Source organism: Pseudoalteromonas sp. SaAl2 (assembly GCF_052947895.1).
In genome coordinates this window covers 461,371-519,041 of the sequence record NZ_CM129605.1, presented here as the reverse complement: position 1 = coordinate 519,041, position 57,671 = coordinate 461,371, and the positions used below count along the sequence as shown (strand labels likewise).

Annotated in this window: 47 protein-coding genes and 7 pseudogenes (2 of these 54 only partly in view); 28 read left to right on the top strand and 26 right to left on the bottom strand. The window is 40.3% G+C overall.

The genetic code is table 11. The features are described 5' to 3' along the window. The 6 genes from proC to ACU8V8_RS02435 form a co-directional block, all read left to right on the top strand. Positions 1 to 85 carry the final stretch of a pyrroline-5-carboxylate reductase gene (gene proC, locus ACU8V8_RS02460; protein WP_446888730.1) on the top strand. The gene continues 737 nt to the left of window position 1, outside the view, so 85 of the gene's 822 nt are visible here — the last part of the coding sequence; its start codon lies beyond the left edge, outside the window; its stop codon occupies positions 83 to 85. 33 nt (positions 86 to 118) lie between these two features. Beyond that, entirely contained in the window at positions 119 to 652 is a 534-nt protein-coding gene (locus tag ACU8V8_RS02455; protein ID WP_446888729.1) for a YggT family protein, read from the top strand. A 51-nt stretch (positions 653 to 703) separates the two neighbouring features. Next, a complete protein-coding gene (locus ACU8V8_RS02450) occupies positions 704 to 1,147 on the top strand; it encodes a DUF4426 domain-containing protein (protein ID WP_087532855.1) in 444 nt (147 codons plus the stop codon). Positions 1,148 to 1,150: 3 nt separating this feature from the next. After that, entirely contained in the window at positions 1,151 to 1,750 is a 600-nt protein-coding gene (locus tag ACU8V8_RS02445) for an XTP/dITP diphosphatase (RefSeq protein WP_446888728.1), read from the top strand. Then, a complete protein-coding gene (gene hemW, locus ACU8V8_RS02440) occupies positions 1,747 to 2,883 on the top strand; it encodes a radical SAM family heme chaperone HemW (RefSeq protein WP_446888727.1) in 1,137 nt (378 codons plus the stop codon). The genes ACU8V8_RS02445 and hemW overlap by 4 nt, the downstream gene beginning before the upstream one ends. Positions 2,884 to 2,968: 85 nt before the next feature. Next, a complete protein-coding gene (locus ACU8V8_RS02435; protein ID WP_446888726.1) occupies positions 2,969 to 4,798 on the top strand; it encodes a DUF885 domain-containing protein in 1,830 nt (609 codons plus the stop codon). Between the two features lie 135 nt (positions 4,799 to 4,933). Here ACU8V8_RS02435 and pepB read toward each other — a convergent pair whose 3' ends face one another. Further along, entirely contained in the window at positions 4,934 to 6,229 is a 1,296-nt protein-coding gene (pepB, locus tag ACU8V8_RS02430) for an aminopeptidase PepB (protein ID WP_290209267.1), read from the bottom strand. Between the two features lie 80 nt (positions 6,230 to 6,309). Here pepB and sfsA point away from each other — a divergent pair, with 80 nt between their 5' ends. From sfsA to mdoH, 10 genes and pseudogenes are all read left to right on the top strand, one after another. After that, positions 6,310 to 7,029 (top strand): DNA/RNA nuclease SfsA, encoded by a 720-nt coding sequence (gene sfsA / locus ACU8V8_RS02425; RefSeq protein WP_446888725.1) that lies wholly within the window; start codon positions 6,310 to 6,312, stop codon positions 7,027 to 7,029. Between the two features lie 381 nt (positions 7,030 to 7,410). Beyond that, complete coding sequence (gene dksA / locus ACU8V8_RS02420) at positions 7,411 to 7,854, top strand: RNA polymerase-binding protein DksA (RefSeq protein WP_087532849.1); 444 nt, start codon at positions 7,411 to 7,413, stop codon at positions 7,852 to 7,854. A gap of 17 nt (positions 7,855 to 7,871) precedes the next feature. Next, positions 7,872 to 8,819 (top strand): tRNA glutamyl-Q(34) synthetase GluQRS, encoded by a 948-nt coding sequence (gene gluQRS, locus ACU8V8_RS02415; RefSeq protein ID WP_446888724.1) that lies wholly within the window; start codon positions 7,872 to 7,874, stop codon positions 8,817 to 8,819. Between the two features lie 303 nt (positions 8,820 to 9,122). Beyond that, positions 9,123 to 10,421 (top strand): polynucleotide adenylyltransferase PcnB, encoded by a 1,299-nt coding sequence (gene pcnB / locus ACU8V8_RS02410; protein ID WP_446888723.1) that lies wholly within the window; start codon positions 9,123 to 9,125, stop codon positions 10,419 to 10,421. A 4-nt stretch (positions 10,422 to 10,425) separates the two neighbouring features. After that, entirely contained in the window at positions 10,426 to 10,911 is a 486-nt protein-coding gene (folK, locus tag ACU8V8_RS02405) for a 2-amino-4-hydroxy-6-hydroxymethyldihydropteridine diphosphokinase (RefSeq protein WP_446888722.1), read from the top strand. Positions 10,912 to 10,942: 31 nt separating this feature from the next. Beyond that, positions 10,943 to 11,737, top strand: coding sequence for a 3-methyl-2-oxobutanoate hydroxymethyltransferase (panB, locus tag ACU8V8_RS02400; protein ID WP_446888721.1), 795 nt, complete (start codon positions 10,943 to 10,945; stop codon positions 11,735 to 11,737). Further along, a complete protein-coding gene (panC, locus tag ACU8V8_RS02395; protein ID WP_446888720.1) occupies positions 11,737 to 12,609 on the top strand; it encodes a pantoate--beta-alanine ligase in 873 nt (290 codons plus the stop codon). Before panB ends, panC begins: the two co-directional genes overlap by 1 nt. Continuing rightward, on the top strand, positions 12,606 to 12,845 hold the full coding sequence (locus ACU8V8_RS02390) for a hypothetical protein (protein ID WP_446888719.1): 240 nt from the start codon (positions 12,606 to 12,608) through the stop codon (positions 12,843 to 12,845). Before panC ends, ACU8V8_RS02390 begins: the two co-directional genes overlap by 4 nt. Positions 12,846 to 13,140: 295 nt before the next feature. After that, the gene (locus tag ACU8V8_RS02385) at positions 13,141 to 14,850 is read left to right on the top strand and encodes a glucan biosynthesis protein (protein WP_446888718.1); all 1,710 of its coding nucleotides are present in this window, start codon (positions 13,141 to 13,143) and stop codon (positions 14,848 to 14,850) included. Between the two features lie 22 nt (positions 14,851 to 14,872). Then, positions 14,873 to 16,799, top strand: a pseudogene (gene mdoH, locus ACU8V8_RS02380) (glucans biosynthesis glucosyltransferase MdoH). A gap of 77 nt (positions 16,800 to 16,876) precedes the next feature. Here mdoH and ACU8V8_RS02375 read toward each other — a convergent pair. From ACU8V8_RS02375 to ACU8V8_RS02350, 6 genes and pseudogenes are all read right to left on the bottom strand, one after another. After that, positions 16,877 to 17,845, bottom strand: coding sequence for a PstS family phosphate ABC transporter substrate-binding protein (locus ACU8V8_RS02375; RefSeq protein ID WP_087532841.1), 969 nt, complete (start codon positions 17,843 to 17,845; stop codon positions 16,877 to 16,879). 123 nt (positions 17,846 to 17,968) lie between these two features. After that, on the bottom strand, positions 17,969 to 19,264 hold the full coding sequence (gene phoR / locus ACU8V8_RS02370; protein ID WP_446888717.1) for a phosphate regulon sensor histidine kinase PhoR: 1,296 nt from the start codon (positions 19,262 to 19,264) through the stop codon (positions 17,969 to 17,971). A 67-nt stretch (positions 19,265 to 19,331) separates the two neighbouring features. Next, the gene (gene phoB, locus ACU8V8_RS02365) at positions 19,332 to 20,021 is read right to left on the bottom strand and encodes a phosphate regulon transcriptional regulator PhoB (RefSeq protein ID WP_087532839.1); all 690 of its coding nucleotides are present in this window, start codon (positions 20,019 to 20,021) and stop codon (positions 19,332 to 19,334) included. Positions 20,022 to 20,827: 806 nt separating this feature from the next. Continuing rightward, a pseudogene (locus tag ACU8V8_RS02360) lies at positions 20,828 to 22,056 on the bottom strand (ammonium transporter). 11 nt (positions 22,057 to 22,067) lie between these two features. Further along, on the bottom strand, positions 22,068 to 22,406 hold the full coding sequence (locus tag ACU8V8_RS02355; RefSeq protein ID WP_087532837.1) for a P-II family nitrogen regulator: 339 nt from the start codon (positions 22,404 to 22,406) through the stop codon (positions 22,068 to 22,070). Positions 22,407 to 22,580: 174 nt separating this feature from the next. Next, positions 22,581 to 23,814, bottom strand: a pseudogene (locus ACU8V8_RS02350) (GGDEF domain-containing response regulator). A 266-nt stretch (positions 23,815 to 24,080) separates the two neighbouring features. On the opposite strand from ACU8V8_RS02350, the gene ACU8V8_RS02345 reads away from it, so the two are divergent. The 5 genes from ACU8V8_RS02345 to serA all read left to right on the top strand — a co-directional run bounded on the left by ACU8V8_RS02345 (position 24,081) and on the right by serA (position 28,819). After that, positions 24,081 to 25,601: a S10 family peptidase gene (locus tag ACU8V8_RS02345; RefSeq protein ID WP_087532835.1), complete on the top strand. Its 1,521-nt coding sequence runs from the start codon at positions 24,081 to 24,083 to the stop codon at positions 25,599 to 25,601. A gap of 95 nt (positions 25,602 to 25,696) precedes the next feature. Beyond that, complete coding sequence (locus ACU8V8_RS02340) at positions 25,697 to 26,254, top strand: hypothetical protein (protein ID WP_087532834.1); 558 nt, start codon at positions 25,697 to 25,699, stop codon at positions 26,252 to 26,254. Between the two features lie 21 nt (positions 26,255 to 26,275). Continuing rightward, positions 26,276 to 26,872 (top strand): 5-formyltetrahydrofolate cyclo-ligase, encoded by a 597-nt coding sequence (locus ACU8V8_RS02335; protein ID WP_446888716.1) that lies wholly within the window; start codon positions 26,276 to 26,278, stop codon positions 26,870 to 26,872. A 52-nt stretch (positions 26,873 to 26,924) separates the two neighbouring features. Continuing rightward, positions 26,925 to 27,578: a ribose-5-phosphate isomerase RpiA gene (gene rpiA, locus ACU8V8_RS02330; RefSeq protein WP_446888715.1), complete on the top strand. Its 654-nt coding sequence runs from the start codon at positions 26,925 to 26,927 to the stop codon at positions 27,576 to 27,578. A gap of 11 nt (positions 27,579 to 27,589) precedes the next feature. After that, a complete protein-coding gene (serA, locus tag ACU8V8_RS02325) occupies positions 27,590 to 28,819 on the top strand; it encodes a phosphoglycerate dehydrogenase (RefSeq protein ID WP_290209244.1) in 1,230 nt (409 codons plus the stop codon). 405 nt (positions 28,820 to 29,224) lie between these two features. Here serA and ACU8V8_RS02320 read toward each other — a convergent pair whose 3' ends face one another. The 3 genes from ACU8V8_RS02320 to radA all read right to left on the bottom strand — a co-directional run bounded on the left by ACU8V8_RS02320 (position 29,225) and on the right by radA (position 32,304). Continuing rightward, positions 29,225 to 29,401 carry a hypothetical protein gene (locus tag ACU8V8_RS02320; protein WP_446888714.1) on the bottom strand — a complete coding sequence of 59 codons (177 nt, stop codon included), beginning with the start codon at positions 29,399 to 29,401 and terminating at the stop codon, positions 29,225 to 29,227. A gap of 491 nt (positions 29,402 to 29,892) precedes the next feature. Continuing rightward, entirely contained in the window at positions 29,893 to 30,825 is a 933-nt protein-coding gene (locus ACU8V8_RS02315; RefSeq protein WP_446888713.1) for a hypothetical protein, read from the bottom strand. A gap of 93 nt (positions 30,826 to 30,918) precedes the next feature. Continuing rightward, complete coding sequence (radA, locus tag ACU8V8_RS02310) at positions 30,919 to 32,304, bottom strand: DNA repair protein RadA (RefSeq protein ID WP_446888712.1); 1,386 nt, start codon at positions 32,302 to 32,304, stop codon at positions 30,919 to 30,921. Positions 32,305 to 32,658: 354 nt separating this feature from the next. On the opposite strand from radA, the pseudogene ACU8V8_RS02305 reads away from it, so the two are divergent. After that, a pseudogene (locus ACU8V8_RS02305) lies at positions 32,659 to 35,145 on the top strand (PilZ domain-containing protein). Positions 35,146 to 35,178: 33 nt separating this feature from the next. Here ACU8V8_RS02305 and serB read toward each other — a convergent pair. Continuing rightward, positions 35,179 to 36,187 (bottom strand): annotated as a pseudogene (serB, locus tag ACU8V8_RS02300) (phosphoserine phosphatase SerB). Positions 36,188 to 36,319: 132 nt separating this feature from the next. Between serB and ACU8V8_RS02295 the strand changes: the two are divergent. Continuing rightward, entirely contained in the window at positions 36,320 to 36,928 is a 609-nt protein-coding gene (locus ACU8V8_RS02295; protein ID WP_446888711.1) for an AhpA/YtjB family protein, read from the top strand. Here ACU8V8_RS02295 and ACU8V8_RS02290 read toward each other — a convergent pair. The 8 genes from ACU8V8_RS02290 to proB form a co-directional block, all read right to left on the bottom strand. Continuing rightward, positions 36,884 to 37,681: a TatD family hydrolase gene (locus ACU8V8_RS02290; RefSeq protein ID WP_446888710.1), complete on the bottom strand. Its 798-nt coding sequence runs from the start codon at positions 37,679 to 37,681 to the stop codon at positions 36,884 to 36,886. The genes ACU8V8_RS02295 and ACU8V8_RS02290 overlap by 45 nt on opposite strands. Before the next feature lie 6 nt (positions 37,682 to 37,687). Further along, entirely contained in the window at positions 37,688 to 38,326 is a 639-nt protein-coding gene (gene pdxH / locus ACU8V8_RS02285; protein WP_421959985.1) for a pyridoxamine 5'-phosphate oxidase, read from the bottom strand. 255 nt (positions 38,327 to 38,581) lie between these two features. Then, complete coding sequence (gene argS / locus ACU8V8_RS02280) at positions 38,582 to 40,324, bottom strand: arginine--tRNA ligase (protein WP_446888709.1); 1,743 nt, start codon at positions 40,322 to 40,324, stop codon at positions 38,582 to 38,584. Positions 40,325 to 40,377: 53 nt separating this feature from the next. Then, a complete protein-coding gene (gene prfC / locus ACU8V8_RS02275; protein WP_446888708.1) occupies positions 40,378 to 41,961 on the bottom strand; it encodes a peptide chain release factor 3 in 1,584 nt (527 codons plus the stop codon). 335 nt (positions 41,962 to 42,296) lie between these two features. After that, positions 42,297 to 43,781, bottom strand: a complete 1,485-nt coding sequence (gene gltX, locus ACU8V8_RS02270; RefSeq protein ID WP_446888707.1) for a glutamate--tRNA ligase — start codon at positions 43,779 to 43,781, stop codon at positions 42,297 to 42,299. 80 nt (positions 43,782 to 43,861) lie between these two features. Further along, positions 43,862 to 44,221 carry a glutaredoxin family protein gene (locus tag ACU8V8_RS02265; protein WP_446888706.1) on the bottom strand — a complete coding sequence of 120 codons (360 nt, stop codon included), beginning with the start codon at positions 44,219 to 44,221 and terminating at the stop codon, positions 43,862 to 43,864. A gap of 66 nt (positions 44,222 to 44,287) precedes the next feature. Then, a complete protein-coding gene (locus ACU8V8_RS02260) occupies positions 44,288 to 45,262 on the bottom strand; it encodes a GGDEF domain-containing protein (RefSeq protein WP_446888705.1) in 975 nt (324 codons plus the stop codon). Positions 45,263 to 45,339: 77 nt separating this feature from the next. Further along, positions 45,340 to 46,443: a glutamate 5-kinase gene (proB, locus tag ACU8V8_RS02255; RefSeq protein ID WP_446888704.1), complete on the bottom strand. Its 1,104-nt coding sequence runs from the start codon at positions 46,441 to 46,443 to the stop codon at positions 45,340 to 45,342. Positions 46,444 to 46,569: 126 nt separating this feature from the next. Between proB and ACU8V8_RS02250 the strand changes: the two are divergent. Next, positions 46,570 to 47,519 (top strand): annotated as a pseudogene (locus ACU8V8_RS02250) (DMT family transporter). Here the strand turns inward: ACU8V8_RS02250 and ACU8V8_RS02245 are convergent. Genes ACU8V8_RS02245 through pdsO form a run of 3 tightly spaced genes read right to left on the bottom strand, consistent with a single transcriptional unit; the run spans position 47,426 to position 50,787 of the window. Further along, the gene (locus ACU8V8_RS02245; protein ID WP_446888703.1) at positions 47,426 to 48,004 is read right to left on the bottom strand and encodes a class GN sortase; all 579 of its coding nucleotides are present in this window, start codon (positions 48,002 to 48,004) and stop codon (positions 47,426 to 47,428) included. The pseudogene ACU8V8_RS02250 and the gene ACU8V8_RS02245 sit on opposite strands and share 94 nt — an antisense overlap. Continuing rightward, a complete protein-coding gene (locus tag ACU8V8_RS02240) occupies positions 48,001 to 50,004 on the bottom strand; it encodes a marine proteobacterial sortase target protein (protein ID WP_446888702.1) in 2,004 nt (667 codons plus the stop codon). The genes ACU8V8_RS02245 and ACU8V8_RS02240 overlap by 4 nt, the downstream gene beginning before the upstream one ends. A 57-nt stretch (positions 50,005 to 50,061) precedes the next feature. After that, on the bottom strand, positions 50,062 to 50,787 hold the full coding sequence (gene pdsO / locus ACU8V8_RS02235) for a sortase-associated OmpA-like protein PdsO (protein ID WP_446888701.1): 726 nt from the start codon (positions 50,785 to 50,787) through the stop codon (positions 50,062 to 50,064). A 255-nt stretch (positions 50,788 to 51,042) separates the two neighbouring features. Between pdsO and pdsR the strand changes: the two genes are divergently transcribed. The 4 genes from pdsR to ACU8V8_RS02215 all read left to right on the top strand — a co-directional run bounded on the left by pdsR (position 51,043) and on the right by ACU8V8_RS02215 (position 54,428). Further along, positions 51,043 to 51,732 (top strand): proteobacterial dedicated sortase system response regulator, encoded by a 690-nt coding sequence (gene pdsR, locus ACU8V8_RS02230; protein WP_446888700.1) that lies wholly within the window; start codon positions 51,043 to 51,045, stop codon positions 51,730 to 51,732. Beyond that, positions 51,732 to 53,879: a proteobacterial dedicated sortase system histidine kinase gene (gene pdsS / locus ACU8V8_RS02225; protein WP_446888699.1), complete on the top strand. Its 2,148-nt coding sequence runs from the start codon at positions 51,732 to 51,734 to the stop codon at positions 53,877 to 53,879. The genes pdsR and pdsS overlap by 1 nt, the downstream gene beginning before the upstream one ends. A gap of 106 nt (positions 53,880 to 53,985) precedes the next feature. Further along, positions 53,986 to 54,144 (top strand): hypothetical protein, encoded by a 159-nt coding sequence (locus ACU8V8_RS02220; RefSeq protein WP_290209213.1) that lies wholly within the window; start codon positions 53,986 to 53,988, stop codon positions 54,142 to 54,144. A 50-nt stretch (positions 54,145 to 54,194) separates the two neighbouring features. Further along, positions 54,195 to 54,428: a hypothetical protein gene (locus ACU8V8_RS02215; protein WP_087532810.1), complete on the top strand. Its 234-nt coding sequence runs from the start codon at positions 54,195 to 54,197 to the stop codon at positions 54,426 to 54,428. A 20-nt stretch (positions 54,429 to 54,448) separates the two neighbouring features. Here the strand turns inward: ACU8V8_RS02215 and ACU8V8_RS02210 are convergent, their stop codons facing one another. The 4 genes and pseudogenes from ACU8V8_RS02210 to ACU8V8_RS02195 form a co-directional block, all read right to left on the bottom strand. Beyond that, positions 54,449 to 54,949: a DUF1543 domain-containing protein gene (locus ACU8V8_RS02210; RefSeq protein WP_446888698.1), complete on the bottom strand. Its 501-nt coding sequence runs from the start codon at positions 54,947 to 54,949 to the stop codon at positions 54,449 to 54,451. 8 nt (positions 54,950 to 54,957) lie between these two features. Beyond that, complete coding sequence (locus ACU8V8_RS02205; RefSeq protein WP_446888697.1) at positions 54,958 to 56,307, bottom strand: sigma 54-interacting transcriptional regulator; 1,350 nt, start codon at positions 56,305 to 56,307, stop codon at positions 54,958 to 54,960. Between the two features lie 4 nt (positions 56,308 to 56,311). Next, positions 56,312 to 56,854 carry a hypothetical protein gene (locus tag ACU8V8_RS02200; protein ID WP_446888696.1) on the bottom strand — a complete coding sequence of 181 codons (543 nt, stop codon included), beginning with the start codon at positions 56,852 to 56,854 and terminating at the stop codon, positions 56,312 to 56,314. A gap of 1 nt (position 56,855) precedes the next feature. Then, positions 56,856 to 57,671 (bottom strand): annotated as a pseudogene (locus ACU8V8_RS02195) (sensor histidine kinase); it runs 642 nt beyond the window's last position.

The following is a 57,671-nucleotide window of genomic DNA, read 5'->3' as shown; positions in this document are numbered from 1 at the left end:
AAAAGCACAAGGTTTAACAGCTACTGTTGCTGATGCAATGGATGCGTGTATTGCCCGTGCCGAGCAAATGGAACAAGAACTTTAACTAAGCTGATATGCTTATTTTTCGAGGTAAATTATGAATGCCATGCAATTTTTAGTCGGGATTGTATTTGATCTATTTTTAATGGTGGTTTTACTACGCTTTTGGCTGCAAGCAGCCAAAGCTGACTTTTACAATCCATTGAGCCAGTTTGTGGTTAAAGCAACTTCATTTGCTGTAAACCCACTACGTAAAATTATTCCCGGTTTTGGTGGGCTTGACCTCGCCTCTCTGTTATTGGCATTCATTGTTGCAATTGCAAAAATCTCGACCTTGATGCTTATGTTTTATGGTGGTTGGTCTGCGCAAACCGTGTTTGTTTCTGCCTTCATTACAGTAATAAAAGAAGGTTTAAACTTATTATTTTGGGTACTCATTATCCGCGCTTTATTAAGCTGGGTGAGCCAAGGTTACAACCCTATTGAAGCCGTTTTCCACCAGCTTACTGAGCCTATGCTTAAGCCCATCCGCAAAATTTTACCGCCTTTAGGTGGCTTTGATTTATCAATTTTAGTATTGATTATCGCACTGCAATTTGCACAAATCCTGTTTATGGATTTAATCGGCTAAACACTCCCTTTCTCAGAGGCCTAAATAGGCCTCTTTTATTATGAGTCTTTTATGAAAAAACTAGCAAGTATCTTATTTTTCGCACTAGCAGGAATTACCTTTAGTGCCCACAGTGAGCAAATGCAAGGTGCACAGTATAAAGAGCTTGGCCCGTGGCAAGTTCACTATATTGCCTTTCCATCAACGTTTGTTCAGCCCAAGATTGCACAAGCCTATGGCCTTGAACGCAGTAACTATAAAGGCATTGTTAATATTTCGATTTTAAAAAACGATGCCGATAATACAGCGCAAACAGCATCACTTACAGGAACTGCAAAAAACTTATTAGGTAATAAACAGGCTTTAGAATTTAAAGAAGTGATTGAAGGCGATTCTATTTACTACCTTGCTCAAGTAAAATTTACCAACGAGGAAATTTTACGATTTGATATCGAAATCAAACAAAATAATCAATTTCAAAAATTGCAGTTTCAACAAAAATTTTACGTAGATTAAATCATGAAAAAAACTTTAGTTTTAGCCACAGGTAACCAAGGAAAGGTAACTGAATTAGCAAAGATGCTAAGCTCTCTTGAAATAGAAGTGTTACCACAAAGCGATTTTAACGTCCCAGAGGTACCAGAGACGGGCACTACGTTCGTAGAAAATGCAATTATTAAAGCCCGACATGCAGCAAAAATAACAGGGCACCCTGCTATTGCGGATGACTCTGGCTTAGAGGTCGATGGCCTCAATGGCGCACCAGGAGTTTATTCAGCCCGCTTTGCTGGTGTTGATGCAAGCGATCAAGACAACATAGATAAACTATTAGTTGAACTGGGCGATAACCCGGTTCGCAGCGCCCGCTTTTGGTGTGTATTAGTATTGATGCGCCACGCCGATGACCCTACCCCACTAATTTGTAGTGCCAGTTGGGAAGGGCAAATAACCCAAAGCCAAGATGGCCAAGGTGGTTTTGGCTATGACCCTATCTTTTATGTGCCAAAACTTGATTGCACCAGTGCCCAGCTTAGTAAAGAGCAAAAAAATGCCATTAGCCATCGAGGCCAAGCATTAAAAGCCTTATTAACAGAGCTTAAACTTAAAGGCGGCCTGTGAATTTACCACCGTTAAGCTTATATGTGCACATACCTTGGTGCGTGCAAAAATGCCCTTATTGTGACTTTAATAGTCACGGCCAAAAAGGCGATATTCCTGAAAAAGAATATGTACAACATTTAATTGATGATTTAAAAACTGACTTACACCTTGTGCAAGGGCGAAAAATTCATTCGATCTTTATTGGCGGTGGCACTCCAAGTTTATTAACAGGTGACGCCTATGTCAGCTTATTAAACGCCGTTGATTCTCTCATTGGCTTATCTGATGACTGTGAAATCACGCTAGAAGCTAACCCGGGTACGGTAGAAACTGGGCGCTTTAAAGAATATGTCGCCGCGGGTATTAATCGAATATCAATTGGCGTGCAAAGCATGCAAAATGATAAGCTAAAAGCCCTCGGCCGTATTCATGGCGCTAATGAAGCCACTTATGCAGCAGAGCAAGCTCACGAAGCCGGTTTAAACAGCTTTAACCTCGATTTAATGCATGGTCTGCCAGGGCAATCTGTTGATGATGCGCTGAGCGATCTGAAAAAAATCATTGCGTTAAACCCGCCTCATATATCTTGGTATCAACTCACCATTGAAGCCAATACAAAATTTGCCTCAAAGCCCCCGACACTTCCACCTGACGACACCTTGTGGGATATTCAAGAGCAAGGCCAGGCGTTGCTTGCTCAAGCTGGTTACCAGCAATATGAAATTTCAGGTTATGCAAAACCCGGCTTTCAATGTCAACATAACTTGAATTATTGGCGGTTTGGCGACTATTTAGGCATTGGTTGTGGGGCACATGGTAAGGTAACTGATGCAAAAACAGGAGTAATTACTCGCACCGAAAAAGTTAAGCATCCTCGCGGGTATATGGATTTGGCTAAACCGTATTTATTTAAGCAATGGCCTGTAGAGCAAGACGATTTACCCTTTGAATTTTTTATGAATCGCTTTCGTCTATTTGAGGCTTGCCCAAAAAGTGATTTACATGCACTTACAAATTTATCGCTGCAGAGCCAGTCTGAGGCCTTGAATAAAGCGATAAATACAGGCTTACTAATCGATATGGATAGTCATTGGCAGGTAAGCCAAAAAGGTCATCGTTTTTTGAATGACCTGCTAGAATTGTTTGTGTAGCTGAAAAGGGGTAAACCAATTACAGCTACACACTAATAATAATTATTTATAACCTTTATTGGTTTCTAACAACAAAAGGGAAAACATGCGTAAACTTACCTTTATCGCTGCCGCAGTGAGTATTGCACTGCTAGGTGGCTGTCAGCAAACGCCTGAGCAACAAAGCACACCAAGCGTACAAGCACAACCTGCACAGAGTGAAATCGACAAAGCCAATGCTTTTTTTGAAGACACCTTTAATCGTGATGTGATGAGTAGCCCTATCTATCAAACATACATGGGTATCAAAAAAGATTACGATAAATGGGATGATGGCAGCGAAGAGCGTGCTCTTGAAGACTTACAGCAAACTAAAGACGACCTAGTAGCACTCAATGCAATTAACCGTGACTTACTTGATGAAAGTACTAAAGTGAGTTACGACCTTAAAAAGCAAGATCTTGAAAACACGATTGCAGACTTTAAATGGCGTTACCATAATTACCCTGTAAACCAAATGTTTGGTGTTCATTCAATGATCCCTGCATTTTTAATTAATCAACACCAAATCACTGATGTTGCAGATGCTAAAGCCTATATCTCGCGTTTGAATGGCGTAACTACGGTTATTGATCAACTGATCACCGATTTAGAAACGCGCGCCGATAAAGGTATTATTGCGCCTAAGTTTGTATTTCCCCATGTCATTGATTCAAGCAAAAATATCATTATTGGTGCACCGTTTGAAAAAGGTGAAGATTCAACATTACTCGCTGACTTCAAACGTAAAGTAACTGCGTTAGAAATAGATCAAGCCGATAAAGACGCTTTGATCAGTGATGCTGAAAAAGCACTCAAAGCCGCTGTAAAACCATCTTACTCTAAGCTAATCAATTACCTTGCTCAGCTTGAAAAACGCGCAGATGATCGTGACGGTGCATGGAAATTTCCTGATGGCGAAGCGTTTTATAACAATGCGTTAGCCCGTACTACAACCACAGACCTAACGGCGAAAGAAATTCACACCATAGGTTTAGCTGAAGTATCACGCATTCATGATGAAATGCGTGAAATCAAAAATAAAGTTGGCTTTGAGGGCGACTTAAAAGCCTTTATGCAGTTTATGAAAACTGACAAACAGTTTTATTATCCAAACACAGCAGAAGGTAAGCAACGCTACCTTGATGAAGCCACAGGCCTTATTGATAACATGAAGTCTCGCTTAGATGAGCTATTCATTGTTAAGCCAAAGGCCGATCTAAAAGTAAAAGCTGTTGAAGCCTTCCGTGAAAAAGCCGCTGGTAAAGCCTTTTACCAACAACCTGCACCAGATGGATCACGCCCAGGTATTTATTATGCCAACCTTTATGACATGGAAGCGATGCCAACTTACCAAATGGAAGCATTAGCTTATCATGAAGGTATTCCGGGTCACCATATGCAAATAGCGATTTCACAAGAGCTTGAAGGTGTGCCTAAGTTCCGTAAATTCGGTGGCTACACAGCCTATATCGAAGGTTGGGGTTTATACTCAGAATTACTACCAAAAGAAATGGGCCTTTATGAAGACCCTTACTCTGACTTTGGTCGCTTATCAATGGAGCTATGGCGTGCATGTCGCTTAGTAGTAGATACTGGTATCCACGAAATGAAATGGACTCGCCAACAAGGTATTGATTACTACGTTAATAATACACCAAACGCGACGTCTGACGGCGTTAAAATGGTTGAACGCCACGTTGTAATGCCTTCACAAGCAACGGCTTACAAAGTGGGTATGTTAAAGATTTTAGAACTACGAGAAGCGGCAAAAGTTAAACTTGGTGATAAGTTTGATATTCGCCAATTCCACGACGTAGTACTAAAAAATGGCGCAGTGCCACTTAACGTACTTGAAAGCTTTGTTGATCAATGGGTAGCAAGTAAATCAGTTTAAAGACTCGTTTACTTTAAAACCTAAAAAAGGCCGCATTTGCGGCCTTTTTGCTATTAAATCAAACTTAGAATATTGAATTTATTTAATAAACAATATAAAGCCTGATCAATAAAGTACTCTATAAACTAGCTTACTTTACGCTTTTTCAAGCAAAGTACGTGCAACGGTGCGCATACCAACAGTTGTTGCGCCAGCAGCCCACTGACCTGTGCTGCCCATATTAAACGCAGCAGCTAAATCGATATGCACCCAACCTTTACCGTCATTTGGTACAAAGCGTGATAAGAAACCAGCGGCATTTGATGCGCCACCATAACCGCCACCTTTTTGCGCGCGGCTATTTGCAGTATCAGCATAAGGCGATGGGCAGTTTTGTTGGTGCCACTTTTCAAGTGGTAATGGCCAGCCGGCTTCCATTTCTTGCTCTGCAAAGCCTTCTACTTCACGAACAAACTCTTTATCAAGACCAAATAAGGCATTGTACTCTTGACCAACTGCAACCAATGCTGCACCAGTTAGAGTCGCGGCATTGATGATAAGCGGTGCACCTGTTTCGCCTGCAGCCATAAGGCCATCGGCAAGTACTAAACGCCCTTCTGCATCGGTATTTACAATTTCAACCGTTGTGCCATTTTTATAAGTAAGTATGTCACCTAGTTTATATGCATGGCCCGAAATCATGTTCTCTGCACAACATAAAAATAGCTTGATACGTTTGTTGATACCGCGGCTAATTGCTAAAGCTAAACCAGCTGTAACAGTCGCAGCACCACCCATATCGCATTTCATGCCCAACATGCCTTCACTTGACTTAATTGAGTAACCACCTGAGTCAAACGTGATACCTTTACCAACTAAAGCCGCATCTACAGGTGCATTGTCATCCCCAGTTGGGTTGTAATCTAATGCTAATAATACTGGCGGGCGCTCACTGCCACGGCCAACAGCATGGATACCAATCCATTGCTGCTCAAGTAATGCATCGCCTTTAATAATTTGGTAGCTGACATGCTCTGGCGCAAGTGATTGAATAAATTCAGCCGCTTTACCTGCAAGACTTTCAGGGAAAATATCATCCGCTGTGCCGTTGATCATTTCACGCGCCCAAGTGGCAGAACGTAATAATGAGTTTAGCTCTTGGCTATCTGTTTTTGCATTTTCTGCAAACTCAACGCCAGCTAACGTTTTAGGAGAAACAAAGCCTTGATAAAATGCCCATTGTGTTTCAGTACACCAGCAGTCGCCAGCTAAAACTACATTTTTAACACCTTGATTGGCAATGGTACGCGCCGCTTTTTGCACGTTTTTTAAGGTCTCTTGCTCGGCTAGGTGCACTGTAGCACCGTGCTCATTAAATGAAAGTGTGGCGTTTTCGCCCCAATGAGATGCAGCCGCTTGTTCACTTAATTGAACAACAAATTTTTCAGACATGTTAAAATACTCTTTGCGCTAATTAGTGGCACTGAGTCTACTATAGCTGGCACAACTTCCCAACTTATTGAGACTAAATAATGAAATTTGCTAAGCCATTACAACAAGCCATATTAATTAAGCGCTACAAACGATTTTTAGCCGACTTACGCTTAGCGGATGGCACTGAATTTACTGCGCATTGTGCTAACACGGGCAAAATGACAGGCTGCGCCGAGCCTCAGTTCAACGCATTTTACTCAACCAGCGATAATACAAAACGTAAATACCCGCACTCCTTAGAGCTGACGCAAAATCAGTTTCAACACCTCATATGTGTTAATACCGCAATGGCAAACAAAGTGGTCGAAGAAGCTATTCAAACGAATTTTATTAGTGAGCTTAGTGGTTATCAGCAATTACAAAGTGAAGTGAAATATGGCCAAGAAAATAGCCGCATTGACTTTTTACTCAGCGATACCAACTGCCCTAATTGCTACGTGGAAGTAAAATCCGTCACCTTATTAAGTCAAGATTCGCCAACAACTGGACAGGGATATTTTCCTGATGCACCAACCCTTCGTGGGCAAAAACATATTCGCGAATTAATCGAAATGGTTGAGCAGGGCCATCGTGCTGTATTGCTATTTGCCGTGTTACATGAGGGCATAACCCAAGTGAGTGCAGCAAAACATATCGATGAAAAATACGCCCAGTTATTAACAGAAGCGATTGCGAAAGGCGTTGAAGTGTTGGCTTACAAAGCGAAAATTTCGATCAAAGAAATAACTTTGGACGACAAAATAACTTTTATTCCTTAATCAATGAAACGTTCATTTCATCAATCAAGTTAAGGTTAATATCTTCATCTTTGAATAATAACGGTCTAGGTATAGCGTTTTCAAAACAAAGTGCATTAAAACGCGCATTTAAGCTGCCTAATGGCTATTCACCGAGAAAGTTTTCAACACAAATAAAAAATAAAGTTGTAAAAATTATTTTTGCCCATATAACTAGGCCAGTTAAAAAATCACACTGTGCTTAAAAAGCAATCATAATTACCGCCTGATACCTTTTAAAGCAGTAAAAACAATTTAACCACAGCTAATTAATTAAAAATAAATTTGCCTAGGCCATAGGATTCTGTTATTTATAGCCGCCGGCTAAAGCTGGGCATTATATTAAGGATTTAGGAGAAAGTTATGCCAGACCAAAAAAAATTAGGGTTATTGGCTCAGGCCGGATTAGAACCGTATCAGGAAAAACCGGGCGAAGAGTATATGAATGAAGCACAACGTGCTCATTTTAAAACTATTTTGGAAGCATGGCGCAATGATTTACGTAACGAAGTAGACCGCACTAAATCACACATGCAAGATGAAGCTGCTAACTTTCCAGATCCAGTTGACCGTGCTGCACAAGAAGAAGAGTTCTCTTTAGAACTTAGAACCCGTGACCGTGAGCGTAAACTGATCAAAAAAATTGAAAAAACAATTATCCTTATCAAAGAAGACGATTTTGGGTTTTGTGAATCATGCGGAATTGAAATTGGTATCCGTCGTTTAGAAGCACGTCCTACTGCTGATTTATGTGTAGACTGCAAAACGCTAGCTGAGATCAAAGAAAAACAATCTGGACGCGGTTAATAACTTTTAGTTAAGCCATGTCTATTACCACAGCCGTTACTGCGCCAGTGCGCAACTATCGCGGTCGCTTTGCGCCGTCTCCTTCTGGACCTCTTCATTTTGGTTCATTGGTAGCGGCTGTGGGTAGTTACCTTGATGCAAGACATAATCAAGGTAGTTGGTTAGTGCGTATCGAAGATATAGACACAACCCGCGTTATAAAAGGCGCAGCTGCTGATATTCTCAAAACCTTAGAAGCCTATGGCTTGTACTGGGACGAGCACATTGTCTATCAAACTAAGCGCCATGAGCTTTATCAGCACACCATACACCAACTACAAAAACAGCAACTTGTTTATGCCTGTAACTGCTCGCGAAAGCAAATAAAAGCACTGGGAGGCATATACCAAGGCCACTGTAAGAGTCGTGCTTTAGATAACGCAAGCGGCGCCCTGCGCTTAATTCAGCAACATGCGACAACACATTATCACGATCTCATTCAAGGCGATGTTGCCGTTGATCCTGCCCTCGCCCATGAAGATTATATAATCAAACGCAGTGATGGTTTATTTGCTTATCAGCTGGTTGTAGTAGCTGACGATATCGAACAAGGAATTACTAATATCGTACGCGGAGCTGATTTATTAGCGCCCACAGCCAGACAGCTCAGTTTATTCAAACAACTCGATGCCAGCCTACCGAATTACGCCCACCTCCCTTTAGCTGTTGCCAAACCTGGTTTTAAATTATCTAAGCAAAATTATGCCCCAGCTATTTCTAAGCAACAGCCAAAACCTGCACTTTTTAGTGCTTTTGAGTTTTTAGGTTTAGCGCCAGAGCAAGAATTATTAACGCTGAGTATTGAGCAAATGATGGACTGGGCCATAAATCGCTATAAGTTATCTGTGGTGCCAAAAGTAGCACAAATTCAAATTTCTCAGTCAGCAGATAACCAAGCAACGCATTTTACTCACATAATTAAGTAAAAATTCGCTAAATAGCGTTTATTTTAAAGTCTTCAACTTAATTTTTGAGCTGCACTGGTATATTATACCCAACCTTAGCAAACCTTAAACGCAATACGTTTATCGCCAAGTATGCACATTCCTCGTGCAGTTAATAACAAAATACAGCTATACTTGGTTAGATTTTTGATAGCTATATGCTATCAATTAACCAAATTCTGTAGGAGACAGATTATTATTTCCAAGCTTTTTCAATTTTGTCGGCAAATTATAGGCCCTAACGGCACGCAGACAAACCAGCAGCTAGACTCGACACAGCCTTTGGTGATAGGACGTAATGAGCATGGTATTTCTCGTAAACAATTTAGCCCAAATGCAATCAAGGTATTATATCGCCTAAAAGACGGGGGCTTTGATGCCTACCTTGTCGGTGGTTGTATTCGTGATATTTTGTTAGGTCAACAACCAAAAGATTTTGATGTTGTAACCAATGCCACGCCAGAACAAGTAAAGAAGCTATTTCGTAACTGTCGTTTAATTGGTCGCCGCTTTCGTTTAGCGCACATTGTATTTGGCCGCGAAATTATTGAAGTAGCCACAATGCGTGGCCATCATGAAGCCGCTGAAGACAAAAACCAAATTAGCCAATCAAGCGAGCAAGGCCAATTACTACGAGATAACGTCTTTGGTAGTATTGAAGAAGATGCCGAGCGCCGTGACTTTACAATAAACGCGCTGTATTACTCAATTAATGATTTTTCTATCCATGATTTTGCCAACGGTATCGCGGCTATCAATGCCAGACAAATAGAGTTAATTGGCGATCCTAAAACACGCTATAGAGAAGACCCTGTACGTATGTTACGTGCCGTTCGTTTTGCCACCAAGCTTGATATGACGATTGCGCCAGCAACTGAAAAGCCAATTAAAGAGCTGGCAAGCTTACTTGATAACATTCCGCCTGCGCGTTTATTTGAAGAAACACTGAAATTATTTTTAAACGGTAAAGCAGAAGAAAATTTCCTTATGCTGCGACGTTATAACCTGTTTAAATCGCTGTTCCCTGCGCTGGATAGTATTTTAGATAAAAACCCAGGTGGCTTAGAGTTCTCACTTATTCAGCAAATGTTTCGTAATACAGACGAGCGTATTAACGCAGATAAAAAAGTCACACCAGCGTTTATTTTTGCGGCGTTGCTTTGGTTCCCACTATTAAAAATTGCTAAGCAGCTACAACTGAGTGAACAACTATCTGAATATGATGCATACGTACAAGCAATGAATAAAGTCCTCAGCGAAAATGCTCAACATATTGCCGTGCCAAAGCGTTTTACCTTAGGCGCTCGTGATATTTGGCATATTCAGCAACGCTTAGACAAACGTGCAGGTCAACGTGCTTATAGATTAACGCAACAGCCTCGCTTTAAAGCAGCCTATGACTTCTTATTATTACGTGTGCAAGCAGGTGAACAAGAACATCAAGAATTGGCAAGTTGGTGGACCGCATATTTGAGTAAAGACATCAATGGTCAAAAAGACATGGTCAAATCATTAGGTAGTCAAGGGGCGCCAAAAGGCCGCAGACGTACCCGCCGCCGAAGCCCAAAGCCGACGGCTGAGTAAATAAATGGAAATCGTCTATCTTGGTCTAGGGGCTAATTTGAATGCCCCTCGTGAACAGCTTAAAAATGCGGTAGTTGCCTTACGAGGACTACCCCGCAGTGAGTTTATTGCGCTATCCCACCATTACGCGAGTAAGCCAATGGGGCCGCAAGACCAACCTGATTATGTCAATGCTGTGGCTGCTATAAAAACAGCGCTAAGCCCAGAGCAGCTACTCGATTTAACGCAAAAAATAGAGCTTGAACACGGTCGCGTTCGCAAAAAAGAGCGTTGGGGACCACGTACACTCGATATTGATATTTTATTATTTGGCGAACAAATAATAAATACAGAACGTTTGACGGTACCTCATTACGGTTTAACCGAACGCGAGTTTGTGGTGTACCCCTTACTTGAAATTGCGCCAAACCTTTTATTGCCATCCGGTAAAAAATTAAACACTATTACCGCGACTTTAGCATTAAACGAACTGCAACAATTACCTCTGTAACTAATTTCAGGGCGTTGCCTACGAGGATATTATGTCTAAAATAACAGTTTCTACTCTCATTAAAATGAAAGCAGAACAACAAAAAATAACCGCTTTAACGGCTTATGACGCCAGCTTTGCCAAGCTATTTTATGATAACGGTGTAGACGTTATTTTGGTCGGAGATTCACTTGGAATGGTGCTACAAGGTGGCGATGACACTTTAGCTGTAACCAATCAAGATATTGCCTACCATACCCGCAGTGTACGTGCTGGTAGTCGCGACTTATTTGTTATTGCTGACATGCCATTTATGACCTACTCAAACCCAGAACAAAGCTGTCAAAATGCCGCACAATTGATGCGTGCAGGGGCAAACATGGTTAAGCTTGAAGGCGGTGAATGGCTTCATGACTCTATCAAAGCTTTGACTCAACAGGGCATTCCTGTATGCGGTCACTTAGGTTTAACACCTCAGTCAGTTCATGTATTTGGTGGTTTTAAAATTCAAGGGCGTGGTGACGAACAAGCACAAAAAATGATAAGTGATGCCCAAGCACTCGCTAAAGCAGGCGCACAATTGATAGTGCTCGAATGTATCCCCTCTGCGCTTGCAAAGCGTATAACCGATGCTGTAGATATTCCAACTATCGGTATCGGTGCAGGTAATCAAACCGACGGTCAAATTTTAGTTATGCATGATTTGGTAGGTATTTCAGCAGGCTATATTCCTAAATTTTCGAAAAACTTTTTACTTGAAACAGGTAACATGCCTGATGCCGTTAAAAAATACTGCGCAGATGTTAAAAGCGGCGCCTTTCCGAGCAGCGAGCATGAGTTTAACTAATGCAGTCAATTACTGAGATCAAGTCACTACGAAGCCAAATTAAAGCATGGCGACAAGCAGGGTTAAGTATTGCCCTAGTACCAACAATGGGCAATTTACACCAAGGTCATTTTTCATTAGTTGAAAAAGCAAAGACCATGGCTGATAAAGTGGTTGTTAGTATTTTTGTTAACCCTATGCAGTTTGGAGTTAACGAAGATTTAGATAATTACCCACGTACGCTCAATGCAGATAAACAAGGCTTAGCCGAGCTAGGTACTGATATCGTATTTACACCGAGCGTTAGTGCCATCTACCCTAACGGGTTAGGTGCACAAAGTTTTGTTGATGTACCCGATATCTCAATGGGGTATTGCGGTGGCTCACGACCTGGTCACTTCAAAGGTGTTGCAACTGTGGTGACTAAATTATTTAATTTAGTACAGCCTGACTTTGCTTGCTTTGGCGAAAAAGACTTCCAACAACTGCAAGTAATAAAAACTATGGTACGTGACCTATCAATTCCTGTTGAAGTCATTGGTGTCCCCACCACCCGTGAAGTGTCAGGCCTTGCAATGAGCTCACGCAATGGTTACTTATCTGAATCACAAAAAAATACAGCCACAACACTGTTTAAAACGTTGAATAATTGCGCTGAGCAACTATTAGCTGGTCAACGTGATTTTAGCGCTATTTGTCAGAAAGCTAAAGAATCGCTTACTACAGCAGGGTTAAAACCAGACTATTTTGAAATAGCTCAGCGAGATACCCTAAAAAACGCTACACTTGATGATGACAAACTAGTGATTTTAGCTGCCGTATTTTTAGGCGAAGTAAGGCTAATCGATAATTTACAAGTTGATATTAATAACAATAATCAGGAACAAGTATGAATTTATTATTTAAGTTAGCAAGTGCAGCTGTCATTTTTAGCGTGTTATCAGGCTGTCAAAATCATATTGAAAACCCAGAGATGCAGCAATGTGCTCAGCAAAACTATCAATGTGAAGCCAATTGTGAACAGCAAAGTACTGGCGAAGGCATGGTTCACAAAGTATGCAGCATTAAATGCATCGAAGAGTACAATCAATGTAAAGCGAATGCAGAGGCCCTAGGCGCCGTTCAGTAATATCTTCACTGAGCTTGCTGGTAAGTAGACACCGTAAGCTCATTATCAATTCTATAATCCATCCTTTTAATGCCATAAATTAACCATTATTCATATTAGCGCAAGGTTCACTTTAGTAATATTGACCTATTACAGTAAGTAAACATCATATTATCTGATGTAATTTCTTCCCACTTCTGTACATAAAATACACTTTTTTAATTATGTAATTATCAAACCTATTGAATTAAAAGCTTTTTAATTCAGGTTTGCTTTTTGCACTACTGATTTAGTTAATGGCTAAAGGAAATACCTAATGAAAACGCTAACGCAGCGCGCTTTACATTTACCTATGAAGAGAAATACCTTGGTAGGCATATTACTTAGTGTATGTGCATGCAACGTCATTGCAGCACAAGAACCAGATGTGGCTACGGATGTAGCAACTAAACAAGTAGCAGATATAAAGACAGAAAAAAAACAAACTGATGTTACTGAAACAAACAATAAAACTCAGCCGACACTATTCACTGTCTCGTCTGAAAAACTTTTTGATGTAATTTCTGCACGAGCAAAGCAACTTGCCGCTAATGAGTATATTCCACCGCAAGACATAGCCATAGAAGCCCTGCAAAGCATTAACTACCAAGATTATCGTGCAATTCGTTTTCGCCAAGAACAAGCTATCTGGAAAGACGAAAGCTTATATGAAGTACAATTATTCCACCCAGGTTTTTTATATAAAAACCCCGTTACTATTAATACGGTTAATAGTGATGCTCATGTAAAAAGCGTGCCATTTAAAACTGATTTCTACCGTTATGACGCCACAGCTGCACCTTTAGAGCAAGAAATTACAACTGCGCTTGGTAATACACAACTAGGTCATGCAGGCTTTCGTGTTCACTTTCCTTTAAATAACACACAATATAAAGATGAAGTTGCAGTATTCCAAGGTGCGTCTTATTTTCGCTTAGTGGGCCCCGACCAAGTTTATGGTATTTCTGCACGAGGCTTAGCAATTGATACTGCGCTTAGTTCAGGTGAAGAGTTTCCTGTTTTTAAAGAGTTTTGGTTAGTAAAGCCCAAGCCCGAAGATACCAATATTGTAATTTATGCATTACTAGATAGCCCATCTGTGGCGGGTGCTTATCGCTTTGAGATCAGCCCATCAACTCAAACTGAAATAAATACCCAAATGAAAATCTTTGCGCGCAAAGATATTAAAAAACTAGGAATAGCGCCCCTAACAAGCATGTTTTATCACGGTGAAAACAGCACTAAATTTTTTGATGATTACCGCCCTGAGGTCCATGATTCTGATGGCTTATTAATTCAATCAAATGACAATGAATGGGTCTGGCGAGCACTTAATAACCCAAAACAACTTAGTGTTACAGCGTTCAGCTATACCAACCCTAAAGGATTTGGCTTAGCTCAAAGAGACCGAGAGTTTAACAACTATTTAGATACAGAAGCACATTATCATGCGCGTCCAAGTTTTTGGGTTAAACCTATCGGTCAGTGGGGTAAAGGTCATGTTGAGTTAGTTGAAATTCCAACCGATACAGAAACAAACGATAATATTGTTAGCTATTGGGTGCCAGAAAAACTGCTTAAAGCGGGTGAGTCAATGAGTTTTAATTACTCACTTGAAACCTTTAACTCTACTATCGCAGAGCAGAGCAAAGCCAGCGTATTACGAACTCGCATTGGCAGTGCTGCGTTACCTGGGGAGCAAAACCCTCCACCTAAAAGCCATAGGCAATTTACCGTTGATTTCACAGGCGAAAATATTAACCAGTTGTCAGCTGATCTAATATTACAGGCTAACTTAGAACTATCGAGCGGTACAGTTAGCGACAAAACGGTACAGCAATTACCCAATAATCAAGGATGGCGTGTTGCTTTTAAAATCGCGCCAGAAGGAGATAAGCCAGTTGACATGCGCTTATCATTAAAACTACGCGACAAAGAAATAAGCGAGGTATGGAGCTATGTCTGGTATCCAAATGACATCCAATAAGGCAAGAGCAGCCAGTGCTGCGATGCCATTGAAAAAAACACGAATAGCATTATTTAGCTTTTTATCGCTGTTTATATCTGCATACGGTATGTGGATCATGTTTGATATTTTAAATTCGAACGGCATGACCCCGCTTGAGTATGCATTACTTGGCTTGTTTTCAATTACCTTTGCTTGGATTGTTACCGCATTCTGTAGCGGTTGTATGGGCTTTATTTTACAGCTTTTCAGAATTGATCCTTTAACACTAAAACGCCAAAAGCCAATTAAAATAGATACTCACGCGCTAAGTAAAACCAAAACAGCGGTGGTAATGCCGATCTATAACGAGGATACAGAACGTGTTATAGCTGGTTTTGAAGTGAGTTTACGGTCACTGTTAAAAACAGGTCAGTTTGAGCACTTTGATTTTTATCTGTTAAGTGACACTCAAGATAAAGAAATTGCCCGAAATGAATTAAAAGCATGGCATGACTTAAGCGCTCGTTTAGGGGATACGGCTAAGCAAATATTCTACCGCAACCGTACTGATAACAAACACCGTAAAGTTGGTAACCTTGCCGACTTTTGTGAGCGCTGGGGCAACCAGTATGAGCATATGATTGTACTTGATGCTGATAGCATCATGACGGGTCAATGTATGTTAGAACCTGACAACAAGCATGATTAACAACCCAAATTCAGGGCTGATACAAACAATCCCTATCCCTGTCAGGCAAGAAACTTTTTTGGTCGTTTTTTACAGTTTGCGTCAGTTTTATACAGCCCAATGCTTGCGACTGGTTCTGCATTTTGGCAAACAAATCAAGCTAACTACTGGGGCCACAATGCAATCATTCGAGTTGATGCTTTTATTAACTGCTGTGGCCTACCTGTGCTTGAAGGCAAAGCCCCTTTTGGTGGTGAAATTCTTAGCCATGACTTTGTTGAAGCAGCACTATTAAATCGCGCTGGCTGGGATGTTATTTTATTAAGTGATGTTCAAGGAAGCTATGAAGAAGTACCGAGTAATATTTTAGACTATGCGATTCGCGATAGACGCTGGGTGCAAGGCAATATTCAACATTTAGGCCTACTTCCTTCATCAGGTATTAAGTTAATGAATAAGCTGCACTTTTTACTCGGTGCAACAGCGTATATTTCATCATTAATTTGGTTATCTATGCTAGCACTCAGCACCATTGATGCTGTTACCCGTGCAGTGAATAGTAATGTTTACTTTAATCAGCCATATCAATTATTTCCAACTTGGCAGATAGCTAAAACAGAGTTGATAGATTCATTATTGTTTATCACCATTGTATTATTGCTACTACCAAAGTTAATGGGATTAGTCGTCACGTTAATCCATCGCAATAAAGAGTTTGGTGGTTCTATAAAACTAATATTAGGCTCGCTGATCGAAACTGTGTTCGCGATCATCGTTGCGCCTTTAATGATGGTATTTCATAGTTATTTTGTGATCTGTGTTTTTCTGGGTAAGAAAGTATCTTGGGATGCGCAACCACGCTCTGGCCGCATGGTTCCTTGGAAAGAAGCCATTGGTTATACGTTATTCGCCACCTTAGTTGCTATTGCATGGGGTAGTATTGCTTATTACTACACACCTACTTTTTTTCTGGTGGCTATCGCCAATACTAATTGGTTTAATACTCGCGGCACCTATCGTACGCTATTCTAGTAGCATTGGTTTAGGCGTAAAGCTACGCCGCATGGGAATTTTTATCTGCCCTAGTGAAGCTATTGAAGATGATACTCTAAAAGCTTTACGTGAACACGAGCAGACTATCAGCTTACCGGCGGATAAAGATGCTAAATTTACTAAGCCATTTTTACCGCAGGAATACCCATGTTCAATGCCAATTCAAAGCTTTAATAAACAAGCTAAAACAGGCAGAGTTAAACGTGTGCAACGCCGTATTAAGAAGAAAATACTGGCTAAAAGTTAATTATTTTCATTAATAAAAAAACCGCTCTAAATTGAGCGGTTTTTTATATATAAACTATTTTTTAATTCGTTTAGCTATTAAAGAAGACCTAGCTTTTTAAGTTCTTTCGCTGCTAATTGAGCTGAAAGTGGAACATAACCATCTTTCTCAACAATAGTTTGCCCATCAAGAGACAACACCATTTTTAAGAACTCTGCATCAATTGGCGAAAGCGGTTTGTTAGGGTGTTTATTGATATAAACATATAAAAAGCGAGATAGCGGATATTTACCTTTTGCTACATTATCAATTGTGGCATCAACAAAGTTATCACCTTTCTTTGCCAGCGGCACAGTGCGAACACCAGAAGTGATATAACCAATACCTGAGTAACCAATTGCATTTACAGATGATGAAATTGATTGAACAACAGAAGCTGAACCAGGCTGCTCATTTACGTTGTTACGAAAATCGCCTTTACACAGAGCCATTTTCTTGAAGTAACCATACGTACCTGATACCGAGTTACGTCCATAAAGCTGAATATCTTTAGCAGCCCAATCACCTGTTAAGCCAACATCACTCCAGCGAGTTACTTCAGCAGACGCGCCACATTTACGAGTAGAAGAAAAAATTGCATCTACTTCGTCAATACGTAGGCCTTTAATAGGGTTATCTTTGTGTACAAATACAGCTAATGCATCGATTGCAACACGTACTTCAGTTGGTTTATAACCATAACGTTTTTCAAACGCTTCGATTTCTTTTGATTTCATTTTACGGCTCATAGGGCCGAAATTTGCAGTGCCTTCAGTTAGCGCTGGTGGCGCAGTTGAAGAGCCAGCGGCTTGAATTTGAATATTTACATTTGGGTAAATACGTTTGTACTCTTCAGCCCAAAACGTCATCATATTGGCCAGAGTATCAGAGCCCACTGATGAGAAGTTACCTGAAATCCCGCTGGTCTTTTGATATTCTGGAAGTGCTGAATCTACAGCTAAAGCCTGTGCAGATACCAATGTTGTAACAGCCACACCCATTGCGGCAACTAAACTTTTAAATTTCATAGGGGTTACTCCGATTTGTTCGTCCCATTTCCTAACTGTGCACCACTGTAAAGACACTAAATGACAATTAGATTACTCAAACATTACACTTTTATGACTTTGCACTAAATCTGAACTTTGTGTTCATACTATTTTGTCTTTACCAAAAGAAAATGAAAAACACGAGCCTTCACCTAACTTACTTTTTATTTTTAATTGGCTGTCATGTCGAGTCAGCACATGTTTGGTTATTGCTAACCCCAGCCCTGAGCCACCCGTTGTTCTGCTACGAGCTTTATCAACTCGATAAAAACGCTCTGTTAGACGGTTAATATGCTCAGGGGCTATGCCATCACCATTATCGACGACTGAAAAATGTGCTTGCTTATCTTTAACTTGCCAACTAACAATGATCTTACCGCCAGGTTTAGTGTAATGAATAGCATTAAACACCAAGTTAGAAAAAGCACTTCGCAGTTCTTCTTCCGCGCCTTTGATATCTAAACTGGAGTCAATATCAAATATTAATTCATGTTCTTTATCTTGGTTTAAAGATTGTGCTTCTGTACCGATATAAGTGAGTAGCTGAGGTACATTTACCGCTTTATCCCCCTCTTGGCGTCTAGAGCCTTCAATACGAGAAAGTGACAATAATTGATTAACTAAGCTATCCATACGTTTACATTGCTCAAGCATAGTAGTTTGCGCTTTGTTCCACATTGCAGGTGGCGGCATCATATCGCCATCAAACATTTCTAAATAACCTGTTACGACGGTTAAAGGCGTGCGAAGCTCATGAGATACATTCGCGACAAAGTCTTTACGCATTTGTTCAAGTTGCTTTAATCGAGTCACATCGCGAACAACCACCATCAATTGAGAAGTTGCATAAGGCATAACCCTATACTCCAAGACTTGTCCAATTGTATAACTATTATCTAGCTCTAGTGCCTCATCAAATTTTTCTGCATGCATATATTTAGCAAACTTAGGATCTCGAATTAAGTTATCTAAGCGCTGACCATGATCTGTTGGCCACTGCAAGCCTAGTACTTTTAGTGCTAATTGGTTACACCAAACAATACTTAGATCCCGTTGCAGGACAATCACAGCATCAGGAACAGCTTCGGCACCATCGCGAAAGCGACGGATCAAATCAGCTAATTCATTACGCTTTTTACGATTTCGGTGTTGTAAATGATAGATCCCTTCAAACACTTGCTCCCACGCGCCCTCGCCCTCTGGCGGGTTAAAGCTACGTTGATTAAGCAGCCAATCACTGAGTCTATAAAGTTGATGATAATGCCAAACAAGAAGCGAAAAGGAGCCTAAAAACAAAAGCAAAAATGGCGCGCCAACAAGCACGCCAATCAATAACAAAGGAAGAAAATAGATAAGCAAACGCTTCGCTAACGCCTGCTTATTAACAACTCGGTACATACACTCACTTTACCTTAGAGAAAGTAAATTTAAGCCAATGTAATAATTAGCCTGTCGTTTAAAAAAACTACAATTTACTAGAAAAACGATACCCTGCACCACGCACTGTTTGTACTAAACGGTCATGACCTAGAGGCGCAATAGCTTTGCGTAATCGACGAATATGTACATCGACGGTTCTATCTTCAACATAGACATTCGTTCCCCACACGTTATCAAGCAACTGTTCACGGCTATAAACTCGTTCAGGATGAGTCATAAAGAAATGCAGCAATCTAAACTCAGTAGGCCCCATATCTAATTCGCTCCCCTCAGAGGTTACACGATGAGAAATGGGGTCTAGACGTAAACCATGTACTTCAATAGCTTCTTCTAATGAAGTCGGGGAAACACGACGGATAACGGCTTTAATTCGGGCCATTAATTCTTTTGGTGAAAATGGTTTCGTTACATAATCATCCGCACCTACTTCTAAGCCACGCACTTTATCTTCTTCTTCGCCACGGGCTGTCAGCATAATAATCGGGATCTGGCGTGTGTGCTCGCTCTGCTTGAACTTTTTAGCGATTTGAATACCGCTACCGCCCGGTAACATCCAATCCAATAACACCATATCAGGATACGGCTCAACCATTGCCGCAATAGCAGAATCATAGTCTTCTGCTTCAATTGCTTGAAAACCATTTTGTTCTAATACAAAAACCAACATCTCTCTAATGGGTGCTTCGTCATCGACGACAAGTACTTTACGTGACATTCCAATTTATCTCTTTCGTTATCGAACTAGTTTTCATTATTATGACTAAGTATGACAGTTTTATGAAAGTGTAACGTGTAAAGTAAAAAAGAGGGTGAAAAAAACACAAATTTACCTAATATAGGGTTTTAAAAGTGCATTTCCCCGAGAATTTTTAATAAAAATGCAATATTAAAGACTCGTTAGTTATTTACCAACCTCATTCTAAAAGCTCAGTTATAGTGAATTGCTCATAAAAGTTTAGCTAATATGTTTGGATCAAAATCATACTAAGCTCTTGGCTGAGAGATCACGATCATACTAACCAAACCAGATCCGAGATCATCGTTGTACTAAGTCCCAATTACAACATGTTGATTATTTAATCAAAAACCAATTTAACTGACTATTTTTCATACTAAAGTAAGCTCTACAGCTAAGATCCTTAGTAAAAATCTGATCTGTTACGATCTATAGCTAGTAAAAATCTGATCCTAAGTTTTGTTGTTAATAAAATAATGATCCCGCGAGCACTGAGCTGTTTTAATCACACTTACTGAGAGCAATGCAGAGTAAATCTAATTGCACTAAGTAAAAAACACTATAACTATAAGTGTACAGCTAAAGCGCAGACAAGAAACCCGAAGCAACAAATTAACTGCAGTACTTGGCTATAAAACAATTATTTAACTACCTATGGGTGATTATGACTTCATTAAATGAGTGCTCTATAAATACTAACAACGTTAAAAATTAACCACAAAAAAGCCCTAACCTAGGTTAGGGCTTTACTTTGAACACACAATGAAATTTACAATTTTTAGTTATTAGTTACTGCGTACAGAAACAAACTCAGGGTAAGCATCGATGCCACAATCGTGTTGATCCATACCGTTTAGTTCTTCTTCTTCTGTTACACGGATACCCATCGTTTTTTGTAGAATTACCCATACAATCAATGAAGCGATAAATACAAAGGCTAAGATACATACTAAGCCGATAACCTGATTCACAAAGCTCGCATCAGCATTTGATACTGGTACTAAGATAATACCTAATGCACCACATACGCCGTGTACAGAAATAGCACCTACAGGGTCATCTATTTTAACTTTATCGAGTGCTACGATGCTAAACACAACCAGTGAACCGCCAAGAATACCTAATAAACATGCCATAAGAGGTGATGGAGATAGCGGATCAGCAGTGATAACAACTAAGCCAGCAAGCGCACCGTTTAGTACCATGGTTAAATCTGCTTTACCCCACAATACTTTACATACGAATAATGCTGCAATTGCGCCCGTTGCGGCAGCAGCGTTTGTATTTAATAAAATTTGACCTACTGCTGTAGCATTTTCAGCATCAGAAATTAACAGTTGAGAACCACCGTTAAAACCAAACCAACCCATCCATAGAATAAATGTACCGAGTGTAGCAAGAGGTAGGTTAGAACCAGGAATTGGGTAAATTTCACCATTTTTACCGTATTTACCTTTACGAGCACCTAACATTAATACACCAGCAAGTGCAGCAGCAGCACCAGTACCATGAACGATGGCAGAGCCTGCAAAATCAACAAAGCCCATTTCAGATAAGAAACCACCACCCCAAGTCCAATAGCCTTCAATTGGGTAGATAAAACCTGTTAATACGATAGCAAAAGCAAGGAATGCCCATAACTTCATACGTTCAGCAACAGCACCTGAAACAATCGACATAGCTGTTGCAACAAAAACAACTTGGAAGAAAAATCTGACTCTAATGAGTGGTCAGCATCCGCCGCTTGGCTACCTATTAAAGCACCTAACGATGGCACTAAGCCGCCCTCAGTGTTGTCTACATACATAATGTTGTAGCCAACCAGTAAAAACATCGTACACGCTATTGCATATAGTGCGACGTTTTTAGTTAGAATTTCAGTGGTATTTTTTGAACGAACTAAGCCCGCTTCGAGCATGGCAAAACCTGCTGCCATCCACATAACTAAAATACCTGAGATTAAAAAATAAAATGTATCTAATGAAAACTTCAGTTCTACAATTGTGTTTTCCATAATGTGCCCCCTTAAATTGCTTCATCATCTAATTCGCCCGTACGAATACGAACAATTTGATCTAAGTCGTAAACGAAAATCTTACCGTCACCAATTTTGCCTGTTGATGCAATTTTAGTAATGGTTTCGACAACCCGTTCACAGTTCTCAGTACGAGTAGCAATTTCGAGTTTTATTTTAGGAATAAAATCGACTTGGTATTCTGCACCACGATACAGCTCAGTATGTCCACGCTGACGACCAAACCCTTTGACGTCAACAACTGTCATTCCCTCAATGCCTAAATCAGCCAGTGCTTCACGCACATCATCTAGTTTGAATGGCTTTATTATTGCACTAATCATTTTCATAGTGGCCCCTTCGGACGCTTATTGTTATCCTGTTTCCTTAGATAATCCAACCTTTGTGCCACTATTTAAAATAATTTAAAAACAATAAGTTAAAACCTAAAGTTAAAATAAAGAAACAAAAAACGCACCATTTAGGTGCGTTTTTTCTACAAACTAACTGAGCTGGTGCAAATTTTAGCTCTGTTTTACCACACAGTCTCGTTCTTGTGCTTTTGCTTTGTATAATGCCTTATCTGCAATACGCATGGCATTAGTAAGCGTCACGTTTTGGAAAGTGGTGAGTCCGACACTCACTGTTATAGTGAAAGGCTGACCATTAATTACAAAATCATAAGCTGAGATACGGGCTCTAAATGCATCCATTAACAAGTAAGCTTGATCTAAACTTAGATCTGTTAAAACAATTGCAAACTCCTCACCGCCAACACGCGACACCGTATAGTCTTTAAATGAACTGCGCAGTAAAGATGCAACTTGCTTAAGAGCTTGATCACCTGCTTCATGACCAAATTTATCATTAATCACTTTAAAAAAAATCGATGTCTAAAAGTGCTAAGCTATTTTGTCGCGAAGTTTCTTTTAATAACTTTTCAGCAAACTGATAAAAATAGCGACGATTATATAAACCCGTTAAATCATCTCTATACGCACTCTCTTTAATATCAGCAATAAGCGATAGCTGCTCCATTGTTTGTAGAATACGACAATGAAACTCTTCATTCATAAAAGGTTTCGTTAAAAAGTCATTAGCACCGTATTTTATAAACCGTGCAGACAACCCATGTTTGCCAGCACCAGATAAGCCAATGATAACCAAGTCATCCCTGCCCCTAAAATTACGGACAGCTTTTACTAACTCAAAGCCATCCATCGTTGGCATAGCGTAATCGGTCATTAATAGCTTAATCTCGGGATCAGCTTTAAGCATTTTTAATGCTTGCTCACCATCGGTGGCATCTTGCACATCAAATAGTTGTTTTTCGAGCATTTGTTTCATTAATGAACGGCTAAGCAATGAGTCATCAGCAATTAGTGCCTTACAGCCCTGATTGCGAAGTAGTTGTGCGACCAATTTAACGGCATAATGGTATGAATCACGATTATCTTTAATAACATAATCAACCACACCTAACTCAAGCATTTGTTGGCGCTGATATTCATCAATTTTCGAGGTAAGTACTACAGTTGGTACATTTTGCTCTAAAGTGTATTTTACGACCTCACCATTAGGCGCATCTGGTAGCGTTAAATCAACGAGTGCAAGCGTATACTCATACTTGGCTACAAATTCTTTAGCCTCAGCTAATGACCATGCAAAATCAACTGCGACATTTAAATAATGAGCAGATAAATGGCGCAAAACTTGTTGTACTACTTTACTATCTTCAACGACTAAAACTCTTTGCATAAATCTTCTCAAACTCAAATAACACAACTAAACTTTACTACATAACAGCCAAAGGCTGATAATTAGCTTAATCATCCAAATATACTTTATTGCGCACATAATCAAAATCAAATAATAGTAATTCCACCAAAAAAACATAGCTTATTTATTTATAACTAGGATTAACTTCTACCTCTTACCGAGTAATACCTGCACCTAGTCTCATTAACTTTGTTATTTTGAGTGAAATTATCTTTAATGGATAAAATATTAAAAAAGGATCCCGCATGAAACTTATTAGTATCATTAGCCTCTCATTAGCTTCACTTACTTTAACTGCTTCACAAGTTAGCTTTGCCAATGAAAACCAACGTCGTATTGACGTAGATAGCACCGTAGTTACTGAGCACAAAGCTCGGATTAACGGTGAACGCTTTTCTTATACCGCAACCACGGGTACTCAGCCGGTGTGGGATGATAAAGGTGATGCTGTCGCAACGCTGCAATATACGTATTATGAACGTGACAAAGTTGACGACAGAACGAAACGTCCATTACTCATTTCATTCAATGGTGGGCCAGGTTCAGCATCTGTATGGATGCATTTAGCCTATACTGGACCACGGGTGTTAAAAATTGATGACGAAGGCTACCCGATTCAGCCATATGGCGTAAAAGACAACCCATATTCAGTACTTGATGTCGCTGATATCGTGTATGTAAACCCAGTGAATACCGGTTATTCACGCGTTTTAGAAAACGAAAAAGGTGAGTTACCAAGTAAAGACGCACAACAAAAAATGTTTTTTGGTGTTAATGCCGACATTAAGTATTTAGCTGAATGGTTAAATACGTTTGTAAATCGCACAGAGCGCTGGCGCTCACCTAAGTTTTTAATTGGTGAAAGTTATGGTACTACCCGTGTTTCAGGCCTTGCCCATGAACTACAAAACCGTCAGTGGATGTACATTAACGGTGTTGTGCTTGTATCGCCTACCGATATCGGCATTAAACGTGACGGTCCTGTAAAAGCAGCAAACCGCCTGCCTTATTTTGCAGCTACGGCTTGGTATCACAAAGCACTAAGCCCTGCCCTACAAGCTAAAGATTTAGATGAATTACTTCCAGAAGTCGAAGATTTCACAATAAATAAGTTGATCCCCGCCATTGCAAAAGGCGGTTTTATTGGCGATGAAGAAAAACGCGCTATCATAAAGCAAATGGCACTTTACGCTGGTGTGTCTGAAAAGTTTGTTGCACAAAATAACTTAGACATTCCAACTAACTTTTTCTGGAAAGAGTTATTACGTGAGCGCGGCCAAACTTTAGGGCGCTTAGATTCTCGCTATTTAGGCATGGATAAACGCGATGCAGGTGAATCTCCTGATTACTGGGCAGAGCTAACCTCATGGTTACATTCATTTACGCCAGCTATTAATCATTACTTACGTAATGAACTCAATTATAAAACCGATGTTAAATACAACTTATTTGGCAACGTGCACCCTTGGGATCGTAGTAAAAACAATACCGGCGAAAATTTACGTTTAGCTATGGCACAAAACCCGTACCTAAACGTACTCGTACAAGCAGGTTATTATGACGGCGCAACTAATTACTTTGATGCTAAATATACCATGTGGCAACTAGACCCAAGCAGTAAAATGCGCGACCGTTTAAGCTTTAAAGGCTACCGTAGTGGTCATATGATGTATCTTCGTCACGCTGACTTGGAAAGTTCGAACAATGACTTACGCGAGTTCATGTTAAATGCACTGCCTAAAGAAGGTGAATCAGCTAAGTATTAATTGCTGATATTTAGACTATATTTACTCAGCCCGTTTACACGGGCTGTTCTTTGTTTATACTCAAACCATTGATTTAACATTTTTGGAAAACAAAGATGTCAGAAAACTATCGCGTAATATTTGCAGGACTCGCACAAGGCATTCAACCTGATGATGCACAAGCAAAGCTTGCAGCAAAGTTAAAAGCGCCTCACAGCAAAATAGCTGCATTTTTTGAAAACAAACCGCTGTTTGCCCCCTGCGCAAAAGAAAAAGCTTTAAAACAAGCTAAATTACTTGCAACTGTTGGCATCAAAAGTAAATTACAACCTCTTACACAGCCACAATCAAACACTCAAAGTGATGAAGCATCTCAGCAACGTGATGAGCGTATTTTTAATGCTCTCGACTACATTACTAGTAGTTTAATACGCATTGAAGAAAAACTGGATGATTTAGAACAACGAATATCCGCAACCACAGAGCAACCAGTAGAGCCTGAAAGTGATGAATGGCAAACGGATGATCTACTCCTTGATGAAGATCTCAACACGCCGATTAAAAAACGCAGCAATACGTTACTTTATTCTCTCATTGCAATGGTCTTAATATTACTTGTCGTGCTGGGGTTATCATTCGCTTTTCCTGATTTATTCACTTTTTTAGACACATAACAACTAAACAAAATAATAAACATGAACAATAAACGAGCGCAAATACGCCAAGAAATTCGAAAAAAACGTAATTCTTTATCAAAAATCGAACAAAAAATTGCTGCCAAACAGCTAAAAGTGAATTTTATTCAATACCTAAGAACAACAAAAAGCGCTAAAAACTCACATATTGGCATTTATTTTAGCAATGACGCAGAACTCGACACATCATTGTTAATTAAAGAACTTTGGTCTAAAGACCACACATTATACCTACCTGTAATTCACCCATTTAATGGCACTACATTATACTTTCAACGCTATGAAGAAAATTCACCCATGAGGCCAAATCGCTATGGTATCTTGGAGCCTAAGTTAAATTGTAGTCAGATATGCCCTTTACAGGACTTAGATTACTTATTAATGCCTTTAGTTGCATTTGATAGTAACGGTAATCGATTAGGTATGGGTGGTGGTTTTTATGATAAAACCTTGGCGCGTTACCACAACGAAAACTGGCAAAAACCTCAACTCATTGGTTTGGCACATCAATGCCAACACGTTGAAAGTTTACCTGTTGAATCGTGGGATGTTCCATTAAATTTAATCATTACCCCACAGAAAACCTACCATTGGTAAGCAATAAATTTGTATACTAAAGGTAAGTAACTCCACCTATTGAGCAAATACCATGACACAAGATGAACTAAAAAAAGCGGCAGCGTGGGCAGCCCTAGAATTTGTAGAAGAAAATACCATTGTAGGCGTTGGCACGGGCTCTACCGTTAACCACTTTATTGATGCTTTAGGTTCAATAAAAGACACCATAACAGGTGCGGTTTCAAGCTCTGATGCATCAACCGAAAAACTCAAAGCACTGGGTATTGAAGTATTTGAGTTAAATGATGTAGCAAGTTTAGATGTTTACGTAGATGGCGCAGATGAAATTAACGCCAAAAACGAAATGATTAAAGGCGGTGGCGCAGCACTGACTCGTGAGAAAATTGTTGCCGCCGTTGCCAAGCAGTTTGTGTGTATTGTAGATGACACAAAACTGGTTGATACATTGGGCCAATTTCCACTTCCCGTTGAAGTTATCCCAATGGCACGTAGCTATGTAGCGCGTGAATTATTAAAGCTTGGCGGCGACCCTGTGTACCGTCAAGGGGTTATTACTGATAATGGCAACGTCATTTTAGACGTTCATAATTTAGCTATTAATAACGCCAAACAATTAGAGCTGACAATTAATCAAATTGTCGGTGTAGTCACCAACGGCTTATTTGCCGAACGTGGCGCTGATAAAGTAATCATAGGCACCAAAAATGGGCCGCAAATAAAATAGGAATGAGGATTATGAGTAAGGTATCGTTAGCAAAAGACAAAATTAAAATTCTCTTGCTTGAAGGTGTACACCAAAGTGCAGTTGAAACACTAAAGCGTAATGGATACAGCAACATTGATTACGTAAAAACATCGTTACCTGAGGACGAACTGCTCGAGCGCATTAAAGACGTGCACTTTGTAGGTCTTCGTTCTCGTACTCATATTACTGAAGCTGTACTTGAAGCTGCTGAAAAGCTAGTGGCAATTGGTTGCTTTTGTATCGGTACCAACCAAGTTCATTTAGATGCAGCACGCCAACGCGGTATTGCAGTATTTAACGCGCCGTTTTCTAATACTCGTTCAGTTGCAGAGCTTGTACTTGGCGAGATTTTACTCTTGTTCCGCGGTATTCCAGAGCGTAATGCTATCGCTCATCGCGGCGGCTGGTTAAAAACAGCCAATGGTTCATTTGAAGCTCGTGGTAAAACACTCGGTATTATTGGTTACGGCCACATTGGTACACAACTTAGCATCATGGCAGAAAACATCGGCATGAACGTTGAGTTTTACGATATTGAAGACAAGCTAACCCTGGGTAATGCAACACAAGTCCATAATTTAACTCAGTTGTTGCAACGCGCCGATGTGATTAGTTTACACGTACCAGAAACACCGCAAACTAAAAACTTAATCGGTAGTGCTGAAATCTCAGTAATGAAACAAGGTGCAATCTTGATCAATGCATCTCGCGGCACTGTGGTTGATATAGATGCGCTTGCAGAAGCACTTCGTGATAAAAAGTTAAGTGGCGCTGCCATTGATGTATTCCCTGTCGAGCCAAAATCAAACGATGACGAATTTGTATCACCACTGCGTGAATTCGACAACGTAATTTTAACACCGCACATTGGTGGCTCAACACAAGAAGCACAAGAAAACATTGGTATTGAAGTCGCGGGGAAATTGGCTAAATACTCAGATAATGGCTCAACGATTACCGCTGTTAACTTCCCTGAAGTATCATTGCCAGAACTTGCTAATCGCAGCCGTTTATTACACGTACACCACAACCGCCCTGGTGTACTAACGCAAATTAACCAAGCATTTGCACAGCACGGTATTAATATCGCCGCACAGTACTTACAAACCGACGAAGCCATTGGTTATGTAGTAATCGACGTAGACACTGATCAGTCAGAAGTTGCATTGAAAGAGCTCAGTGCGGTTGAAGGTACTATCAGAGCACGTATTTTGCACTAGGTTGCTAGGTGCTAGGTGCTAGGTGCTAGGTGCTAGGTGCTAGCACAAAATAAAAGCCGTGCTTGTTAAGTCAAGCACGGCCTTTATTTTGAAGTGAGATAAATGTTACTTTGCAAAGAACAGTGTGGCTCTCTGCTCAATTAAAGCCTTTAATCGCTGTGCCTCTGCGCCCCCTGTAAAGTTTGAAAAACCTGGCTGCGATGAGAGCGCAATAAGAAGTTACTGCGTAACGCACCCTATTTAAATTTGCGGTCAGCTGCATTGACAGGCGAAGTCAACGTATTTGCTGATTGGATTAGAGTTGATTTTGAATTGACCGTCACTTTATTAAAACGGTCAAAAAATACTTGTGCCTATTGGCAGAGTTAAGGCTCATATGTGTTAGCAGCGTAATACTACTGGTAATTATTTGTTTGATTTTTTGGCAGAAGCCCAGAAAGCAACTGACATAGCAACACCAATACTAATACCCAAAGTGACACTGTTTAATGCAACGCCGAGACTTGCTCCCATAGCAACGCCCATTGCAATACCAAAAAGCATAGGTCTCTTTGCTTTGCTAGATTTATTCCATTTACTCATAGTTATTCCTGAACCTGCTAATGAGTCTGTAGATTAACTCATTTTTAATTTATTTTTATTGATGCATAAACCATAGCCGAGTTGCTATTTTGATTCAATCGATAACTGACTTTCACGTAAAATATAAAAAGCGTATTTTCTGTTGTTTTAGTTAATGTTTTGGCGGGTGTTTGATTGGCTTATTTTAGGAGATAAGCGCAGCCTAATTCTTAATGTATCGTGTTTTATGTAGCTAATTAGCCCTCAAGTTAATCCTCATTTACTTCTCATTCCCTTCTCTTTGAGCAAAAAATTTAGTGAATTATTCACAAAGAGGCGCTGCGCTTTAGAGTAATACAGGTTTTAGACCCAAAAGTATTCGCGTTCCTGTGTTTTTCCTAGTACCTAGCGCCTAAAACCTAGCTCCTCAAACAAGCAAAAAAAGCGCGAGCTATACTCGCGCTTTAAAATAATCAAAACCTGAATTTTGTCTCAAACTACAACTATTTGAGCTATTCCCCTTTCGCTTCGAGGTTTATAAACTCAGCTAGATCGTTTGGTTGACCCATTAAAGTAAATATCTGCTGGTTAATTTCGTCCATGGTTTGCCCCTCAGGTAGGCTCGCCGAGACAGTTAATGAATCTAAACCTTGAGTGAAGTTTTTAATAGCTGCAGCAAGCTCGTCGCTCACTGGGGCTTGCTGTATTTGTACATCAACCATTTGCTGCATTTGTTCAAGGGTCATACCTTGCTTTTCAAGCACTTGTTCAACAAGCGCTTTAAATTCACCTTGGTTGTTTAAGTTTATTTTAATTGTTCGAGGTTCAAGTTCAGCAAGTGCTTGCATCATCAAAGTTTGTTGCTGTAACTGTTGCTCTAATGTTAACTGTTGAGAACCGCTTGCTTGCTGTAATTTACTTACCGCTAATGACGCTTCCATTAGCGCTGTTGATTTGGCTAGGCCTAAGTCTAAATTAAAGGCAATAATGTCATTGGCATTAATGTTTAAAGCAATATCACTGTCGCCCGAATCAGCATCGTAATTCATTAAGGTGTGTAAGTCATAACTCGCACTTGCTAACTGATTATTAGCGTCAGCAGGTAATTGAGCAATAAAATCATCACTGAATTTAAAACCATTAACAGCCACCTCTGTGCGCGGGGCTATTTTTTCTGCATCATAACCGGCTACCAAGATACTATTAATCTTTGCAATTACTTTTTCATCAAAGCCTGTGATACTAATATTTGAAAGTTCTACACTTTTTGAGAACACGCTAGCTGATAAATCTTCATAAGTAACTGCTGAACCTGTTTGTTGGCTCAACATGTCTAGTTGGCGATCAACTTCCACTTTGACTTCTTGAGTAAGCGCGTGATTAGCATAACTAACACCGCCGATAGCAATAATCACAACACCTGCAATAATGGCCAATTTTTTCATTCTATTTCCTTATTCAAATCTTTGTATTTTTTGTCTTGGCTCAAGGGTAACATTGTTGAACATTGCCAGTTAAGCGCTTTTACTGATCATTATTTAATTAATCAGACTAAGTAGTTCATGCACGGTTTTAACCGGAGTAATTTTAGCACCTAGTCCTTCCATTGATTTATGGTAATTACGAAACGGAATAAATATCTCAGTAAAACCATGCTGTGCGGCTTCTTTCACTCGCGGTACTCCACTGTCAATAGGACGTACATCGCCGTTTAAACTCAATTCTCCCATAATACAAGTAGTACGTGGCACGACAAATTCATTAAGACTACTAAGCAAAGCGGCTACTAATGCTAAATCAATACAGGTTTCAGTTTCATCGATCCTGAGGCCTCCGACAATATTAAAAAATGTATCGTGGAAAATTTTAGTTTTAGTGTGCTTTCGTAAAATACCAGTCAACATTTTAATACGATTCATATTTAAGCCAACGCAGACACGTTGTGGAAATTCAGCTTCTGTTTCGGTGGTTAGACATTGAATTTCGAGCAATAAGTTACGGTTACCTTTGCGAATACATGTAATGGCTGAACCCGGTGAGTCAGTGCTAGAGCCGGATAAAAATATTTCACTGGGGTTATCAACACTGAGCATTCCGCGTTCACACATTCTAAAAATGCCCACAGTGTCAATATCACCAAAGCGATTTTTATTAGCGCGCAAGGTGCGTATTTGCCCGTCATTGGTATCTATGTGCAGTAGCGCATCAACAATGTGTACTAAGGTTTGCGGCCCTGCTATTTCATTATTTTTGTTTACATGGGCAATAATGAACATAGTGACGTCATTTTGCTTACAGTATTGTGTAAGCGCTTGCGCGGCACTTTTAACTTGTGATGGGGAACCAGGGCTACCATTGGCTGTATCAGTTACAACGGCTTGAATTGAATCAATAACAGCAAACTTTATTTTATTGCTTTCAAGCTCTTCAATAATGGTTTCAACACTGGTTTCTGATAATAAGTACAGCTCGTCGGGGTTGTAATCTAGCTTTAAGCGGTTTACTCGATTTTTAAACTGCGATAATGACTCTTCTGCCGTACAGTATAGTGATGGCATACGCTGAGACATTCTCGCGACTAAATCAGATAGTAATGTTGTTTTACCAGCTCCAGGGTCACCAGAAATTATATTAACCGACCCAGTTGTTACACCACCGCTTAAAACACGATCAAGCTCACCAATACCTGTAAGTTGTTTTTCAGCTTCCGTGGTAGCAACGTCGTTTATTTTTTTAGAGCCACCACCGATACCGCCGGCATAACCACCGACACTAGCACGTGAAGAAGCTTTTTTGTTTTGCCCTGCAGATGGCTTAAACTCAACCAATGTATTCCATGCACCGCAGCGGCATTGTCCTTGCCAACGCTGATAGTTCATGCCACATTCGCTACATACAAATTCTACTTTTGCCGCTTTCGCCATTTAAACCTTACCTATTTTCTCTAAATTAGTTTTGCTGTTATTTAAACTATTATTTTGCATTCAGCGCTTTTACATAGCAACATAACTTGCCAATCAGTTAAAGCAGCGCCACAATCTAAGTATCACGCTCCTATTTCCTACAAGGCACACTTTTTGCTTTATTTTTACTTTAGATATGGTTTAAAGTGATGAGCCATTTATTTGGCAAATTATAATAATAAAAACTAAAAAGTAGCTACCAAGTAACATTTTATATAATTATTTATGCACATATGCGCTAATTATAAAATAGCCTGTTACCTTTAACTGGTGTCAGTATACCTACTTTTAAAATAGACGGTGATGGTTTTATAGATGAGTGAAGACATACTTCTTAAATACGATGATTTAGTTGAAGAATTAAAATCGTATTTAGGTAACGCCAAATTTGACGGGATCTTTAAGGCAAAAACCGCAGGCTTAACTAAGCCTGAGCAGTTTTTACTTAAGATGGAGATGTCGCGCCTGTCACAGCCTATTGCTCGATTTATTGATTTGCGGGGCCAAGTGACTGGCCAAGTAAAACCTTATGAGTATGACGGTAAACAACACTTTATGGATGAAACCGCTATTTCTGTGTTTGAAAAAGGCAATTCAACGGCACGGAGGTTATACTCTTGCGGTTTATGAAGCGGTTATGAGTACCGATAACAACCATAAGATCATGCAAAAAAAGCCGCCCAACTTGCTACCCAACCAGAATCAGTAGAACAGCAGTTGCTAGATTGCCAAGTAATAAAGTTTGCCTCTTATGAAAGTCGTCGCGAAGAGCGAATGAACTACTCTATTAAAATTACGGTAGAACTAAAAGCAGGCAATAAAGTTGCTGCCACAACCTCTGACATTTCTCTTAGTGGTGCAAAAATAAAGCTTGCTCCGCGCTATAATGTCTCCCGAGGTCAGCTACTCAGCTTGAGGCTCGTAGGCCTTGAACAAGACTTTGAACTTGGTCTTAAAAATGGCATTCAATATGAGGTTGTTGCCGTTGAACGGATATCTGCTGAATTTAACCATGTTCGTTTAAAGCGCACATTCGTGGAAAACAACATTAAATTTGATGAGTTTTTAGAAAGCTTTATTCATGGCAATAAGCGCCGCTACAAAGTTAACCTTGATAATACTTTAGATGCTGTTGTATCAAAAGGCTATGAACAGTATTACATTCCTCGCGTAACCTCACTCTATACATTTTTTAGCTTACAAGGCGAAAAGCTTTATCCAAGCTTAGTACTTACCACCGAAAATAATATTTTTATCCAACGTTATTTTTGTGATGAACGAAAGCTATCTTGTTTGTATACCATTTTGAATCAGCAACGCTTAACAGCATTATTAAACGATCCAGCACAAGTTAAGGAAGACTACCTTTATACTTTTACTCATGTTGTTGCTGGCAAGGTTTATTATTATTCTGCAACCCGTAGCGAACTTGCAAGAGAGCCTGAATTAAGAAATTTATTTTTTGGCTTTGGCAGTCAAAAAGACAGCTGGCACTGCTTTAAAGTACAGTTAATGCCTAGTCACCCAGACGATTCATTTATTCCATTAAGCTTACCGAATACTGCCGGGAAAGATATTGAAAAACTCAATAAACCACCCTCGCCTCGTGTACAAGGTATGATTAAAAACGTTAAATATTTAGTGGTATTAACGTCAGTAGGAACTAAAGCAGAGCAAAGCCATTATCAAAGCTTTAAATACGATAAAAGCGTGGTAAATCAGCTTAAGCAATTTGGTCACGGCAAACATAAAACGCCACCAAAGCTTGAAATGGTTGATTTAGAGTACGTGAATTTACGTGCTCATAAACGTTATTTATATAAAACAGAGGTCATGATAAATGCGAGCGCAGAATACATTATAAAAGCTCACAGTCGTGATTTTTCTGTCATGGGCTTGCAAATAGAGTGCGAGAAAGCCACCGACCTGAATAAAGGCGATATAGTAGAGTTAAGCTTGCCTGAGCTACAAAAAATCACCAAAAAACATCAGCTATCCCAGTTAAAATATGAAGTAATGGCAGTGAGCAAATCACTCACTACAATTAATTTAAAAGCGGTACGTATTGCGGATACTCCACATATGGGTGTGACGTTTTTCACTCAGCTAATTGAAAATAATAAAGATAAATTAAAGGTTTCTGAAGAAGCACCAAAAGTACCTGGGCTCTCCACAGCATTGCGTAACATGGTTACAAAAACCGTATGCCAACTCCCTTTTTATCTACATAAAGAGGCTTCACACTTTGAAACAGGCGCAATAGGCCAAGGCTTATACCCAAATGCTATACACCGTATATTACAAAGTTTTGGCCTATTAAACGATAAAACCAGTTTAACCGCATTCTTATCTACCGATCAAATAACTGAAACTATCACTCCGTTAATAAAAGACCGTAGCCGTCAAGATCCCCCTCTGCCATTTACTTTATTTATTCGCTTTGATCCAAAGAAATCAACCATCGATGAAGCAGTAAAAACCCAATGCACTGCAATTGATGACTTCACTGCTCATCACTTATTTTTGAAAAAAGGCCTCAAAAGCGAATTAGTGTTTGTAATGCGTTTATACATCTCACGCACTGGACGCCCCGATACTGATTATTTATCGAATGAACTAAAATACGTTAGTCAATATGCGATGCATAAAGCAAAAGATTTAGAAGAAGCCTTATGGTCAGTTGCAGGGGTTGGCGATATGGTTGATGTAACAGAAGAAACACTTAGTCACTTAGATTTTAAAGCTGAACTTATTAATGAAATGACCTCACGTAAGCAAACATGGTTAAATCGCATAAGCTAACAATATTGTTAGCTTATGCTAATCCAAAGTTTGCTACTTAGGGATTGTCATTAAATACAGTAATTGCAATAATGAACCGTGGCATATAGCCGCTTGTGCTTGCTCAACGACTTTAGGTTTACCGTGAACAGCCACTCCTAAACCCGCCCTCGCCATCATGGTTAAATCGTTTGCGCCGTCACCTATCGCAACTGTTTGCTGTTGCGTTAAGTTTAACTGCTCAGTTAAATTACCTAATACCATTGCTTTTTGATTGGCATCTACAATTGTTCCAAGCACTCTTCCTGTGAGTTTATTATCTTTAAATTCGAGTATATTTGCGTGTACTTCATCTAAGTTGAGTAGCTTTTTGAACTTGCTCAGCAAACGGTACAAAACCACCTGAAGCAATGGCTAAATACCAGTTATGTTGTTTCAGCACTTGGCATAATGCTGCAATGCCCGGCATTAACGGTAACGCATTTTTTAACTCGTCAATTAAGCTCTGCTCTATGCCTTCTAATTTTGCTACTCGCTGATGTAAGCTCTCGCTAAAATCCAGTTTACCCGCCATCGCTTGGGCTGTAACCGCAGCAACTTCGTCATACACATTTGCTAAACGTGCAATTTCGTCAATACATTCTATGGTAATGGCTGTTGAGTCCATATCCATAACTAATAAGCCTGGTTTTTCTAAATCAGGTGGTGTTTGCAATTGTACTAACTGGAAGCCTTTAGCATGGGCAAACTCATTTAAGCTCAATGGATTTAGTGCTTGATGTGTCTCATTACTGTAAAAGCAAATTGCAGGTGTTAAATCTGAAGAAGGTTGATAACGGCATATCGCATCAACAATGATGTTGTTACTACGTAAAAACTCAATAACTGCCACTATTTTTTCGCCGTCAAAATCAGCATCAAAAGCAACACTAAAAGTCCCTTGAGGGTTTGTAGGTAACTGTGTTTTTACCAGTCCAGCCTCGCAGTATTTAACCCATGAGCCTAATACTAACTGCGACGATATGTGCGTTGCTGAAGTTGTCGCAAGGCGTTCAAATGTCATGATGACTCCAAAATGAGACTAATGTCTCCCTGCTAATTTTTCAGTAAATTCGCCATTGGCAGGGATTTAAGGTTATAGTTACCTTAGTTGTAACATCAAAAACAAAAGCTGTCAGCAGTGTAAGCAATGACTATGAAAAATAACCATATTAAAAACCCAATTTCAGCATCAGTTAGACAACGACTTGTTCGTCTTAGCCTAGCTGCAGCATGCTTTTTATTGTTAACTTGGGTTGCTGTAAACAGTAGTTTTCAAAGCCACCAGCTACTTTACGATAATGCCGATAGCACAGCAAAAAGTTTAACCCGCTTTATGGCGCTTAATGCCCAGCTCCCTTTACTTGAAAAAAATAAGCCTGCATTAAATGCATTGTGTAACAATATTAGTAGAGATGAGTTTGTTTTAGCTGCTACGATATATGATCAACAAGGAGTATTAATAGCCAGTAGTGATAACTGGCAACCACATCATTTGCTAGGTAAACTTCCCCACTCAACACCGGGTATCAGTAAATTAAAAACTCCTTTTATAGAGCCTGTAATTAGTGCTGACGATCGCCCAATTGGCTTCGTATCAATTACTTACTTAACCCGTTCAGCGGTTTCACAAAGCCACAACCATTTCCATGACTTAGGTCGTCAGGTATTACTCATGTTGGTGATCACATGTATTTTCACTTGGCAATTAGGCCGTGGATTAAAGCGCTGGCAAGTAAACCGCTATATTCGAAAAAAGCGCTGAGCATGAATCGTAAAGCTGCTGCTCTAACTCGGCTTTTTCAGGTTCACTAAGCAGCTTTAACAGACAAAGTTTCTGAAACACCAACGGTAATTGTAATGGTGTATTAATTTGACCTTGATAACCCAAAAGCGGCATTGAAGGAGAGTCGGTTTCAAGCAATAAATGTTCTGGATCTACTTGCGCTATAACATGACGCGTTTTTTGTGCTCGTTGGTACGTGATGACCCCACCAACACCTAGCTTAAACCCCTGCTTTATATAATAGTTCGCTTGTTGTAATGAGCCTGAGAAAGCATGAATAACACCGCCGTACTTAGGCTTACAGCGCTTAAACGACTGCGCGATTAAGTCATGACTTTGCCGGTGATGCACAATCAAAGGTAGCTCAAGTTGATTAGCTAGCTCTACATGATATTCAAATATTTTGATTTGTAATGGCAGGTTAGCAATGCTGCGGTCTATACCGCACTCGCCAATAGCGACAAGTAGCGAACGATGCTGCTGGGCAAGTTCAGTTAATTGAGCTAAATGCTCATCAGCAAACTCACTAATAAAGTAAGGGTGTAAACCCACTGCAATGTGAACTGTGGGATTCTGTTGCTTGAACAAAGGTAGTGCCCGAGATTGTGCCAAGGTGATCCCCGGCACAATAAATTGATTAACTCCTTGCTCCTGACATTGCTTAATTAGTTGCTCACGCGAAACATCAAATTCAGCAAAATCTAAGTGGCAGTGAGAATCAATAAACGCCATAGTCGCTTATGGGTTCAGTCGAGTAACTTGCCAGCTATTATCTGCTTGGCGTTGGTACATAAAGCGGTCATGTAGACGATGCGCACCACCTTGCCAAAACTCAATTTTAGTGGGAACGACACAATATCCGCCCCAAAAGTCTGGAAGTGGAATTTCACCGTTAGAAAATTTATTCTTCATATTAGCAAAGGTTTCCATTAACACTTTACGTGACGAAACCGGGCGGCTTTGAGCTGAAGCCCATGCTGCTAATTGACTTTCTTTCGGGCGTGATAAAAAGTATTTTGCTACAGCAGATGTTGGTAGTGGCTTGGCTTCACCATATACAATTACTTGGCGCTCCATATGGTGCCATGGAAAGTGCAGTGATATCTTGTTGTTCCCTTTAAGCTCTTGCGCTTTGCGCGAGCCTGTATTGGTGAAAAACACAAAGCCATTATCATCAAGATGTTTGAGTAACACAATGCGCTGTGAAGGCTGTCCTTCTTTATCAACCGTCGCCACCACCATTGCCGTTGGATCGGGCATTTGTGTTGCAACAGCATGCTCAAGCCAGCTTTCAAATTGTTTAAATGGGCAATCTAATAAATTATCTTCACTCAACGCGTCTTGTAAATATTCACGACGGATATCTTCAAGTTTCATAAAATTCCCTCTAGGTTCTGGGTTCTAGGTTCTAGGTTCTAGGTTCTAGGTTAATCAAAGTAGACAACCGACGAGGTAGTCAAATACATCTAAAGTGCATTATTATATTTATTTTGTTGGGTTTCGTTGCACTCAACCCAACCTACAACAAGGCGGAGTGCTTTTTTATGCCAAGGAGCATACGTGTTTGTATGTGACTTAGGCTAAAAAAGCACGACAACGCAGTAAAAGCGAACTACACGCAGTAGACGGTGGTTACATTTGCTCCATGACTTCGATGCCTAAAAGATCCAACCCTGTCTTCAACGTATCGGCCACTAAATTACACAACACTAAACGGCTGTCACGTACACTTGGCTCTACCCCTTCTTTAAGTACTGGGCAAGCTTCATAAAATGTCATGTATAAACTTGCTAACTCATATAAGTAACTACACAATACGTGTGGTGTTGCTTCACTGATCATCTGATCAAGTACTTCTTCTAACTGAAGTAGTTTAAGGGCTAATGCTTTTTCTTGTGGCTCTACGATTGCAACACTGGCATTTAAGCTTGTTGCATCAACACCTGACTTACGGAATATGCTGCGTACACGAGTATAGGCATATTGTAGGTACGGTGCAGTTGCGCCTTCAAAGCTGAGCATGGTATCCCAGTTGAAGATATAATCGCTGGTGCGGTTTTTAGATAAATCAGCGTATTTAACTGCGCCAATACCTACTTTACGAGCTATTTCGCTACGTTCATGTTCGCTTAAATCCGATGTGCGCTCTGCTAGTTTTGCACTGGCACGAGCTATTGACTCTTCAAGTAAATCTGCAAGTTTAACAGTGCCACCGGTGCGTGTTTTAAATGGCTTACCATCTTCACCCATCATGGTGCCGAACGGGCAAAACTCATAGCTGGTTTCATCACGCAATAAACCAGCTTTACGAGCAGTTAGCTCTACTTGACTGAAGTGTAGACTTTGGCGCGCATCAACAAAAATTAAGATACGCTGCGCGCCTAATTTGTTTGAGCGATAGTCACACGCAGCTAAATCGGTTGTTGCATATAAGAAGCCGCCACCAGATTTTTGCACGATAAACGCTGATGGTTCGCCATCTTTATTAGCTAGCTCATCTAAAAATACAACTTGTGCGCCTTGCGACTCAACAGCAATTTCTTTATTTTTCAACAACGCAATAATATCGTTTAGCTCTGCGTTATAGGCACTTTCAGCCATGATGTCATCGGCTGTAAGCGTTACATTTAAGCGTTTGTATACTTCTTCAGAGTGCTTAACTGACGTTGCAATAAACAGCTTCCACAGTTTTTCACAATGTGCATCGCCACCTTGTAGTTTAACTACATAATCACGGGCTTTATCGGCAAATCCTTCTTCATCGTCAAAACGCTTTTTCGCGTCACGGTAAAAGGTCTCTAAATCAGCAAGTGCTACGCTATCTAAGTCAACACCTTGGTTTATTTGATCTTCAAGGTGCGCAATCAACATACCAAATTGCGTGCCCCAATCACCCATGTGATTTTGACGAATGACCTTATCACCACGAAATTCAAGCGCACGCACTACAGAGTCACCAATAATCGTTGAACGTAAATGGCCCACATGCATTTCTTTAGCCAAGTTTGGTGATGAGTAATCAACCACAACTGTTTGCGGCTTTGCATGCTCTGCAATAGCCAATTTTGCATCTTGATTGGCCGCTTCAACACTGTGTGCTAAAAACTCAGACTTTAAATGGATATTAATAAAACCAGGACCTGCAATTTCTGTTTTATCGGCGATATCACTAACATCTAAATTATCAATAATTTTTTGTGCAAGTTCACGAGGGTTGCTTTTCATTTTTTTCGCGGCGCCCATCGCGCCATTAATTTGGTAATCACCAAATTGTGGACGTGTGCTTTGTGTTACTGCAGGGTTAGTATCAGCCGGTAAGCCTGCGGCTGTCATCGCTGCGATTGCTTTATCAATTAGAAACGTACGAATATTCATGTAATTTGTTACCTTTATCAGCCCGCTATGCAGGCTTTAAATTAAATTTTTGTCTAGTTTTCACGTGTGTGATTAAACGTCACTTCTGGGTAACGCTCAATTGATAAATTAAGATTCACACGGCTAGGTGCAATGTAGGTTAAGTTATCACCGCCATCTAAGGCTAAATTGCTTTCACACTTACGTTTAAAATCTTCAAACTTTTTAACATCAGTCGAACTTACCCAGCGAGCGGTATTTACATTCACGCTTTCATAAATCGCATCTACGTTATATTCAGCTTTTAAGCGTGCTACAACTACATCAAACTGCAACACACCCACAGCACCTACTATAAGGTCGTTATTAATAAGGGGCCTAAACACTTGTACTGCACCTTCTTCAGATAGCTGTACCAAGCCTTTTAATAACTGTTTTTGTTTGAGTGGATCGCGTAAACGAATACGACGGAACAGCTCAGGTGCAAAGTTTGGAATACCGCTAAATTTAAGTTTCTCACCTTGCGTAAAAGTATCCCCAATTTGAATAGTCCCATGGTTATGCAAGCCGATAATATCACCAGCAAAGGCATCTGCTGCACGCTCACGGTCACCCGCCATAAAGGTCACCGCATCAGAGATGCTAACTTGTTTACCAATACGTACATGGTTCATCTTCATACCTTGGCTATATTTGCCCGATACAATTCGCATAAAGGCAATACGGTCACGGTGCTTAGGGTCCATATTAGCTTGAATTTTAAATACAAAGCCTGAGAAGTTTTCTTCATCAGCAACCACTTGGCGGTCTTCTGTTTCACGCGGTAATGGCGTTGGAGCCCACTCAGTGAGGCCGTCTAATACATGATCAACACCAAAGTTACCAAGTGCTGTACCAAAATACACAGGCGATAACTCGCCCGCTAAGAACAGATCTAGGTCAAATTCATGTGATGCACCAATTACCAGCTCAAGCTCTTCACGCAATTGCTCAGCAAGCTCGCCACCAATCGCTTCATCTAACTCAGGGTTATCTAACCCTTTAATGCTACGAACTTCTTGAATTGTATGACCTTGGCCTGTTTTGTATAAAATCGTTTCTTCGCGGTGAATATGGTAAATACCTTTAAACTCTTTACCACAACCAATAGGCCACGTAATGGGTGCACAGGCAATGTTTAACTCTGTTTCGACTTCGTCTAACAGCTCCATCGGGTCGCGTATATCACGGTCACATTTATTCATAAAAGTAACAATTGGCGTAGTACGTAAACGCGTTACTTCCATCAATTTACGGGTACGATCTTCGACACCTTTTGCAGCATCAATAACCATTAAACATGAATCTACCGCGGTTAGTGTACGATAAGTATCTTCAGAGAAATCTTCGTGCCCAGGAGTATCCAGCAAGTTAACTAAACGCTCATTATACGGAAACTGCATCACTGAGGTCGTTACTGAGATACCACGCTCTTTCTCCATGTCCATCCAGTCAGATTTAGCATGTTGATTTGAGCCACGACCTTTTACGGTACCGGCTTTTTGAATTGCCTGTCCGAACAAAAGTACTTTTTCAGTAATGGTGGTTTTACCCGCATCCGGGTGAGAAATGATCGCAAAGGTGCGTCGTTTATTAATTTCACTAGATAAATTAGACATGTAAGCCGCTTTAAGTCATAACAAGGCACAGCTAAAACAACCCGAGTAAAGGCTATTTTGAGGCATTGTAAATATAAAATAGAATTGCCGACATTATACCTTGTTTGTTCTAGCCAAAAAAGCAGCGATTGTAAGTAATTAACCGCTTGCTAAGTTTCATACAATTCAAACTCTCTGCGGCTAATTCTTCACAGCAGAAAATAAATACCAGCCAAATAAGAACCTGTTAATTAGGCTACGAAAAATATGAAATATCTCAACTGAAAGGGTTGGTAATTAATACCCTGATAAAAAGCCGAGCATATTAGCTCGGCTATATTTAACACATTAATAATTTAAGCGCTTGGGTATTCGCGATAAGCGCGCTCAATATTTTTTGCCTGCTTTTTAGAAATACCTAAATGTGCCAGTGCTACTCGTAAACGAGCACGTGATAAATCAGAACCTAAAATCTCCATTGCATCAAGTACTGATGTTGAAGATGTTTTACCAGTGATAGCCACAAAGATTGGCTCCAAAAAGTCTTTGATCTTTAACTCATGGAAGCTCGAAACTTCTTTAGCAATAGCAAATATTTCAGGTTTTTCCCAGCTACGTAGCCCTTCAAGTTGCCAAATAAAGAACTGTAACGCTTGGCGAATAACATTTTCATCCGCTTTACCAGCCGTTAATAATGCAGGGTCGTACTGTGGGATACCACCCACAAAGTGACCTGCAAGATCAACCATATCTGAGAGTGTGTTGATACGTGTTTTCGCTTCAGGTAACACCTTAGCAAGCATGTCGCCGTTAAATTTCCAATCAACAAAACGTTGCATCAACTCTGCATCGGTTAGGTTTTCACGGATCCACATGCCGTTTAACCAGCTTAGTTTATCAACATCAAATACCGGGCCACCCAGTGATACGCGTTTCATATCAAAGTGTTCAATCATCTCAGCAAGGGTGAACTTTTCACGCTCATCAGGCATTGACCAACCCATGCGGCCTAAGTAGTTTAGTACCGCTTCTGGTAAGTAACCCATTTCTTTATAGTAATTAATTGAGGTTGGATTTTTACGCTTTGATAGCTTTGATTTATCTGGGTTACGCAACAATGGTAGGTGACCAAGTACAGGCGCTTGCCAACCAAAGTCTTCGTATAGTTTTAATAACTTAGGCGCTGAGTTTATCCACTCTTCACCACGGAAAATATGACTAATTTCCATGTGATGATCATCAACCACGTTAGCAAGAAAGTAAGTAGGGAAGCCATCTGCTTTTAACAGCACTTGCATGTCTACATTTTCCCATGGGATCTCAATCTCGCCGCGTAAGTAATCGTTAAACTTAAAGGTACCCTCAGACGGAATATTCATACGAATAACATACGGCTTACCCGCTTCAAGATTCGCTTTAATTTCTTCTTCCGTTAGCTTTAAACCACGACCATCATATTTAGGGCGCAAACCTTCAGCCATTTGCTCTTCACGCATTTGATCCAGTTCTTCACTGGTTGCAAAGCAGTAAAATGCTTTACCCTCGTCAACTAACTGATGTGCGAACTTTTTATATAAATCGCTGCGCTCTGATTGACGATAAGGACCAAATTCACCGCCTACGTCAGGACCGTGATCCCACTCAAGACCTAACCAACGCAAGCTATCCATAATCGCTTGTTCTGATTCTGGCGTGCTACGAACTTGGTCAGTATCTTCAATGCGAAGTACAAATTCACCACCTTGTTGTTTAGCAAAGCAGTAATTAAACAAGGCGATATAAGCAGTGCCAAGATGCGGGTCACCAGTAGGTGACGGAGCAACACGAGTACGGATTGTCATGGTATATTCTCTTTAAAAGGACTATAAAAGTTGCCCAAATGCTAGCATAGCAAGGGCAATTTTCGAAGTGGTAGCGCGCGTTATGCCGCGACTTTATCTAAATAGGCGATAATATCGTTTGATTCATATAACCAATTAACTTGCCCATTTTCTTCAATACGCAAGCAAGGCACTTTAATTTTACCACCTTGCTCTAATAATTCTTGGCGATAACCGTGATTATTCTTCGCATCACGCGTATCGACTTTTAAACCTTGTCGCTTTATTGCTCGGCGTACTTTGACACAAAAAGGGCAGGCTTTAAATTGATAAAGCTTAAAGTGACTGGTTGTTTGATCGAGCATAGCTTGCTCGTCTTCTGGGCGTTTTTTACTACGCGGGGTAAAAATAAAATCAAAGAATAAGATTAAACTACCTAAAAGCCAACGAACTAATTTCATTTTATCACCCTAGTTAACAACAAATTTGAGGGCACGGATTTTAGCATAACAGCTAATAAAATAGCATCAAAAAAGCTCAATACCGTCGTCGTCAACGTCGGACTCTTGCTCTATCTCCAGTTCATTATAAGCGGTTACTTGGTTGCGGCCATTATTTTTCGAGTGATACAACGCAAGATCAGCTTTATGAACTAATACCGACACCATATCTACTTCACTCAGCGCTAAAAATCCAGCGCTAATAGTTAAGTTATTTATTTGTGGGAATGGGTATTCAGCGACATTACAACGTACCCGATCAAGTATATTTAGTGCCTCATGCTCATCACTCGCTTGAAACAACACCGCAAACTCTTCACCGCCATACCTAAATATAATATCATCAATTCTAAAACTATCTTTTAACAACCGAGCAACGAGCAAAATAACTTCATCACCAATAACATGGCCAAAGTTGTCATTTACATGCTTAAAGTGATCAATATCCAATAAGGCTAAAAACCAATAAGACAGCTTCTCAGACGCCCCAGAAGAAGTGATAAATGTGTCACCAGAGATAATCTCTATGACTTTTTTATCAAATGTTTGGCGATTTAAAAGCTCTGTAAGAGGGTCTAACCGGGAGCGATGAATTAATGCCAATTGGTTGGCATAAACGTTAAGCACATGTACGGCAAGCATAAAGCTTCTTTCGGGTAGTTCATGCTCCGATTCAACATGTAAAACGCCAATGACTTCACCTAAGTAATACGCTGGAATATAACTAGTGTAATGACCGGAGCCACTGCTGATACACTCTTTATTTTTTGCCACTTTATTCAAAATGGTCGTAAGTTCTTGGCTATCTAATCGCTCCAACAGTGAATCTTGATTGACTAACACCAGTGAGCCATCACTGCCAGAGTATTTATTAATATACAATGCAAATTTTTTAATTGCAGGAAGTTCTATAATTGCAGTCAAAAGAGCCCTATCTAAATCAGACTCTTCCTCTTGCTGTGTAATTGAGACTACCCACTCATGCCCGCACGAGTTAGTCATCTAAAATAAACCTAAACAATATATTTAGCTAAGTTTAGGTCAGCATTTAAATTTTACTAAATAGCTAAGCTAATATGCTAAAAAAGTACCAAATCATCACGATGGATCACTTCTGCACCGCAATCAAAATCTAGTAACTGAACGATTTTAGTAGAGTGGCAGCCTTTGATTTTATCGACTTCTTGACTATCAAAACGTGCGATCCCACGCGCGACCAGTTGATAGTTTAAGTCAACTAAGTCAACTAAATCTCCTCGACTAAACTGACCTTTTGCGATGCGGATACCTTTTGCTAATAAGCTAGCCCCTTGGTGCTTAATTGCAGTCGTTGCACCATCATCAATAACAATTTGACCATTACTTTTTGGCCCGGCTAATAACCACTTTTTACGACCATCGCGAGGGGCTGTTAATTTTAAAAATCGAGTGCCAGGTAATTGCTCACTCATGCAGTTTAAAATAACATTTTTACCAGCGCCTTTGGCAATAACGACTTCGACTCCTGCTCGGCGTGCTATATCAGCAGCTTGCAACTTTGTTGCCATTCCGCCTGTGCCTAAACTTGTGCCACTGCCACCAGCCAGTTGACGTAATTCATCGTCAATATGACTTACTTGTTCAATCAGTTGTGCGCTTGCATCTGTGCGAGGATCGCTGGTGAATAGCCCTTCTTGATCGGTTAATAACAGTAATTTGTCTGCATTGGCTAAAATAGCGACGAATGCCGATAAGTTGTCATTATCACCCACTTTTATTTCACTGGTTGCAACGGCATCATTTTCGTTAATAATTGGCACAACGTCATGACAGAGTAAAGCCATTAATGTGTCTCTGGCGTTTAGGTAACGATCGCGGTCCTCTAAATCAGCACGAGTTAACAACATTTGTCCGACATTAATGCCATATAATGCAAATAAGCTTTGCCAAATATGGATCAGCTGCCCCTGACCGATAGCCGCTAACATTTGCTTATCAATAACAGAGCGACCACAAGGTTTAATGAGTTGTTCACGACCTGCCGCTACAGCCCCACTTGAAACCATAACAACTTGATGGCCTTGCTTTTTTAATTCACTACATTGGCGAACAAGTTCAACCATGTGTGCTTTGTCGAGTTTATCAGTGCCGCCGGTAAGCACACTCGTTCCCAGCTTAATTACTATTACCTGTGCCCTATGCATTGCTACTTACTACACAAAAGATGAAGAATTTATTTATACCAGTTATCGCTTTTTGAACAAGTTAAAAATTTTCATGCTAGGATCGCCTCTTTCTTTATTTAGCTAAATTTTAAGTAAGAGCTCATCATGCCTGCCAGTTTATGTTTAATTATTGCCACCTTTTTATGGGGTAGCTCGTTTATTGCACTCAAGTATGCAATTGCTATTTATGACCCCGCGCTGGTGATTTTTTTACGTATGCTAACAACGCTAATGCTGGCACTGTGTTTATGGCGTTATGTTATTCGTTTTGAATACCGCTCCGGTGATTGGAAGTACCTGCTAGGAATGTCACTGGCTGAGCCTTGTTTGTACTTTTTTATTTGAAGGCCACGCAATGGAATATACATCTGCGTCGCAAGCCGGTGTTATTGTGTCATGCTTACCGATCATAGTGGCTTTTTTAGCGTTTTTTATGCTTAAAGAATACATAAGCAAAGCCATTGTTATTGGTTTTACATTTTGTATTGGTGGTAGTATTTTACTGACCCTACTCTCGCCAACTTCTGAGCAAGCACCTAACCCGCTGTTAGGTAACTTTTTAGAGCTTATGGCGATGGTCTGTGCAGCGTTTTATACCGTGGCGGTAAAGCACTTAGCGGCGCGCTACTCACCTTTAACACTCATTGCTTTACAAGGTTTTAGCGGCAGTTTGTTTTTTTGCTCCTTTTTTATTATTTATTGATTTACCAAGTGAAAACCAGCACGACTTAACCGCTCTATTAAGTATTTTATATCTTGGTTCGTGTGTTACTTTAGGTGGCTATGGCATGTATAACTACGCTATAAGTAAAGTCTCAGTGCTAACGGCGGCGGCCTATTCTAATTTAATTCCTATTTTCACATTAATTTTATCCGCCATCATTCTAGGTGAAGTACTTACATTGGGACAGTGGCTAAGTATCGCAGTGGTCTTTATTGGGGTCATGGTAAGCCAACGCCATCAAGAGCTGGTGGTCGATGTTGATGACGATACTTTATCGGCTGAAACCAATAACCTTAAATCAGTGCCAGAGGCTAATGAATCAAAAGGGTAGCAGGTTAATAAATACAAGCCGCTGCGCTGTAAAAATGCATGTTGGGACTGATGAATTACTTCAATCCCCCGCACTTGATACTGTACAACATTCCCGCTTTGAGTTTGTAAGCTAAATTGTTCGCCCACTTTAACTTTTTGTAAAAAGGCAAAGTGGGTATCGTTATGCCCTGCAATTAAGGCACCGTGTTCAGAGCCAAGTTCTCCACTTGGTAAATAATGGCTTGGCGCAAAGGCTAAATTACGGCCACTTGCGCCAGCCAATATCGATAACGTTTTCCCTTGGCTTGGCCAATTAAGCTGTGCTGTGACATAGCTATCAGCGTAGAACCAAGGTTTTACCTGCTCATTGGGTGTAACTAACGCTTGTTGCCATGCTTGCTCAATCAAGTGCTGAGCAAGCCATGCCTTTGCTTGTATATAACTGCCATGAGAGAACAAAGCAACACCTAACACAAGGATGAAAACACTAAACCAGAATTTCATTTTTTGACTCTTAAAAAAGCAAACCCAGTGAGTAAAATGCAACCCAACAACATGTGTAATCTACTTTGCCCATCAGTTTGCGGCAATCGCATGGTGAGTCCTTGCACTGGTTTATTTGCCACTTGTACATCGTGTTCAGCGGGTGTGTTTATTGCTGTTTGCTCAATCGCGACAAATGCAGTAAACGGGCTTAGTAATTGATGCTCTAAAGCTAGGTTTTGAACTTGCTCTTTTACTATTTGCTTATCGTTATAAAGTAATAACGATTTAATTTTTTGCCGTGCCCATAATCGGCTTATCCCCACTGCATTTTGACCTTGCTGTGCATTAAGTTTTAAATTAAGTGGCCCTTGTGCTGTTTGACCCAGTAGACTCACTTTGTCATTGCTTGTTAGCTTAATGGCCACCATAACAGGTTCTGAAAAATATAAATCAGGTAACGGTGATGGCCAATATTCAAGCTGCTTATCATTACTTTGCAAAGTTAACTGAGTGATTGCAGGGTGAGCCAGTTTATTAAATAGCTGCTGCATTTTTGGTTGTACGTCATGTGTACTGCCAATAAAAGTAAATGTTCCTCGACCCACATCAGCAGCACGTCGCATAAAGTAACTATTTGGTGCACTGCCTATCCCTACTGTAAATAAACGCGTATCACCTAATTGCATACGAATATGTGTAAATAGTTCAGCTTCGTTACTGACACTGCCATCAGTTAAAAATACCACTTGGCGCACAAAACCATCTTGCTCACTGTTATCAAGCACCGCATCTAACGCCCCCGCAATATTAGTACCGCCATCAGCTTGTAGGTTGTAAACAAAGCGCTTGGCTCGGCGCAGATTAAAATCATTGGCTGCAACCGAATGCTCACTCATAGGTGCTACTTGGTCATCAAACCCTATGATATTAAAGCTATCGTTTGCATCAAGTAAGGATAATGCATAGTACAACGCACTTTTTGCCTGCTCCATAGATTGACCGTGCATTGAACCCGAAGTATCAACTACAAAAACCATTTCACGCGGCAGTCTTTGTGTTTGGGTAAAGTGATCATCCGGCGGCATCAGCATTAATAAACCGTAGCGTTCACCATTTTCCAACTGCTCAGTAAAGTACGCAGCTTGCGCTTGCTCTTTTTGCAGTGGTTTAAATTCCAGTAAAAAGTCGCGGTTAACGGCATTTTTTTCATCCAATGCAATTTGATAATGCCCAAATTGTGGATTAGTTACTGCAATTTGGTGGTATTTAGATTCAATATCAACCAGTTCTAATCCAACATCGATATTAATAGTTAAACTAAATTTTCCACGCTCAGAAGCTGACTCAATTGGTTTTTGATAAATAGGACTGAGCCAACCATTAGCAACTAACGGCGTGTTAATCGCTTTATTATCTTGAGCATTTGCAGCTGACAACTCGCCATTAAGTGGATGATAGCGCGGTGTGATCGTCGTCGGAAACCTAAGCGCAAAAGTGCCACTGCGATAATCAATCACTTCTTGATACTCAAGTTCGATAATAACAGTTTCACCTGGGTTTATATTGGCTACATTTGTAGTGAACATATTTGCCCGTTGCTGCCTGACGATAGCCGCTTGCTTACCTGCTTTTTTCGCTTGTTGAAAACGCTGCTCTGCTTGCTCTTTTTTGTCTATTTGGCCTTTAATGATACGCTCGCCAATGCGCATAGTCATTGCATGTACCGCACTTTCATCAGACAGTGGAAATACATAGCGAGCATTCACTGCAAACGGGTTTTCGTTACGGTAATGCTGAGTCACAATAACGTGGTTTATCAGACCCGTTACCGTCATTTTTGCATCACTTTGTAGTATTACTCCAGGAGATACTGCACCGCCTTGGCTGTCATACATTTTAAGCTCAGGTGAAGCTGCCGCCACAGTGAAGCTACAGGCACCGAACATAATGAGAATAAAAAGGCTTACCCACGCCTTAAAATGAACACGGGTAAGCACTTTGCTTGGTTTACTCAACATAAAATCACTCCCTTGATGGGTGAGCAGATGCACTGAAGTGCATCCATTAGCTATTATTTAATTACTCGCAGTTTGAGAGTGATTACTTGGGCGAGTCGTTAAGGTTACGCGGCGATCAAATACGTTATCTTCATAACTATCGCTATCTGCAACTGTTTGTTGTTCACCAAAGGCGTTCGCCGTTAAGCGGGTATGACTAATGCCTTGTTTAATTAAATAGCTTTGCACAGCAGATACTCGCTGTTTTGACAAGGTTAAGTTAGCTAATTCATCACCCCGTTGATCAGCAAAACCATTTAAGTCTAATTGCAATTCAGGTTGGCTTTGTAACAGGCTTACTAGTTGGTCTAATTGGCTGGCAAAATGCGGGGCAATTTCACTTGATCCGGTTTTAAATTGAATGGTCATCGCCATTAGATTATTCATTTTCGCCAGCGCCAAACGTTCATTATTTTGCTCAAGATGATCAAGTTGTTCGCTTAACTGCGCATTCTGAGAAAGTACATGATTGTAATCATCCGTTTTATCTTGCATAACAACAAGCGCACGTTGTTGCTCTGCAATTTTATCTTCGGCAACTTCTTTGTCGCCAATTAAGCCACCAGCAAAAGCACCAACAAATGCACCAACTGGGCCGCCGACGATACCGCCTAAAATAGCCCCTGTGCTAAGGCCTATAAGTGTTTCTTGGTGAGTTTCTTTTTTCTCTTCATTGTTTGCATGAGCAAAGTTAGGCGCTGCGAATAAAGTTGCGATGGTGCATGCGATAATAAGTTTTTTCATGATTTATTCCTTTGTACTTAATTGTTTATTCATTTGTTCAGCAAACGTTGGTTGGCATCTGCTGTAATTGGGATGGTGTTATTAAAACAACTGCAAGTGGCAACAAAGGGGAGCAAAAAAGGCAAACTGCTGAGCAATTGTGGCAAAAAAATGGCAATTGCCTTTTTGTCAGTACCCAAGGAAAAAAAATTAGGTATAGTGCGTATAGAGAATTACAGGCCCGGTTGCTTTAAATGGGCTTTGAAGGTGGAAAGAATGAAAAAAATAGCCATTATTGAAGATGAAACAGCCATTCGCGAAAACTACATGGAGATGCTCAGTGCACAGGGCTATCAAGTCAGTGGCTTTTGCGATAGAGCAACAGCAGAGCATGCTTTTCAAGACGCTCTACCTGATTTAGCCATTGTTGATATTGGCCTAGGCCATGAAATTGATGGTGGTTTTTTGCTTTGCCAAACCCTGCGTTCACTTTCTAAAACCTTACCGATTATTTTTTTAACCGCTCGTGATAGTGAAATCGATACCGTATGTGGCCTGCGTATGGGAGCAGATGACTACTTAACCAAAGATATCAGCATGGCACATTTAGCAGCCCGCATCGGCGCATTATTCAGACGTATGGAAGCGCTTGAACAACCCGCCGATGAAACCGCTTTAATAAACCGGGGTCCACTGAAATTAGACACCAAGCGTATGCAAGTATTTTGGCAGCAACGACTGGTTGATTTAACGGTGACAGAATTTTGGATGTTGCATTCTCTAGCACAGCGACCTGGGCATGTGAAAAGTCGTAATGAATTAATGAGCGACGCCAAAATTTATGTTGATGACTCAACCATTACTTCCCATGTAAAACGTATCCGCAAAAAGTTTATAGCCCTTGATGCTGGGTTTGACTGCATTGATACCGTATATGGTATGGGCTACCGCTGGGAGCAAGTGTAATGCTGCGTTTTGGCCTACGCAGTAAGTTTATATTGCTGTCGTGTTTTTTATTTTTACTGCCCTGGCTCGGTTATGAATATGTATGGGAAATGGAAAAGTTTTTACGCCAAGGCCAAGAAAAAACACTCGTAGGCACCACACGCGCACTTGCAACTGCATTACATGAACGTCCCGCGCTGTTTGATTCACAAAGTAACTTTTTAGATCAAGTAGTTAAAGGCCGCGATCTGTATGCCTATAACCTCAGTAATCCGATCCAACTGGATGGTAAGCTATCCGATTGGCAGCCTTATCAAAATTTAATATGGCATTATGATGAGCGATATTTACAAGGTGATAAAACCGATCATCAAAGCACTGATCTATCTTTTGATCATATGGTAGGTAAATACGGCGAGTTTTTATATGCGGTTTTTAAAGTAACAGATGAGTCACTCATTTATCGCGCTAAAAATAGCTTAAGTTTAACCCGAAACGATCACTTACAAATCATGTTAAAAACCCCCGAGGGTGAATTTAAACACTATATTGTCGCAGCTCGCCAAGATGGCTGGGTCAATGCATTTGATGCACAAACCAATAAACCATTTACTAAAATTCAGGGTTATTTTACCAGTACAGCCACAGGCTACAATATCGAACTTCGTTTTCCGTTAAGCATGTTAGGTAATAAGCTGGGGTTTGCAATTGAGGATTGGGATACTAATAAGGTTGAACCGCAATTAATGTCAACCTCAAACATTCTCAACCCAAGCGATATAGGATCAGTGCTGGTACCTTCACCTGAGATAAACCGTATTTTAAAAGGCATGGGCCATAGCGGTAGCCGTATTTGGGTGGTTGATAATCATCACCGTGTACTGGCGCAATCAGGCTCTATCCATCATGCGGATGGCGTCTGGGCTGACGGTATTACCGATAAACCGGCAGCAACTTGGTGGCAACGGTTTGAAAAAACCTATTTACACCCACTGTACTATAAAGTACTGACCCGTCCTGAAAACGAATTTTTGGATACTCTGCACGATGTTGCTGCTATGCAAGGCACTCATATAGCTAAAGCGCTCAGTGGTTCACCTGCATCATCATGGCGACTCACTCCTGATAACAAAGCCGTTATTTTATCTGCTGCCTACCCTATTTGGATCAAAGACAAAGTAATTGGCGCCGTGATTGCTGAAGAAACCACTAATGGCGTTCGGACTCTGCGCAATAAGTCTCTAGAGAAGCTGTTTAATGTCATTTTGGCGGTAATGTTAATCGGCACTGTAACTTTATTCTTTTTTGCATCTCGCATATCAAGCCGTATCAGGCGCCTACGTGATACCGCAGAGCAAGCAATTGATGCACAAGGGCGAGTTACAGGCACTATTAACTATTCAGATTCAAATGATGAAATTGGCGACCTGTCGCGCAGTTTTGCCAATATTGTCAGTCGTCTTGGTGGCTACACTAATTACTTAGAGACCATGTCGTCACGACTATCCCATGAATTAAGAACCCCAGTAGCTGTAGTGCGTAGCTCTTTGGAAAATCTACAAATGCAGCCACAATCTGAACTCAGTCAAAAATACCTTGATCGGGCCAGTGAAGGGGTTGAGCGTTTAGGTAAAATTATTACCACCATGAGTGAAGCCACACGCCTTGAGCAAAGTATACAAAGCAATGAACCTGAGTTATTTGATTTGCAAAAAGTCATTACCGGTTGCATGCAAGGCTACCAACTCACTTATCCGCATCATGCTTTTAAACTCGATATTTATGATAACCCAATGCCTATGTTAGGTGCGCCGGAGTTTATCGCGCAACTACTCGATAAACTTATCAATAATGCGCTGGAGTTTAACTTAGATGAAAATGCCATTAGCATCAGCTTACAAAAAAATGATGATAATGCTGTGCTGTCTGTTAAAAATAAGGGCCCTTTACTGCCACAAGGGCTCACGGAGCATATTTTTGACTCAATGGTATCAGTACGTAGCCAGCAACTTCAGCAGCAACCCCATTTAGGTTTGGGTTTATATATTGTTCGTTTAGTGTGTGAGTATCATAAAGGCAATGTAACGGCACTCAATAATCAACAAAGTGATGGCGTAGAATTTATTGTTAGATTGCCATTATCTATAGATGTAACCCCAAAAAATTAAAGGTTACATTTCTACACAATTTGCTCAATAAGTATTCACTTATAATTCAGCCTCAACAGCATAAGCTGGCTAACATTAAACATAAGCGCTGAATTAGGAGGTTAGAATGCAAACGGTATTAAAACGCGAAGAAATTGATTTTATATTCGAACTCTACCGCCATGAGCAACAAGAAGATGGTAGTTACACTGATAATGAAACCGATACTAAAAAGCTTGATTCAGCACAAGGAAGTGACATTTTCCAACCAAGTTATTTGACCTAAAAGCTGTTTGCTCATTACAATGGCGCACCTTGAAAAAGCTATGCCAAACAATGAAAAGCCATTCAGCCAAAAAAGAACTTATTTTACTCCCTATTCTACTTATTGTGATTGTACTTTGCGTTGCAGGGCACTTTTTATTACAAGCTAGTTTTGCTGACAGCAATCTCACTGAATACTTACTCGCAGCTTTGCCTTTCGCCATGTTTGGTTTTGTTATTATTGCTTTTAAGATTGCAAGTAAGAGCGAAGATAAAGAACGCCAAGAGCAAAGCGACAACGATTAGTCGCTTAATTAAACCTCGACTTATAAAATATGATAGCCAAACCAATCTGGTTTCATTTTCTGAGACTGACCACTTGGCGTCAGCTTAATACGTAATTGGCTGTCTAGTAAATCAATGGCAAAGCAGTCATCCACATCACATAAATCATCTTTATGCAAATGACTTAAACCCGCTAACAAATGCTCTTTAGCTCGTTGTTTAGCTTGCTCAGCGTCATCTGCTACATACAAAGCAAAGTCATGTTGTTCAGCAAGACTATCAGCTCGATATGCACCTAAATTCACAAAAAACAACTTTTCAGCTTGGCTAACAGGTTCTTCAATAACCTCAACTTGATAGCCATCAATATGTTTAATCGCCATAAAGCTATCCATATGCACACTATTTTTGTCGCCTACCCATTGGCTTTTAAGTTTTGTGTAGCACTGCTCTATTGATTCACCTACCACAAAACGTATGTCGTGCATTTCTATATGGCAACCCTGAATTCTGCCACCCAAATACACCATAAATAACTGCATTTTTACCCCTACAAAATATTATCAACGTCAATGTTGTGTTTCTTTATTAGCTTATAAAAATCAGAGCGATTTCGTTTTGCAAGCTTGGCTCCTTCTGCCACATTTCCGCCCGCCATTTTTAACGTATTTATAACGTAGTCACGCTCAAACTCTTTTTTAGCGTCGTTTAAAGATAGCGGCTCAACATTACTCTCATTACTATTTAGCGCACTTAGAACTAACTGTACCGATATTACTTCGCTTGGGGTCAATGCAACAACCTGCTCTACCACATTTTGTAATTGGCGAATATTGCCCGGCCAATCGTAGCGGACTAATGCATGCATGGCGTCAGTAGCAAACCGCTTTTGTGTTTGCCCCATACGCTTTGCAATCATGGCACTAAAGTGTTGAACAAGTAAGCTAATGTCTTCACGGCGTTCTTTTAGCTCTGGTAGTTTAAGGTTCACAACGTTTAAACGATAGTATAAATCTTCACGAAATTGCTGGTTTGTAATCGCATCAGGTAAATTTTTATGTGTTGCAGAAACAATTCGCACATCAATCGGTATTTCTTCTTGAAAGCCCACTGGCCGGATGGTTTTTTCTTGTAATACACGTAATAACTTAACTTGTAAGTTTAATGGCATATCACCAATTTCATCTAAGAATAAGGTGCCACCTTGTGCTTGCTGAAAAAGCCCTTGGTGATCTTTTACTGCCCCCGTGAACGCGCCTTTTTTATGGCCAAACAACTCTGACTCAAGTAACTCCCCTGGCACTGCACCACAATTTATGGCTACAAATGGCCCGTCACTAACATGGCTATGTTGATGAATTGCATTAGCCAGTAGCTCTTTACCTGTCCCGCTAGCACCTGAAATAAGCACATTAACCTGCGTTGGACCTAATAGTTTTACTTGCTCAAGTAAGTGCAGCATCGCGCCGCTACGAGTTACAATAGCACTGTTTGAAGCTTGTTCCTCACCATTTAACCCATGTATTTCAATCGCTTTAGCTAGGCTGTCAAATAACTCGTCTTTATCAACGGGCTTGGTAATAAATGCAAAAATACCTTGTTTGGTGGCCTCTACCGCATCTGGAATTGAGCCATGGGCTGTCATCATAATAACGGGTAAGGCAGGATAGCGGCTTTGCAGCTGTCTATGTAAAGCCATACCATCCATTTCGTCCATGCGTAAATCGGTAATTACGGCATCAAACACGTGGCTTTTTAGTAATTGCAGCGCCGCCATACCACTTTCACAGGTTGTGACTTGGTAACCTTTAGATTCAATACGAATAGACAGCAGCTTAAGTAAACTTGCATCATCATCAACTAATAGAACACGGGCATTTTGAGGTAATTGAGTCGACATAATGTTACTGCTCCTTGGTTTCTTCGCGTAACAGCAGTTGCTGTTCAATTGTTGCTAATGACGATAAAGTTTCTTGCATTTTATCACTTAACGCCTGTTGTCGTTTTTTTGCATTAATTTGCTGTTTAATTTGCTGCTTCTGCAGCCACCAGTATTGCTTGATATCATCGGGCCAATAATATGCTTGATCAAGCTTTAACAACTTAGTTAACACTTCCTCAGGAACCAAGGTGTTATTTTTACAGCTAAAGTTAAAAAATTGCTGGATATCCTTTGCACCTACAAAGTCCCTATTATCTGATGCAACCTTAAAACCTCCACACGCTTTTGCATGCCAACCTATCAGTACTTCAGCAGGTGGATACATTGGATCCGTTTTTGGTCTTGGCTTCGGATTTGGCAATGCATCGCTTGGTTGCGTATGCGTCGTAGCCTCAGGTTTAGTTTCAGTTACTTCTTGCTGTACAGTTTCATCTGTTAACTCACAGCCTGTCAGGCCAATACTGGTGATGCAAACCAATAAAATGGTCTTAAAGTGCACGCCCATGTTAGCTAACTCCTTTGGTTTTATTTATTGGTATTTGAATAATGAAACGACACCCGCTTGGCTCGTTATGCTCTACTTTTAAGGTGCCCATTAATTGCTCTACTGATTCTTTGACAATGGTCAAGCCTAAACCACTCCCTTGGACCGTGGTATCTTTGGCATTTTTTCCTTGGTAGAAAGCATTAAAAATTTGTACTTTGTCTTGCTCTTGAATACCACAACCTTGGTCGCACACCACCATCACTAATTTACCTTCTGTTTGAGATAACTCAACATTGACGCAGTCGCCATTATCAGAGAACTTTAAGCCATTTGAAATTAATTGGATCAATATCATTTCTATTAATTCAGCAGCAACCACAATGGGTTGGCCGGGTAAACTTGATTGCCAACTCAGCGTTTGTTCGCGTGCTAGTAAACGATGCTCAAAATGGCTATTAACCTTATTAATTAGATGAGAAAACTCGATCTCATTAATACTGTTTTTACTGGTGCGAATTGCGTTGTAACTTAGTAAGCTATCAATCATAGTACGTAAACGCACCATGCTTTGTGTTATTAGTTCGAGTACTGCTTGCTGTTCCTTGTTAATTGGCCCAACAATCTCGTCGCTTAGTAAATCAGTGCCTTCTACCATGGAAGCGAGTGGTGTTTTAAGTTCATGGGTTACATGGCGTAAAAAAGTGTCTTTTTGCTGTTCAAGCATATGCAGTTGCGCTTGTACCCATTGCAATTTATTTCCTAATTCAACAAGCTCTGCAGAGCCTTGCACCGAGATTTCTTGCTGCCAATGTCCTTGTCCTAGTTTATCAATAAC

What these genes read in the sequence shown, in the direction of transcription:
- ACU8V8_RS02215 (WP_087532810.1), top strand. Translation starts at nt 54,195, where the DNA reads ATGAAAAGCCATTCAGCCAAAAAAGAACTTATTTTACTCCCTATTCTA.
- argS (WP_446888709.1), bottom strand. Translation starts at nt 40,324, where the DNA reads ATGAATATTCGTACGTTTCTAATTGATAAAGCAATCGCAGCGATGACA.
- pdsO (WP_446888701.1), bottom strand. Translation starts at nt 50,787, where the DNA reads ATGAAAAAACTTATTATCGCATGCACCATCGCAACTTTATTCGCAGCG.
- ACU8V8_RS02200 (WP_446888696.1), bottom strand. Translation starts at nt 56,854, where the DNA reads ATGGGCGTGCACTTTAAGACCATTTTATTGGTTTGCATCACCAGTATT.
- ACU8V8_RS02290 (WP_446888710.1), bottom strand. Translation starts at nt 37,681, where the DNA reads ATGGCGTTTATTGATTCTCACTGCCACTTAGATTTTGCTGAATTTGAT.
- rpiA (WP_446888715.1), top strand. Translation starts at nt 26,925, where the DNA reads ATGACACAAGATGAACTAAAAAAAGCGGCAGCGTGGGCAGCCCTAGAA.
- ACU8V8_RS02295 (WP_446888711.1), top strand. Translation starts at nt 36,320, where the DNA reads ATGAAAAATAACCATATTAAAAACCCAATTTCAGCATCAGTTAGACAA.
- ACU8V8_RS02205 (WP_446888697.1), bottom strand. Translation starts at nt 56,307, where the DNA reads ATGTCGACTCAATTACCTCAAAATGCCCGTGTTCTATTAGTTGATGAT.
- ACU8V8_RS02210 (WP_446888698.1), bottom strand. Translation starts at nt 54,949, where the DNA reads ATGCAGTTATTTATGGTGTATTTGGGTGGCAGAATTCAGGGTTGCCAT.
- radA (WP_446888712.1), bottom strand. Translation starts at nt 32,304, where the DNA reads ATGGCGAAAGCGGCAAAAGTAGAATTTGTATGTAGCGAATGTGGCATG.
- gltX (WP_446888707.1), bottom strand. Translation starts at nt 43,781, where the DNA reads ATGACAATCCGTACTCGTGTTGCTCCGTCACCTACTGGTGACCCGCAT.
- serA (WP_290209244.1), top strand. Translation starts at nt 27,590, where the DNA reads ATGAGTAAGGTATCGTTAGCAAAAGACAAAATTAAAATTCTCTTGCTT.
- ACU8V8_RS02245 (WP_446888703.1), bottom strand. Translation starts at nt 48,004, where the DNA reads ATGAAATTCTGGTTTAGTGTTTTCATCCTTGTGTTAGGTGTTGCTTTG.
- ACU8V8_RS02320 (WP_446888714.1), bottom strand. Translation starts at nt 29,401, where the DNA reads ATGAGTAAATGGAATAAATCTAGCAAAGCAAAGAGACCTATGCTTTTT.
- pdsS (WP_446888699.1), top strand. Translation starts at nt 51,732, where the DNA reads ATGCTGCGTTTTGGCCTACGCAGTAAGTTTATATTGCTGTCGTGTTTT.
- gluQRS (WP_446888724.1), top strand. Translation starts at nt 7,872, where the DNA reads ATGTCTATTACCACAGCCGTTACTGCGCCAGTGCGCAACTATCGCGGT.
- ACU8V8_RS02220 (WP_290209213.1), top strand. Translation starts at nt 53,986, where the DNA reads ATGCAAACGGTATTAAAACGCGAAGAAATTGATTTTATATTCGAACTC.
- ACU8V8_RS02455 (WP_446888729.1), top strand. Translation starts at nt 119, where the DNA reads ATGAATGCCATGCAATTTTTAGTCGGGATTGTATTTGATCTATTTTTA.
- ACU8V8_RS02385 (WP_446888718.1), top strand. Translation starts at nt 13,141, where the DNA reads ATGAAAACGCTAACGCAGCGCGCTTTACATTTACCTATGAAGAGAAAT.
- ACU8V8_RS02345 (WP_087532835.1), top strand. Translation starts at nt 24,081, where the DNA reads ATGAAACTTATTAGTATCATTAGCCTCTCATTAGCTTCACTTACTTTA.
- ACU8V8_RS02435 (WP_446888726.1), top strand. Translation starts at nt 2,969, where the DNA reads ATGCGTAAACTTACCTTTATCGCTGCCGCAGTGAGTATTGCACTGCTA.
- ACU8V8_RS02240 (WP_446888702.1), bottom strand. Translation starts at nt 50,004, where the DNA reads ATGTTGAGTAAACCAAGCAAAGTGCTTACCCGTGTTCATTTTAAGGCG.
- pdsR (WP_446888700.1), top strand. Translation starts at nt 51,043, where the DNA reads ATGAAAAAAATAGCCATTATTGAAGATGAAACAGCCATTCGCGAAAAC.
- ACU8V8_RS02340 (WP_087532834.1), top strand. Translation starts at nt 25,697, where the DNA reads ATGTCAGAAAACTATCGCGTAATATTTGCAGGACTCGCACAAGGCATT.
- proB (WP_446888704.1), bottom strand. Translation starts at nt 46,443, where the DNA reads ATGCATAGGGCACAGGTAATAGTAATTAAGCTGGGAACGAGTGTGCTT.
- pdxH (WP_421959985.1), bottom strand. Translation starts at nt 38,326, where the DNA reads ATGAAACTTGAAGATATCCGTCGTGAATATTTACAAGACGCGTTGAGT.
- ACU8V8_RS02445 (WP_446888728.1), top strand. Translation starts at nt 1,151, where the DNA reads ATGAAAAAAACTTTAGTTTTAGCCACAGGTAACCAAGGAAAGGTAACT.
- folK (WP_446888722.1), top strand. Translation starts at nt 10,426, where the DNA reads ATGGAAATCGTCTATCTTGGTCTAGGGGCTAATTTGAATGCCCCTCGT.
- dksA (WP_087532849.1), top strand. Translation starts at nt 7,411, where the DNA reads ATGCCAGACCAAAAAAAATTAGGGTTATTGGCTCAGGCCGGATTAGAA.
- pepB (WP_290209267.1), bottom strand. Translation starts at nt 6,229, where the DNA reads ATGTCTGAAAAATTTGTTGTTCAATTAAGTGAACAAGCGGCTGCATCT.
- ACU8V8_RS02355 (WP_087532837.1), bottom strand. Translation starts at nt 22,406, where the DNA reads ATGAAAATGATTAGTGCAATAATAAAGCCATTCAAACTAGATGATGTG.
- prfC (WP_446888708.1), bottom strand. Translation starts at nt 41,961, where the DNA reads ATGTCTAATTTATCTAGTGAAATTAATAAACGACGCACCTTTGCGATC.
- ACU8V8_RS02375 (WP_087532841.1), bottom strand. Translation starts at nt 17,845, where the DNA reads ATGAAATTTAAAAGTTTAGTTGCCGCAATGGGTGTGGCTGTTACAACA.
- panC (WP_446888720.1), top strand. Translation starts at nt 11,737, where the DNA reads ATGCAGTCAATTACTGAGATCAAGTCACTACGAAGCCAAATTAAAGCA.
- ACU8V8_RS02390 (WP_446888719.1), top strand. Translation starts at nt 12,606, where the DNA reads ATGAATTTATTATTTAAGTTAGCAAGTGCAGCTGTCATTTTTAGCGTG.
- sfsA (WP_446888725.1), top strand. Translation starts at nt 6,310, where the DNA reads ATGAAATTTGCTAAGCCATTACAACAAGCCATATTAATTAAGCGCTAC.
- phoB (WP_087532839.1), bottom strand. Translation starts at nt 20,021, where the DNA reads ATGTCACGTAAAGTACTTGTCGTCGATGACGAAGCACCCATTAGAGAG.
- ACU8V8_RS02265 (WP_446888706.1), bottom strand. Translation starts at nt 44,221, where the DNA reads ATGAAATTAGTTCGTTGGCTTTTAGGTAGTTTAATCTTATTCTTTGAT.
- ACU8V8_RS02315 (WP_446888713.1), bottom strand. Translation starts at nt 30,825, where the DNA reads ATGAAAAAATTGGCCATTATTGCAGGTGTTGTGATTATTGCTATCGGC.
- panB (WP_446888721.1), top strand. Translation starts at nt 10,943, where the DNA reads ATGTCTAAAATAACAGTTTCTACTCTCATTAAAATGAAAGCAGAACAA.
- phoR (WP_446888717.1), bottom strand. Translation starts at nt 19,264, where the DNA reads ATGTACCGAGTTGTTAATAAGCAGGCGTTAGCGAAGCGTTTGCTTATC.
- ACU8V8_RS02450 (WP_087532855.1), top strand. Translation starts at nt 704, where the DNA reads ATGAAAAAACTAGCAAGTATCTTATTTTTCGCACTAGCAGGAATTACC.
- ACU8V8_RS02260 (WP_446888705.1), bottom strand. Translation starts at nt 45,262, where the DNA reads ATGACTAACTCGTGCGGGCATGAGTGGGTAGTCTCAATTACACAGCAA.
- ACU8V8_RS02335 (WP_446888716.1), top strand. Translation starts at nt 26,276, where the DNA reads ATGAACAATAAACGAGCGCAAATACGCCAAGAAATTCGAAAAAAACGT.